Below are 57,671 nucleotides of genomic sequence, written 5' to 3' on the forward strand. Positions count from 1 at the left end.
GGTTTGACCGAGTTGAACCTATCTTGTCCAAACGTGATTGGTAAACCTCAAATGGCCTATGATTTCGAAGCAGCTGACGACTTACTACACGAAGTATTTAGTTTCTACAAGAAACCACTGGGCATTAAGTTGCCACCTTACTTCGATTTAGTGCACTTCGACATGATTGCCGAAGTATTGAACAAGTACCCACTAAGCCACGTGAACACTATTAACTCCGTGGGAAATGGTTTATGGATTGATACCAATTCTGAAACGGTCGTATTAAAGCCAAAGGGCGGTTTTGGGGGCGTTGGTGGATCAATGGTCCTACCAACCGCACTAGCCAACGTGCGTGGATTACGCCAACGTCTAAACGATGACATTAAGATTATCGGAACCGGTGGAGTTACCAACGGACGGGACGCATTTGCCCACATTCTATGTGGAGCTGAGATGGTCTCAATCGGAACTCAACTTTACGAAGAAGGGCTAACTACCTTTGAACGTGTAACGAAAGAACTAACTGACATTATGGAAGCTAAGGGATACACATCGTTAGATGATTTCCGCGGTAAACTAAAACTGATTGAAGACTAAATAAAAAGGACTGGAAAATCCAGTCCTTTTTATTATTTAAGATTTGGTAATTGTTGGGCCTCAAATGTCTTTAGTGAGCGTTTTTATGGTAGGATAAGAATATAAACTAACGAGTGAGGAATCGTCATGAGAAAGAAATTATATACCGCTACTTGGATCCTATTGTTAGTAGTTGGAATTTTTCTAATTAGTCTACCATTTCTAGAAAATTCCGCCATTCAACATCTAATTAATAGTGAAATGAACGGTAAAATTGTTCAACAAGATAAAAACAAAAATGCTAATTTCGACTTTTCCAAGATTGACAGCGTCAGTGCGTCTTCAATTTCAAAGGCCATCTTTAGCCACAAACACACGATGATTGGAAAGATTTCCGTACCAAGTGTGTCAATTAACCTACCAGTCTACTACGGACTAGATAACGAAGAATTATTGTCTGGTGTAGGTACAATGAAACCCAACCAAGAACTGGGTAAGGGAAACTATGCGATTGCCGGACACCACATGAACAACGAAAAGATTTTGTTCGGGCCATTACACAAGGTCGTTGAAGGGGATGCCATCTACATCACCAACGGTAAGAAGGTATACAAGTACGAAGTCAGTTCAATTACAGTGATTGATCAATACGATACCCAGTACATTACCAAGAAGTACAAGCGACCAACATTGACGTTGATTACCTGTGCTAGTGGGACACCGAACGAACCGAACCGTACAATGGTAAGAGCTAAGCTAAGTTCAATTACAACATTGAATGACAAGACAGCTAAATACTTTAAGTAAAAAAAGACCAACTCGATGGGAGTTGGTCTTTTTACATATAAATCCTATGATTCATCAATGCTGTCTAGTAGAACGTAGTTAACTTTACGTAGTGACATTAAGTCTTTTCCACCAGCGTATGAGATTGATGATTGTAGATCTTCTTTCATTTCTAGAAGGGTGTCTTCAATGTTTCCCTTGAATGGGATTAACAATTGACGACCTTCAACGTTGTGGTGTTCACCTTTTTGTTTAGCAGAAGCTGAACCCCAGTATTGTTTGAATTTCTTACCATTCTTTTCGACGATTTCACCAGGTGATTCAACGTGGCCAGCGAAGACTGAGCCAATCATCATCATGGTAGCACCGAAACGAATTGACTTAGCAAGATCACCATTAGTACGGATACCACCGTCGGCAATCATTGGCTTAGTAGCAGCCTTTGAGCACCACTTAAGTGCTGAAAGTTGCCAACCACCAGTACCGAAACCAGTCTTGTACTTAGTGATACATGCTTTACCAGGTCCAATCCCAATCTTAGTAGCATCGGCACCGGCGTTTTCGATTTCACGAACGGCGTCAGGGGTACCTAGATTACCTACGATTAGGAAAGTTTCTGGAATTTCTTTTTTGATGTATTTAATCATCTTGATAACGAAGTCTGAGTGACCATGAGCCACATCAATAGTAGTGTATTCAGGAACGGCATCAGCGGCTTTTAATTCATCGATAAAGTCGTATTCAGCATCCTTGATACCAACACTAATTGAAGCAAATAAACCTTTTTTGTGCATGCTTTGAACGAATTCTAAACGTTGTTCCGGTTGGAATCTGTGCATTACGTAGAAGTAGTCATGTTCAGCCATCCAAGTAGCTAGATTTTCATCCATAACTGTTTCCATGTTTGCGGGAACAACGGGTAGTTGGAATTTACGTGGGCCGAATTGAACGGAAGTATCAGCTTCACTACGGCTCTTAATGATACATTTTTCAGGTAATAATTGGACATTGTGGTAATCAAAAGTTCTCATTATAATGACCTCACTTTATTTATGATCTTCCCATACGTTTTTCAAAATGTTAGTAGCTTCACGGTCTGGACCAACGGCGAAAGTACATAGTTCAACGCCAGTTAGTTCAGAAACACGTTTTAGATAATTTTGTGCGTTAGCAGGTAGTTCTTCGACAGTCTTGCACTTAGTAATGTCTTCTTCCCATCCTGGTAGGTCTTCAAAGACAGGTTCGCACTTGTCTAGGAAGTCTAGGTTAGCAGGGTAGTACTTGATTAATTCGCCATTGTATTTGTAGCCAGTACAGATACGAACGGTGTCAAAACCAGATAGTACGTCTAGACAGTTAAGTGATAGATGAGTGATACCAGAAGTACGAACGGCATGTTGTAGGACAACGGCATCTAGCCAACCAATACGACGTGGACGTTTAGTAACAACACCGTATTCATGAGCAACCTCACGAATGCGATCGGCACGTTCGTCGAATAATTCGGTTGGGAAAGGTCCATCACCAACACGTGAAGTGTATGCCTTACATACACCAACCACTGAGTTGATTCTGTTAGGACCGATACCTGTACCTATGGCTGCGTTTCCAGCAGTAGGATTAGATGAAGTAACGAATGGATAAGTTCCATGGTCAATATCTAACATTGCACCTTGAGCACCTTCAAATAGTACTTTCTTGTCGTTATCTAAAGCTTCATTAATTAGTAGAGAAGTGTCAGTAACGAAAGGCGCAATCTTCTTAGCGTAGGCATTGTACTTGTTAAAGATTTCATCAAAGTCAAAACCAGGTTGGTTGTATAGCTTTTCTAAGATGTTGTTTTTAATGTTTAATGCTTGGTGTAACTTGTCAGCAAAGGTATGTTCGTCAATCAAGTCGGCGATACGAATACCGATACGTTCTAGTTTATCCATATAAGCAGGCCCGATTCCCTTGTGGGTGGTACCTAATTTATGTTCTTTTTGTTCTTCTTGTAATTTATCAAACAAGATGTGGTATGGCATGATTACTTGGGCTCTATTTGAGATACGTAGTCCAGAATAATCAAAACCATTTTCTTCTAAGTAGTCCATTTCAGAAATTAAAGTTTCTGGATTAACTACAACTCCGTTTCCGATGATACTTAGCTTATCGGAATAGAAGATTCCGGATGGAATTAAACGGCAGTGAAATTCCTTGTTGTCAATAACGATGGTATGGCCGGCGTTGTCTCCGCCAGAATATCTTACGATCATATCAGCATCTTGACTTAGAAAGTCGGTAATTTTACCCTTTCCTTCGTCGCCCCATTGGCTACCTATAATAACGATTGATGACATCAAGTTCACCTCATATATTTCATTAAGTATTGAGGAGTGTATTTCAACACTCCACGAAAGATTTTACCATGCTGTCAAAATTAATCAAGAACTATTTGTATAAATGAGAAAATAATGTTCGGAAAATAAATAAAAAACGAACGATACAGATAATTATTTTTAATATTATAGTGAAAAAGCGAATTTTGTATGTTAATATTAAATCAAGATATTCGAAAGGATGGATTGTGATGATTGATCGTTATACAAGATCAGAAATGGGAAATGTATGGTCTAAATATAATCAATACGCCTCATGGCTAGCTGTGGAGGTTGCTGTAGACGAAGCTTGGGCTAAGTTAGGAGAAATCCCTGCTGAAGATTTAGCCAAGATTCAAAAGAACGCTACCTTTGATGAAAAAGAAATTGAAGAAATTGAAAAGACTACCCATCATGATGTCGTAGCATTTACTCGTGATGTTTCAAGATACTTGGGTGATGAAAGTAAATGGATTCACTTCGGAATGACCAGTACAGATATTGTGGATACTGCACAAGGTTACCGCTTAAAACAAGCTAATAACATTATTCGTAAGGATATTGAAGAAATTATCGAAACTATCGGTAACAAGGCTCTTAAATACAAGGACACTGTTATCATGGGACGTACTCATGGGGTACAAGCTGAACCAACTACTTTTGGTTTGAAACTACTTCGTTGGTATGAAGAAATGAAACGTAACTTGGAACGTTTTAATATCGCATCAAAGGATGTTGAAGCAGGTAAGATTTCTGGTGCCGTTGGTACATTCGCTAACGTTGATCCATACGTTGAACAATACGTATGTGAAAAGTTAGGTATCCGCGCCCAATCAGTTGCCAGCCAAGTACTACCTCGTGATTTACACGCTAACTACATTGCTTGTCTAGGTGTGATTGCTACTAGTCTAGAAGAATTTGCTACCGAAGTTCGTGGACTACAACGTTCAGAAATTCATGAAGTCGAAGAACACTTTGCTAAGGGTCAAAAGGGTTCATCAGCAATGCCACACAAGAGAAACCCAATTGGTTCAGAAAACATCTGTGGATTAGCTCGTGTAATGAGGGGACATGTTGTTACTGCAATGGAAAATGTTGCATTATGGCATGAACGAGACATTTCCCACTCATCTGCAGAACGTGTTATCTTGCCAGATTCTACTATCTTAATCGACTACATGTTGCACCGTTTCAACAATATTGTTCGCGATCTAGATGTATTCGAAGAAAGAATGCTAAGTAACCTAAACATTACTAATGGTCTAATCTACTCACAACGTGTAATGTTGAAGTTAGTTGAAGCAGGGATGACTAGAGAAGCTGCTTACGACACAGTTCAACCACTTACTGCAATTGCTTGGGATGAAAACAAACAATTCAAGCCATTGGTTGAAGCCAGTGAAACAATTAACGAAAAACTTTCAAAAGAAGACATTGATGATGCCTTTGATTATCACTATCACATCCGCCACGTCGATGAAATTTTCAAACGCTGTGGTTTAATGTAAAACAAAAAGAGTTGGCAATCCGCCAGCTCTTTTTTTGTGTAATTTTTTAAAATCAGTTAGAATGAAACATAGGTGATATATAATGAATAAAAAATTTGAAATGACAAAAGAAGGTTGGACTTTCTCAGTTCTATTCTTCTTATTCGCTGTTTACTACAGTTTCAGTAAGGCGCACTTTGCTCACTGGGGCAATGTTAAAGTGATATTCTTCTTAGTACACTGGTCAACGCTATTAAGCTCATTGATTTACGCAGTGATCTTGGTATTGTTCTACCTAGTATGTACTTTGCTACCATCACGTCGTATTGTGGCCTTACCAACAATTATTACATTATTACTAGCTGGACAAGAATTAGCACTTGCTTACTACACACTTCCAGTTGGTGATATTTTAGGTGGATTGGTACTATTGATTGGTACTTTGACCATCCTATACATGGCATACATCAACGCTAAAATTAGTTTTAACATCATTGATTCAATCATTGATGCGGATGAAGGAAATTACTTGAAGCGTTGGTTTAACCGAGTGAAAGTCAGTCTAGCATATGATTGGAAACCACTAGTGATTTCAATTGTTATCTACATGATTATTAACGCGTCAATGCTAATGACATTAACATTTAAGTAAGAGTCAGCCAGGTTGGCTGGCTTTTTTATATAATCGATTTGGAATAAATAAGCTCAAGATGATTCGAATAATTAACAAAAAAAGCTCAGCGAAATGCTGAGTTTTTTGTTTAGTCAAAGTATGTGTGCAAGAAGTCTTTGACGCGCTTCTTGTATGCGACTGGGTTGACCCAGAAGCTTTCTTCATGACCTGCACCTGGCACAATCCATAGTTGCTTTGGACCGTTTGATGCGGCGTAGTTTTCATAAGACATGTAAGTTGGTACGTAGATGTCGCTATCCCCGTGAATGAATAGGGTAGGTAAGCTGTTTTTCTTCAATGCTTCGGTACATGAGGCGTTGTGCAAACGATATCCAACTTTGTACCAGTTAATCGCGCTAACCAATGGTTCGATTGGGTAAGGAGGCAAGTGGAACATGTCTTTTAGTAAGTAGTTGAATTCGTCACCAACATTGGTGTATCCACAATCAGCGATGATTGCTTTTACTTGTTTTGGTAAGTCTTCACCACTTAGCATTGTGACAATTCCGGCTCCCATACTGATACCAAACATTAGGATTTCGGCATCGTCACCGACTTTTTCAAGGACTAGTTTAATCCAACGAAGGTAGTCGATACGATCCTTCCAGCCGTAGCTGACGTACTTACCATCACTATCACCGTGAGCACGATCATCTGGAGCCAAAATGTTAAAACCTAGTTCGTGGTACATCTTAATGAAGTTAGCCATTGTTTCACGATTACATCCAACCCCGTGGGCCATAATGATTGTTTTCTTTGTTTCTTCCTTGGCAGGAACATATGAAGCAATCATTTTTTCGCCGGTATCAACTTCGTTTAACACCCATTCTTCCTTTGGGATGGCGTGAAACCAATCAACATAACGGTAGTATGCGTATGCGAAACGCAATTGGCTAGTTTGTGGGACAGGTTCGTCGTCCTTTCTGTTCATACCTAACTTAAATAGGTAGTTGCTGAACATAAAAGCTCCTGCCCCAACTGCAGTAGACATTACACCTAAAGCAGCAGCAGCTTTTTTAAATCCCATAAAAATCACTCCAATGTTATTTAGTCTGTAAGATAAATATCCTTTAATTTAGCAATATCTGCGTCGGATAAACCAATAAATTCGTGTAAGAAGTTATTGATGTTGCCATATTTTTCTTTAATGGTTGCCATCGCAGCATCGAAGTATGATTCGTCGACAGTGTATAAATCGTTTAGGTTTTGACGAAGTTCATCGGTCATACCATATTTACTGTATTGGTCGATTTTGACTTGAATAAATGGTTTCATTGCTTCTTTGGATAATAAGTAATCTTTTTTAATTGTGTCTTCATCAACGCCTAGGGCGAATAAGAAGAACGCAGCAGATAGACCGGTACGGTCCTTTCCTTGCGCGCAATGGAATAGTACGGCACCGTCATCGGTATTGGCTAATAATGTCTTGAAAAGATTCTTAAAAGCATTTTGTGCGGATGGACTAGTGACCATTGATTGGTATGAATTAATCATATTTTGTTTACCGCGCGTAGCGTCATCCATGTATTGTTCAGCGTATTGACGTTCAGTCTTATCGTGACCGCTGTTGAAGACAGGGTTAGAAATGAACTTAGTCTTGCTAGGTAATCTATCTGACGCTTTTTGTCTTTCGGTGTCAGATCTTAAATCAACATCGAAATTAATGCCGTATTCTTCTAAAAATGCTAAGTCAGAATCGGATAAATCAGAAAGTTCACCTGAACGCAGGACTTTGTTCCATTTTACAAAACGGCCATCTTCTGTTTGGTAACCACCAAGTTCACGGAAGTTATAGCCGTTTTTAATGTCTAATAATCGTTGTTGTGACAAAATTCATACCTCCCATATAAACGCAAATATTATTTATTATATTGTAAAAGAAAATCTTTTATAATGAAAGCTTCAAGATGGAAAGTTTGTAGCTTTTTTAAAATAATAAGAAAAATTTGAAGAGGAACTTTTTCTTATTGGATATGACGAAAATACTAATTAATATACATGTTGTATTGCTTTCTTAAGATTTATTAAAACTTTATACAAAACATTTTAAAATGAGTTAAGAAGATGATAATATAATAATTATATAAAATGACCTTAAGTACGCTCTTTTTAATAAAACCCGAGCGTTAAACATAGTTTTTTAATAATGTCGTAATCAAATTTTTTTAAACCAAGATTGAATTTGAAAGGAACGTTAATATGCAATATAACAAGAAAAAATTCAATAAAATAAAAGATAAGAAGGTCATGAAGAAAGTCAAAAAGCAATGGGTCGTAATGTCATTGTCGACTTTTGCTACAGTGGGTGGCCTTGCCTACACAATGACATTCAGTCATGTGGCACACGCTGATACTGCATCTAATCCGGCATCTACCAATCCTACTCAAGGCGGCACAGTTTCTGTTTCTGGTGCTGCTGCAAGCTCTGCCTCAAGTACATCAACAACTCCAGCTAATAGTGTTAATGCATCTTATGCAAATCAATCTGCTGGGAGTGTTGCGGTTACAAGTGCTACTTCTGGAAATCAATCACTATCATCACAGGCTCAGTCTGCATTCAATACAGGATTAGTGGATCTATCACAAACTAAATACAGTTCTTCAGGAGCATCATCAGCTGCTAATCCGGCGTCAGCCTTAGTGTCATCATCACAAGCCTCAGATGTTGCAAGTGCCGCAAACGATGCTGTTAACTACAATAGTGCTATGAATCAAGCTGCATCAGATGCTTTTGCTGGAAATGGCAATAATGTAGCTACTGTCGCATCAAATGCACAAAACTATTACAACGCTGCATATTATGGTGCAAGCAACGCTAAGTCATTATATGATGCTGATTTAAATGGGTATGGTACTGGGAAACAGGATTATACCGCCTTTTCTCAAAACACTAATACACCTACCTCTTCAGCTTCTAATGGAACGTCCTCAGCTCAAGCTGCTACATCTGCACATTCTGCTGCATTAAGTTATGAAAGCAGCTTGAACTCGAAATTCAACGGAAAATCAAATGTATCAGTACATTTAGGTGCTACTGAAAATGGTCAAATTAGTATTCCAACACCATCAGACTCTCAATTAGTTAACCAAAATCCTTACGTTCAAGGATCTGAATTATACAGTGCTTATGAATTTGGTGTTAACTATGCTCTGTCTCATCAAGGGACCGAAGATGCTAAGAATGGTAAATGGACTGGGATTAGTAAAGCACAAGGATTAGTGTATGATCCTACCCGTCAGTTGAGTTTCCCAGGTGACAATTATCATCCTTTAGCTAATTCAAAAAATCCTTACGATCAAGCTTATATCGGTGCACAACAAGCGATGAATGATCAGTGGAGTACCAACGATACAATCCAATCATACGGATATGTATTACAAAACGAAGCTGCAAACCCTAACTACATCAACGGTAGTGCATATTATCAAATGGCATACGATAACGTTGCACGCGAAATGAACGATAATAACACCGCCTTTGTGCATAATGCTTGGCAGTTCCAACGTGCATTGGCAGGTAACTACCATTCTGATTGGAGCTATTCTTCATTCGTAAATGGAACTAATTCTGGTTATTCTGCATATAACGATGCGATGGGATTAAACATTAATGACGGTGGAAAAGGATACAGTACCGTTCGTTTAGTTAATGATATTGATTTCCAAGGAGACCCATATGTTGAACATTGGCCAACTATCCAAAAGCTAAAGAAATTAACTGTTGATGGTCAAAATCACCAAGTTGATTTCCACGGGGTGTTGGATCAATTTGTTAATACTGATACTTCTGTTAACCCCACTTTAATCATTAAGAATTTCCAAATGGCTTATTCATATAACTACTATGGATTCTTGAAGATTAATCAACCTGGTACCGTTATTTACGATAACGTTAACTACATGGGGGCACAAATGCTTTCTGATTGGCCTGCCGGGGGTAACGATATTCGTTTTAAGGGAAATATTAATGAAATTAATGTTTCGACTTATCAAACATCATTAAACAACGGGATTCACCCAACTGAAGGTAATGGGAACCAAGAAAATATGGAAGTTCAAAACCTTCTACTATACCCAGGAGCAAAGTACTTTGGTTCAGTAGCTAGAGACTATGGTAATAACGTTATTAAGCTTTCTGGTAGTTTAACCATGAATGAAGGTTCTCAAATGACATTAGTACCACGTGGTAATGGTGGATACTATGCCCGTTTGGGATCTAACTACGGAATTGTGGTTACCAATGGTGCTAACCTAAACATTAATAAAGGGGCTTCATTACAAATAATTCCTGATTCTTGGAATGGTAGCAATACTTATGCTAATGGTATCTACACATACGGGAATATTAATGTTAATGGTGGAACCTTAGATATTGAAACAGCAGCACCTAGTTACAACAGCAATTCAACGATGTTTGTTGATTCTACTGGACAGGTAAATATATCTAACGGTGGTCTTGTAATGGTTAAATCACAAGGATTGGGTTCATCAAGTACTGGATCCTATGGTTTGCTATATAACAACAACGGACGAGTTAATGTTAACAACTTGGGTAACTTGTATATTAGTGGTGATGGAACCGGTGCTACTAACCTATTAGCAGGACCATTAAACATTACTAATCCTGGTCAAAACAACATTACCCTTGATTTGACACAAAATACAAATACTGGTAGTCGGATTTCTAACGGTAAAATTGATGCATATACATCACTTGTTACTTATGGTGTTGGTGTCCAAGGGTCTAATGGATTACAAGCAGGTCAAACAAACACTGGATCATCAAAGATTCTATATAGTTTCCACTTATTTAATCAAAATGGAAACTATACAAATAGCTATGTAGATGCTTCAGGTAATAAGAGTTCATTTAGTCAACAAGGAAATCCTAACTTCGTACAAATCGCAACAGTTCCTGCGGTTTATTTCGTTGGGCCTATGACACCAGTATTAAACTCTGACGGAACTTACACTTTGACAGGTTATGCTCAAGTAAGTGATCGTAAGTCAACTGATACAGATCCAATCTATGCCCAAGTTGGATACGGAACTCAAAATAGTTATCCAACGTTAACCACAATTGGTAATGGTATTAGAAACACTGTTACAATTGATCAAAACAACTATACACAAGCAATTCAAGTTCCAAGTAACTACAACTATGAATTGATTAAATACAGTATTAACATGCCTAAAGACTACAATCCAAATAAGAATCCTTATGTCGGACTGCTTCTTCGTTATGGAGTTGACGGTGTTGATACTGTTGCCCAGGTACAAACTAAGCAATTTACTTCATCACAACACAGTTATGATCTTTCTTCAGATGGAAAATCATTGGTAGATCAAAGTCAACAAGTAATCGATACTGGTAGTTATGCCGGAATCAGTGATGGTAGAGACGACGCATTGTACTACTTATCTAATGGTACACAAGCTAGTCAACAACGTTACACCGATCGATACAAGATTGATGATGATTATACTAACGGATACAACAGTGTCATGGCTGGGTACAACGCCTTCGCTAATGGAGCAGCTGATCCAAATAACAACCCAGGTGCAATTAAAGTGGGTAGTGTTGCTGAAAATATTGCCAATGATGACAACACAATCACTGATCCTCAAGGATATATTGATGGTTATAATCGTGCTAAAGCCGATGCAAAAGGGACTTTAGTAGGTCTTAATGATTTCATTAATGGTAAACAACAATCCGCAACCAACTCATATAATGGATCAAATAATAATGGAACAAATACGCCAACTGCTCAATATACTGATAACTACAACAATGCGTACTACAACGCTGTCCAAGGTTACCAAGACAGTAAAGTAACCACTGTTGAAGCAAATCCAAATAGTGTTGCCTATGATCAAGGATTCCATGCTGCACAAAACTTTAACCAAGGAATCAGTGATGCCTCTAAAGGCGCAGTATCTCAAGATTCTTTGAGCAATAACCCTGCTTATGCTGTCGGTGTTAACGCATTTAATGCAGCCAAAAAAGACGTTATGAGTGGCACTACAACTAATACTAATGGACAAGTTATTTTTACAGATGCATATAATTCTGCATATCAACAAATTAAGTCTCAATACGATAATGGTGCCCAATCATTTTTAAATTTTGACTCCAATAACACATCTTCATTGCCATCAGCATATCAAGAGGTATCTAAGCAAGGTTATCAAGATGCAATTGATGGATACAATGGTACTCCTGATGGACATGAAGGATTATCGGGATATAAATTAGGTCAATCCATTAAGTCTGGTGAACAAGATTTAGTGAATGGTAGACAAAAGGACGCTACTAAGAGTTCTGATGATGGATATAACAAAGGTTATCAAGATGCACTAGATGGTTTTAAAGATGCGATTAATTACAACATCGCAAATGGTTCTAATATGGCATCTGATAATTTAAGTGGTAAAACACAAGCCTACAAGGATGCTGTAACAGCTGCTCAAACAGCTACTCAAGCAATCCAAGATGCTAAAAATGATATCGATGCTAATAGGGAACCTGCTAACTTAAGCTCTCAAACAAAGGCATACCAAGACGCTTATAATGCGTACAAGGCTGCTTATTTGAATGTGGATAAAAACACTCAACCAACTAATTTGAATTCACAAAGTGATATTTATCAAGCTGTTTACAATGCAGAGCACGCTGATATTCAAAGCAAGTATCAACAAGGGATTAATGATTATATTCAAAAGAAATCTTCCCAAAGTAATAACGACGTCTATGGTAAAGCGTACAACGATGCTCAAGCTGCATTCGACGATTTCAGTAAAAAATATGATGGCAAATCAGATCCATCATCTATAACACCAAGTGACCAAACAAGTCGCTCACAAGCTTATATAACCGCATTTACTTACGCAAAAAATGCTGCGGTTGGAGCATATGAAGCTACCCAACAATACGGTAACTTTAATCGCCCAACGCAAAACGATAATCCAGCATATATGGATGGTTTTAACGCTGTTAGAGATGCATATTCTGATGCATCATTGACAAAATCTAACCGTGATACAAGTCAAAATAGTACTGCATATAAAAATGTATATAACGATTCATTGAAAAAAGCGCAAAATGATTATCAAGCTGCTGTGCAGGACTTTTTAAAGGGACAAAAGTCCGCTTCAAATGATGTATTAGGTCAACAGGCTCAACAAGATGCTGCCTTAGGATACCAAGCAGCTTTATCAGGTAAGACTGAAGATCAATTGAACGATACCCAAAAGAATAACGCTGGATTTATGCAAGCATACCAAGCTGCTCAAGATGCTAAAGCAGGTTATCAAGCCGCTATTGATAAAAAAGATGAAAACGGTAAAAATCAAGATTTTGAAGATAACTTACCAAAAACAGAAGACGGGAAAATTGAGGATACGTCTTCATATGAAGCATACCTTGGTGCTAAGGATGAATTGAGTGGTCATTCAATTTCAGATACTGTCCTAGCTCATAAATCTATTGCATACCAACAAGCATATCGTCAGGCATTTGCAGTCAGTCAAGAAGATGCGGAACAAGGTGTTAAGGATTATCTACAAGGTAAGCAAAACAAAGACTCATATAGTTCAAATAGTAATTATAAAAATGGATACGATAAGGCAAAGCTTGGATTTAGTCGTAGTTCTGATAGTTTAGATAGATTAGAAGAGTTGGGTTATCAAGGTAAACTTGGTGCGCAATCATACCTAAACGGGAACCCATTAAGAAGTTCTGCATTGTCTGATGGAAGTACTCAAATTGATGCTGCCTCAATTGGATATTTAGAAGCTCAAAATGGTTCTACTGTTGCGATTAATAATTTGAGTAATTTGACATCTGATTCAAAAGCGCCAACTGATAAAAGTGCAGCTTATCAATTAGGTTATCAAAATGTTATTGACCAAGTCGTTCAAGGATATAACAAAGCCGTAGCTAATCAAAATAGTCATGACTTTGATAACATCAAAGCCACTGACGTGAACTATGCTGAATATCAAGCATACACTGCTGCAGTAGCAGGTATTAATGCTGCCAAATTAGGTAATGAAGATCCAAACATTATGAATGTAACTGATTCTTCTCAAATTACACCTTACATTGCTGTGTACCAAAAAGCAGCGAAAGCATATGATAATCAGGCCAAAAAGGGTAAGGATGATTTTGTAAAAAAGGTTCAACCTTCTTCAGATTATGCAAATGGAACAACTACTGATGCAATGAAGACTGCCTATACAAATGCTTATAATGCTGCAATGGCTGGATTCAAAGATCACATTAGTGATGACCAAGCAGGTAGTACAACTAACAAGACTAATAAGCCATCAGACTCAACAATTGATGCTTACAATGCAGGTTATGATGCTTACAACATCGCTAAACAAGGGGTAAATGATGCTCGACAAGCCTCATCATTGCAACCAATTAGCGTAGATGACGCTCAACTTTATGTAGATGGTTATAATGCTGAGGTTCAAGCAATTAGTGATGCTCAAAACGGTAAAAATAATTGGTTAGACCCCGCATATAACGGTACTCTTAGTGCTAATTACAAGAATAAAGATCAAGCATTCCAAGGCTTATATCCATCATTGCTTGCTGATGCCAATAAAGCATATCAACAAGGAATGAGTGATTTCTTAAACACTAATGGTCATGATGCAACATATACTTCATCAAATTCTGATAAGGTATATCAATTAGGTTTCCAAGACGCCCAAAATGGAGTTAATAATGTATCAGATAATAAGAGTGTTGGATATAAAAGCGGAAATAGCTATTTAGGAAAAATAAATAAAGGTATATCAATAGCTCAATCAAGTACAAGTTCAAGTAATTCGGATTTACCAACTAATGATGCAATTCGTGGTGCCGCTGCTGGATATATTGATAGTCAAAACGGCGGAACTGCAAAGATTAATCCTAATGAATCATTAGCTTATAACATTGCATACGAAAAATCTTTTGAAGATGGAAAAAATCAGTTTGTTAGTGGTGCCCAATCCTACTTGAATGGAACTGCTCAACAATCTCTACTACAAAGTGGGGGATATCAAAACCAAGATCGACGTAATGGATACGCTAATGCTAGATCAGGATATTTCGCTGCTTCAGAAAATCAAGCACCAACTGATGCCCAAAGAAAGATTCCAACGTTTATGATGGGATATAATGCTGCAGTCGTTGCAATGGCAGCAAATCAAGGACTAAGTTCAGAACAAGCGCTACAAAAAGTAGTCCCAATTTCTAATGATTCAACTGATTACAGCATTATTTACCAAAATGCCTACCAAAATGCACAAAGTGGATATCAATATGGCCAGTTAAATAGTACTGTGAACCCAAATCAAGCTCCGGGGTACTTAACCGGATATTACGCTGCACGTGGTGCTCAGGACTTTACCAAGGGTAATCCTCAACAAACACAAAATGGAATAACTAACCTTGATGATGCTGCAGCAGCTCAAAATGCATATAACTATGGTTATACTCAAGCAAATAATGGTTTCAATGATGCAACTAATAATAAGGCAAATAGTAGTAGTCAAATTGCTGCATACAACGATGGTGTAACAGCTTATAATAATGCAAAGAGTGCACAAAATGCTGATATTTCAGCTGCAATTACCTTGGCACAAAAGAACTTCCAAAGTAACCCTTATAAGAATGTCGATGCCAATACACAAACAACGTTTAGAAATAATTTGAAAAACAATGTCACAAATTACAACAATAATGAACAAGTCTTTTCAACCATTGCACAAATTGCATATTTGAATGCATTCATTCAAGCAAGTAATGATTATTCAAAAGGAATCAACGAGTTCTTAAGTGGTAGTGATAATAATGCAAACGTTCCTAAAACTGCAGATGTCTTTGAACAACAAGGTTTTAATGATGCTAAAAATGCATATAATTTGGCCCTAAGTCAAAATAACGTAAAGAACATGACTGGTATTTTGGGTATTAATTCAACTCCAACAATATCCAGTCCAGCTACTGCTGGTAATAATGATGGAACTAACACCGCAACTCAAATTGCTAATGCGTTCAAAGATTTAATTAAAAACGGGACCGTTATCCCTCAAAGTAGTTCAGACTCTAATTATCAAACAGCTGCAACTGCTATGCTTCAAGCACAAAACGATTTGATTTCGGGAGTTCCTGAACAAGATAATTCAAGTAAAAATAATTTAGTTTATGATAATGCGTATAAGCTTGTTTATGAATATTCTAAAAATGAATATCAAAACGGTGTGGATTCGGTTATTAAAAATACGCAATTAGATAACGATACTTTCGCTATTCAAGGTGCAAGTAATGCAAGAAGTGGTTTTAATGATGCTTTATCTGGTTCAAATCAAATTAGTAAAAATCCTCAATACAATGCCGGTTACAACGCAGCAAAGGCAATCCAAAAAGCATATGAAGACACCATGAACCAACCAACTAATTCAACTGATTATGGCAGTGGAAATCAAAATGATACAAGGGATGCTGTTAAACAAGCTCTAAGTGATTTCCAAAGTAACCCTAATATCGCCATCAGTAATGGTAACAGTAGTAATGGTGCTACTGGATCATCTGCGGGTGATGCCATGAAGATTAATGGAACAGGAATTAGTAATATTGTTTACAATACTGCTTGGAATGCGATTCAAGGTGCTGCCATGAATGGTATGAATAATTACTTATTTAACCAACATATGTTAAATAATTTAACTGATGACCAAGCAAGCATTATTGGAAAACAAGGCGACGGAACTTCTGGTAAATTCACAGAAGCTGAAAGTCAAGGATTCGTCAAGGGTTATCAAGATGCGCAAAATGGTTTTAAAGATGCGTTAGCTGGAAAAACTGTATTACCAATCGATGCCCAAGAATTAGCGAAGTTATCTAACTTCTATGTAAATGGTTTCACTGAAGGTAGTCAAATTAGCAAGGCAGTTGCCAGCGCTACAGTCGATGGACCTCAAGGAATCAATAATCCACAAGTGATTGAACAAGCTTATCAAGAAGCTTACCAAGCAACATTAGATGCGCAAAATAATCTAAAAAATGGTAAAAACAGTCCAATCGATGACACAGCAACACATGATATGGTATACAAGACTGCGTACAACACGGCCTTATCTCAAAATACTGCTTCGTATAAGAATGGTGCATATTACTTTGCACAAAATACTTCATTGAGTTCATTGGTTGGTCAAAATGGTGTTCGTTCAGATCAACTAGATATTACTTCCAACGGTTACAATAAAGCGCTTGAAGGATTTAATTTCTTCAAGAATGGTAACACCGAAAGCAATGAATCTGAGGGACAAAAAAATAACGTTGCTTTCCAAATTGGTGTTCAAGCGTGGAAGAGTTTGCAAAATGGTTATCAAGCTGCATTAAACAATGCTAATGATAGTAGTGAACAAGCTAAAATCAACGATAACAATACTAATAACATGGATAGTCATGTTAAAAACATTGTGGAAGGTCAAGCATATCAAGGTGCGGTTGATGGATTAAATAATTACTTGCAAAATGGTACTACTAAAACAACTAATACCAATCCTTTTTATGTAGAATCTTACAACCAAGCTGTGACAGAAGCGGTTGCGAAGGTTAGCCAAGGTTCACAAAACTTCTTGAATGGCAATGATCAAAATGACCCAAATGCTGCTCCAAATGGTAGTGACACTCGAGGCCTTGATGCGAAAGCTTTGTCAAAAGGATTTAGTGATACTAAATCAGGATTTGACGATGCAGCAACTAAGCAATTGAGTGATACAGAATTAAGTCAATATTCTGCTGCATATCAAGCGGGATACAAAGCTAAGAAGGCAGCTTTAGATGCATACAATAACGTTACTCCAGCACCTACTGATAGTAATCAATTGAGTGTATACAAGGAAGCTCAAAATGCGGCAGCAAAAGCACGTCAAGATATCGCTAATAATACGATTTCTTCAGATTCCGATCGCTCAAGCAAAGATCGTGTATACAACTTTATCTATGATCAAATTACTAATGACTACAAGAATGGTATGAAGCAATTTAGAGATGGACAGGTTTCTGCAACTGGCAATAGCTATGTTCAATCTGGTTTTAGTGATGAACAACGTGGTTATAATGAAGGCCAACAAGCTGGTTTAAGCAACAACGTATCTCCAAGTCAAAGTAACGCAGGTTACATCGATGGTTACAACCTTGGTAAAGCCTCCGCAATTGCTTACAATGCATCTCAAAATACATCCACTGACGCTAACTCAAACAACAAATACACAGCAGATACTAATGGTGTATCCGCGTTTGACGGTGCACAAGACGGTTACAAGGATGCAATTAGTGATAAACCACGTAACAGAACATCAAGAGCTGCTAATGAAGCTAGTCAAAAGGCATATAACGATGCCTATGACAAGGCTTACCAAACAGCTAGAAATGAGATGCAATCAGGAATTGATGCATTTACTAACTATGATGGTAGTGATGATTTAGACGGCAATGGTGATGCTAATAACACCAACAAACCAACATCATCAGTTCTTCTAGAACAAGCAGCTATTGATAAGGGTTACTTGGATGCTAAAGCAGGTTACAAAGATGCTTTGAAGTATGTAAAGGATCATCCAAATGATTCATCTAACGATAACGCTGGTAAGATTAGTCAACCTAGTCAAGCTTATGATAATGGTTATCAATTAGGATTGGATGTAGCTCGTTCACTTGAATACACTAGAAGTCATGCGACTGCAACAACAGACAATAATGCAACCACTGATCAAGCTAAGTCAGCATTCGACGGTGCTGTTAGAGGATTTGCTGATGGGCAAGATACTGCAACACAACATGTTCTTGATGCAAACAAGTCTGGTGCATACAAAAAGGCATACACAATTGCCAATGTTGAATCTGGTCAACAATATGAACAAGGTAAACAACTATTCTTAACTGGTGTCTTGAATAATCATTCTAACGATACTAATAATGCTGATGATGTTGCCTTTAACCGTGGATACAAAGAAACTTCTGATGGTTACACAGATGGAATGAAGATTCCACACATTCAAAACGGTAACTCAACTGGTTACTTAGCTGGTTACAATAAGGGAACTGCAATCTCTGATAGTTTCCAAAGTGCTCAAGATGGTAACCAAGAATACACTGGTAACGATCAAAGCGAAGGTGCATTTAGTCCAAGGGAAACATTTGATGCCGCTAAAGCTGGTTTTGATGATGCCAAGGCATTGAACAATCCAAAATCAAATGCTGACAAGACTATTTCATACCAAAACGCATACAACCTTGCATATAAAGAATACAAGGATGCAATCGCTAAGGGTTCACAACAATATTTCGATGGAAATGGTAAGGGAACCACTGATTCTAATAACCTCGTAGATCAAGCAACTGCGCGCGGTTTTGCAATTACTAACGATGGATTCAATAATGGCTACACCAGCGCATCAAGTAATTCACCACATACACCTAGTGATTACACAGCTGATATTTACACTCGTGGATACAATGCCGGAACAGGTGCAAGTGCGTTTGTATATGCAAAGTCATACGATAGTAGTAATGCAGATCAAACTACTGGTTATCAAGAAGCTAAAGACGGATTTAATTTCGCCGCTGCTGGTAATGATGCTAGTCAAATTCCTGCCGCTAAAGCTGGACAAGCTGCATTTATGAAGGGATTCAATGTCTACACCCAATACAAGAACGGGATTGAAGATGGTTCCATCAAGGATGGAGAAAAGCAATCAACCGATGCTGATTATGGGAATGCTTACCAAGCAACCCAAGCTGCTCGTCAACAATTCATGCATTATTCAAATGTTGATAACACTGCACATACACCAATTTATCAATCAATCTTCGATGTTAAAGGTAAGGAATTCTTCGATCAATACGAATCTGGTAAGAATGCTTACCTATCAGGAAGCAATAATTCCGGAACAGATTTCCATGCCCAAGGATATCAAGACGCAATTGATGGTTTCCAAGCTGGATTTAGTAGTAACGGTCAATCGCAAACTCAAGAAACTAACAATGTCGGCTACACCGAATCATATAAAGCTGGTCAATCAGCATACAAGGGATACCTTGCTGCTTTAGCTGACAAGACCAACAACACCAGCGGTGATTCATCATCTTATGCAACCGATGGATTTAATGGTGCTGTTCAAGCATTAACCGATGGATTTAACATCAATAATCCAGGACTTCAAAAAGGTATGTCTGTCTCAATGCAAAATGGTTACAATGCAATGATTCAACAAGCTCAACAAGCGGTTGAAGATGGATTGAACTCATTTGCCCAATCACTTCCAAATGCTCATTCAATAAATACTGGTAGTGGTAATAGTCTAGATAAATTACAAAAGGCTGCTTATGACACTACTAAGGATGGCTATGAAGCAGGATTGGCTGGTAACTTTGATCAAACAATGAGCAATAATAAAGCTTATGTACAAGGTTACAACTTAGGTAAGGGTGCTAACGAGTTCTTGAATGGCAAACCTAAGGATGATAGTTCACTAGATGATAGTGTTGAAAGCCAAGGATATAAAGACGCAGAATCTGGATATGCTGCTGCAGTCGATAGTAATGGAAATATCGTTCCACAATCATCATTAACTGCTCAACAAAAAGCAGATACTGTCTTTATGGCTGGATATACTGCACACGTTAATGCCCTTAATGCTGCCAATGGCACATACACTAAGCGATCTAATATCGATAGTGACCAATACTCACAATACGGTGTTAATGCTGTCAATGACGCGTTAACTGATGCTAGAAATGGCGTGAAGAGTGATGTATCAGGTAGACCAAAGGCATACCAAGATGTATACAACACCTACTTTGCTAAGATGTATGGTAACTTTGACGATATTAAGGACAGCGTTAATAATGCTAACTCTGGAAACAGTAATGTCGACATTAGTCATGAAAACAACGTTTCAGGTGACTACTTCAAAGCGATTAAGCAATATCTAAACAAGAATACCTCATCATTGCCAAATAACATTGCGACTGATCAAGGAATTGCTGACGCAACCAAAGGTTTCATGAATGGTATTTCTAACTCACCTGAAAAGCTTCCATATGCTGGATATACTCCCGCATACAACGTTGGTTTGAAGTTGAGTGCTGGATTCAAGGCTGCTAAAGCAGATGTTACAAAGAACACAGCCGATACTACTAATGACGATGAAAACACCAAGAATGATATTAATGAATCATACAATGGTGCCGTTGCTGGATATCAATCTGCCTTGTCAGGTGGTAGTCCTCAAGACACTGACTCAAGTCACTCATTGCCATATAGTGCTTCATATAATGTTGCATATGGTATCGCTAATCAAAACCTATTGAATGGTCAAAACGACTTCTTGACCTCAGCTGGTACTAATCAACCAAGTGATTCAAATGAAATGGAAAAATCAAGTTACAACTTTGGTTATAACCAAACTCGTGATGGTTACAAGGATGCAATCGATGGTAAGGCGCAAGTTTCACATCCATCAGCATCCTACTCAGCAGGATATAGTGCTGCAACCAATGCTAAGAGCGGCCGTGATGATGCTAATTCTGGTAAAGCACCACAAGATACTAGCAACGCACAATACATGGCTGGTTACAACGCTACTGTTAAAGCTAGACATGATGCGGTTATGACTAATAATCAACCAAGTGATGTGTCAAATGAACCATTGGTATATCAAGATGTTTATAATGATGAATATGCTAAGGATAATAAGGATTACATCACTGGTTATAGCAACTATGTTGCAAATGGTAACAAGGTATCAGATGATAGTTTCCAAAAATTAGGTTATGAAGATACCCAAAATGGTTATTCCGATGGTTTGAAGGGTAATACCGAAGCTAGTTCTAACTATGGATACATTCAAGGATACGAAATGGGTCAAGCATTTAAGGATGCATACAAGACGGCCTACAACGATCCAACACAAAGCCATACTGACCAATACACTGGTTCTGATGATGCAGTTAATACCTACGATGCTGCTGTCCAAGCATTCAAACAGGTCAGCTCTGAAAAGACACCTGCAGATGTTAGTCAACAATCTGCAGCTTACCAACGCGCATACAAGACTGCATATGATCAATCAATTGCAGAAATGAATGACGGAAGTCAACGCTTCATTAACGGATTGTCAAATGAACATTCAAATGGTGCTGATGCTGATGACCGTGCATATAACCAAGGTTACGTAAATACTCAATCTGGTTATCAAGATGGATTTGCTGCTAAGTCAGTTGCCGATCTAAGCGATGATAATAAAGCTAGCGCTACTTACATGACAGGATACAATATCGGTAAGGGTGCCCAAGACTTTGTTAATGGACTTGCTGAAGGCTCAGCAACAATCACTAGTACAAATATTCAAATCAATAATCAAGAAAATTACGATTCTGGTTATGCACAAGCACAAACTGGTTACGAACAACGCAAGAAAGGTGTTACTCGTGACCAATTGACCCAAGCACAATTGAACAACCCTGCATTTATGAGTGGTTTCGATATGGCTGATGAAATCCAACAAGGGATTCAAGATGCAATCAATAAGCCAACTGATAACTATAATTCAAATAGTCCACATGACCGTGCATACAAAGCGGTATTAGATGCATTGAATGACTTCAAGCAAGGAAGAAGAAGTGATGTATCACAACAACCAGCCGCTTATGCTGATGCATACAATGATATTTATGCACAAATCATTGCTAAGGCTAACAATGGTAGTCAACAATACCTAAATGGTAGTCAAAATGATAAGGCGCAAAGTCAAAATATCTTGGATCAAGCTTACACATTTGGATATAACAATTCTAAGGATGGATCCGATGCAGTATACGATGCTGCTAAATCTGGTAAACTACCAAGTTCAACCGATTTAACTGAAGCACAAAAGAGTAATACTTCATTCATGGCTGGTTACAACAACGCCAATGGTGCTGTTGCATTTGATACCAACAGTTATCCAAAGGATAGCAATGTTGATTATCAAGCTGGTTATGCTGATGCTTCTAATGGTTATGATGCTGGTATGTCAGGTGTTACTGTTGATCAACTAACACCTCAACAACAAAATGACAAGTCATTTATGCTTGGTTTTAATAAGTCAGGCGAAGCATTGAAGGGTTACCAATTAGCACAACAAGCTTTCGGTAATGATGACAATACTCACATGACTAATTCTGATGAAGATACTTCATTTAGAGGTGCGCAAGCTGGATTCATTGATGCCCAATTAGGACGTCCAATGAGTATAGATAATGTATCCGTTGTTTACGACAAGGCATATCAACGTGCATACGCTGAATGGCAAAGCCATGTTCAAATTGGTGCACTTGATGGTGTTAACAACAAGGCAAAACAAGATGCTACTTTGAACCCTGTTGATAAATCCGCCTACGATATGGGATACAACAGTGCTGCTACAGCATTAAGTGATGCCAAGATTAACTCCGTTAATAAGGGTACTGTTCAAGGATCTGATAAGCTAGATAAGAATGTTTACAACGATGTGTACAATGCTTATAACAGTGGTTACCTTCGTGGGTACAACAAGCTAGCCAAAGATATTAATTCTGCTGATGCTATTTACTCATCTGCATATGATCAAGGATATGCTTTAGGAGTGAAAAATGCCCCTGTGATTGTCGTTCCTGATAATGGAAAAGATAAACCATCAGGTAATAATAGCTCCAACGGTAATACTGGTAACACTTCCAACGGTAGTACTGCACACACTGGTACTTCTAATAGTAATACTTCAAACGGAAGTACTTCGACTGGCAGCACTTCAAATAGTGGAACATCGAATGATAATCATTCTGGCAAACCTAATAAATCAGAAAACAATAACACCTCTGCTCAAACTGGTTCAAATTCAGAAGCTAAGCCAACAATAATTAACACTAATACTGTGGCTAAATCTGATAAGGTAGTTGAATCATTTACTAATGGTGTAAAGGAAACTCCTGCTGCCAAGCCAGAAAAAGTTAAGTACGACGATAACTATAAAGACATTATCGTTGGATTTAAGGCTGGTATTGATAATGAAAAGGTTAGCCAAAAGGATAAAAAGAAGTTCTACTTTAACCAAGGAATTGAATTAGCGAAGATTGTTAAGATTGCAATCAATGATGCTAAGAGGGTTAAGAAGCTAACCAATGCTCAAAGAAGACAACAACCTGCTGCTTACGTTAAAGCATTCGACGCTTATAAAGCAGGGGTGTTGGCAGAAAAGAACAATGTTAAGAACAGAAAAGCTAAACGTATCAACTATGCGAAGATGGGGACAATTGCAGAATATGCTTTCAAACAAGGATTCCAAGTTGAAAGAAAGCAACAAATGTCTGATGGGACTCGAGCTGGTAGGAAACGTGGTAGCAAGCACTACCATATTCCTAAGTTGAAAAACCAAAACGTTGATTTCGTCAAGTCTTATGAAAAGGCTTATAAGAAGGAAATTAAACGTCGTTTACCTAAGTATGTTTACAATATTAAGTCTGTTTACACTCATAGATCAGTAAGATTTACCAAGGGTAATAGAGTTATCTTCTATGCTAAGAGACCGAGATATGCAGCACATGTATTCAAGGTTAAAGGAATTGCATTCTACAAGAATGGTATTCCTCGTTACAGAGTATCTGGTGGCCGTATCTTAACAGCTACTCCTTCTTCAATGAGAAGTGCTTACTACTCAAGAAAGAACAATGCTCGTCATTACAGGGTAATTCGCCCTACTGGAGTATGGTTACACAACAGTAAGAAGTTCAGTGTTGGTAATAGAATTAAGCACTTTAGACGTAATAGTGTCATTAAGATCCGTAAGGTACTTAAATACCATGGAATCACTCGTCTATACATTAATTCACACCAATACATCACAAGTAATAAAACTTTTGTTAAAGAAACTAAATAAGTCGATTTGACTAAATATAAGAAAAAAGACACCAATCAAATGATTGGTGTCTTTTTTGTAAAAGATAATAAACACACTAATATAATTTTTAAATAAAATCAATATTCTTAATCAAAGGTTAAAAAGTTTTAAAAAAACGTTAAGAGTGGTATCATGATTAGAACGATAGGTCCAATATTTTTCATATAGATTGCATTTTAGGGGATGATATATTGCAATACAATAAGAATAAATTTAATAAAGTAAATGACAAAAAAGTCATGAAAAAAGTTAAGAAACAATGGGTCGTTGTATCCGTTGCTACCTTAGCTCTATTTGGTGCATCCGCCTATGGCATGACATCTACTTCATCAGTAGTTGCCCACGCTGACGGAACAACCACAGGTTCAAGTGAAACAACCACACAACAAGGTAGTTCACAAAACTCTGGTGCATCTGATGATACAGCAGCACTAAAGTCTGCAGCTGCATCTCAAGGTAGCTCAGATGGAACTGCCGGAGCAACTAAATCAGCATTATCATCCTACCAAGATGATTATAATGCTACATACAGTGCTGCTTCCACTGCAGCAAGTACTGCAGCTTCAAGTGCAGGTTCAAGCGATTTTGCTGCTAATAAATCAAAAGCCACATATGCAAACCACCAAGATGCATATAATACTGGTTATGATGCAGCATCATCAACTGCTCAATCACAACAAGCAGCTGCTATTCAACGTGGACACGATGATTTCGCAGCTGGTAATTCACAAGCAACATTATCATCAAACAATGATCTATATTCATCTGCTTACACAGCTGCTTCAAGTGCATCGGCCAAAGGTCACAATGACTTTTCAGCAGGTAGCTCACATGCAACTAGTCTAGGTTCAGACCAAGATGTCTATGATACAGCTTTTAATGCTGCATCAAACGCTGCATTCCAAGGTCTTAATGACTTTGTTACTGGCAGCTCACAAGCATCAAACTATGGAACTGACCAAGACGTTTATGATACAGCTTTTGAAACAGCTTCAAGTGCTGCTAGTCAAGGTGCTCATGATTTTAATACAACAGGCTCCCAAGCATCCAATGTTGCAGATCAAAGCCTTTACAATTCAGCATTTAGTTCGGCTAGACAAACATCTATCAACAATAGTGTTGCTGCATCTGCAAACGCTACAAGTGCAGGTATTGATGATTATGTTGAAGGTCACACAGTAAACTCAAGCGTAGGCTCTGTTAACCAATCTACATATAACACTGCTTATAGTATGGCAAGTAGTGGGTTTAATGACACCTTAAACGGTAGTAGTGCAGCTGGTTCAAATGCGAACGATTCAAATTACCAAAAGGGTGTAAGCTATGCTAGCGGTAGTTATGCTGCTGCCATGTCTGCAGCCATTAGCGATGCTGTATACGGTACTAACACTCAACAATCATATGCGACTGATGCTGTACAATCTGCATTCTATAGTGCAGCTTATGCAGGTGCCGAATCTGCTTTAGCTCAATATAACAATAAGGTAGGTACCCAAGGTACAGGATCACAAGCTTATGTTTACTACAAGAACACTGCTAATAGTGTTTATTCAACTAGCTATGCACCTGGTTCAGCCAGTGGAGCTAACGTAACTTCTGGATATGTAAATGCTTCAAATGTTTCATACAATGCATCTTATGCTGCAACATATACTGGTCAATACAGTGATGCTCCACAAGGTACAGTTGGTGGAGCTGATGATCCTAAGACTGCCCATGATACAGCTATTAGTTATGAAAATGATATTAGTAACCTATATGACAATACAACCAATACAGGTCTAAACGGTTCTACATCAGGTGTAACTGTTGCTTCCCAAAAGGATATTAAAGACAATAGTTCATTATTAGGTGCTCTATCTGTTGTTTATCGTTATGGAATTAACAATGCCTTGATTCAACAAGGTATTAAGGATGCCGAAACTGGTAAGTGGCAAGGTATTACGGGTGCTAACGGACAAACTGGAAGCATCTATACTCCAAGCTCAAATTCAGATAACCTTTATGATCAAGCTTACTTAGGTGCCCAAGCAGCTATTAATACTCAATTCAAAGGTGATAGCTACGTTGGAGTTACCCAACTATCCACAAGCAACAAGAATAGCAAAGCATACAATGTTGGATACAATGATGTATACAGCAAGGACCAACAAGGTGTTTACTATGTAAACACTGGTACTCAATTGAACACACTGTTAACCGGTGGCTCAACTAGTTCAGGAGGAACAGTAAACTCTAGAATTGATATGAATCATAAAAATATCATTAATATTATTAATGATATTAGTTTAGTAAGTAACAGCTCCAGTAATGGTGGGAACAACACTGAATATAATAATTTTGAAAACCTAACAATTGATGGAAATAACCATATTGCCGATTGGAGTAATCAAAATTATAACTTCAATACTGGCGATGGAAATCAATCAGTTCATTTACAAAACTTCAAGACAATTTACGGAGCTAACTACTTCGGTCCAGTTGGGTTTACTAGTAACGGTAATGTTTACTTCAAAAACTTTAATTATATCGGGGCCCAATTACTTAGTGCCATTAATAACCAAGTATTTATGGACGGAAATGTTAACGTTTCTCAACGTGATGATTTCTATACCTCACCATGGAAAACAAATACCATTGAAGCTGGTCCAGGTAACCAACTAAATCTATATATTAAGAACTTGGTACTTAATAAAGGTGCCCACTACTTTGGTACTTCAGGAGCACATTCTGGAACAACTGTTGTATACGTTTCAGGTGGTAACGTTACTCTTTCAGAAAACTCTGGTATGACGGTTATTAATAGAGGTACTGGTGGAGATTCAGGTAATGGTTACGGTGTTGAAATTAATGGTGGTTCTTTAAATGTTAATAAAAATGCCAATCTAAACATTATGCAAGATAACACAACTGCAGGAGCTTCTGATGGTGGTATTTATGTTTATGGTAATAGTTCTAATTCTAATGCCGTTACAATAGATGGCGGTCGAATCAACGTTGAAACAGCCAATTACTCAAATACCGGATATAACCAATTAGTTTACGTATACCAAGGTAAAGTTTTAGTTACTAACGGTGGTGTATTACAAGCTAAAGCCACAAACATTGGTAACAATGTTCCAGGAAACGGTTTAATTTACATTGGATCGGCTGGTCAAATTAACGTTGCTAATAGAGGTAACCTTATTGTATCTACTCCCGATGGTAGTGGAAATAGCGCATTCCCATTAATTTATGGTAATTTGACAGTTAATGATTCTGGTGATAGTCACGTTATCTTAGACAAAGGATCAACATCTTCAAAAGCTGTATTTGTTAACTCATCTGGTAGTATCAATTCTTACACTGGTAAGGTTAATGGAACAATTTATTACAACTACTCAATGACTTCAAGTGGATATTCTGGAAGTGAAACTGTCAATGCTTTGAATAAAGACATGCAAAGTATCAGTAATAAGAACTATTCAGCACTAACTTCAACTCCACAAGTTTTGGAAATCCAAAGTATTCCATCTGTATACTTCTCAAGTCCTTTAACAACAACTATTAATAGTGATAGTACTGTAACTGTTACCGGATACGCAAAGGTTTCAGGATATCAAAGTGCAATTAATAGTGGTGGAACTGATGCAGCTTACGCTAAAAATAAAGTATATATCCAATATGCAACTGGAAATACAACTGGAACTATATACGATTCCCTTGGTAATGCTTCAACTGGTCCAGATGATTACCATAATCTAACACCTATTAGTACTAGCGTGTCATCAGCTAACAAGAATGATTCAAGTATTCCAACCACAGGAACTATTTCAAATCTTGATAAAGCTGATACTAATGCTTATAACGATGACGCAGATCCTTCATCTTCAATTATTCCAATCAAGTTCACAGTGCCACTAAGTAACGTTAAAACTGTTGGTGTATACCTTAGATATGGTGTAAATGGTGTCTACATGACTGCTTTACCAAGCAATAATCCGTCAGGTGGAAGTACCTATGCATCTAACATTGAAGGATATCAATTGAACAATGGTAAGTTAGTAACTGCTCCTGGTGCAAATGTTTCTATTGCGTCAGGTAATGGACAAGATGCTGAAAATGGTTATCAAAAAGCTCTAACTGACTTTAGAAACGGTCAAAATAATCCTGATCCTACACAATACGGTAGAAATACTGATTATACTAACGCATATGATAGTGTAATGGCAGGTGCTGGTGCATTGACTCCAGATTTCTTGAGACAATTAGGAGTAACTGATCCAACAGCTGCACCAAGTTTTGATTCTATTAAGAATAACCCTGAATTACTAAGCAAGATTCAAGCATTACCATCTTATCAAAGTGCTAAAAATCCAACAGCATATCTACAAGCAATGGGACAAGCTTATCAGGATTACCTTGCTAATCAAGATGCAGTAAATGCTATTAATAAAGCTGATGGGGATACCCCATCAAGTGTAAATAGCGGAAAAAATGATGCGTTATACAAGAGCAACTTTAGTAATGCTTACCAAAATTCACAAAATGCCATTAATGATGCTGTTGCAGGTAACAGAAGTAATAGACCAAAGGACACTGATCCAACAGGACAAGCTGTGTATGATAAAGTTCAACAACAATATCAAGTTGGTAAAGCCGAAATGGATGCTGTTGCTAAGGGAGTTCCTAGTGCCCCAGATAACACTGATCCAACTGCTTTCAGTGCAGCACAAACAGCATATGGACAAATTGTGAAAGATATTAGAAGTGGTAAGACTACTCCGGCAACAGATTTCTCACAAGCTCCATACAATAGTATGACACCATTACAACAAGCGCTATACAAGCAAGGATTCGCCAATGCATATGCTAAATATCAAACTGGTCAACAAGCTGCGTTGAATGGAAAGGGAATTCTATCAGATCCTCAACAACTTGCTGGATACAATGATACAAAAGATGGTTTTAATGGAAAACCATCTTCATCTGATCCAACAACAGAACAAAATTCACCAGCATACCAAGCTGGTAAAGCTGCCAAGACTGATGAAACAATTGGTGCTAATTCAGCCAAAACAGGTCAAAGCCTACCAGCTTCTCCATCACAAGCTGAAATTGATGGTTACAACGGGACAAAAGACGCTTATGCAGTTGCTACTGGAAAGAAGCAATTAAGTACAGATCAACTAAAACAACAATCATTGGCATATCAAGCAGCTTACAATGATGCTATCGGAAATGCTAACCAAGTTGTAAGCAATGCGCTATCTGATTACAAGAATGGCAATAAAAATGCTCCTCAAGGTACTGGAGTAGATAATCAAGCATATACTCAAGTTCAAAATGCTGCTGCTGCCGGTGCTTCTGATGCTAACCAACCAAATAGCCCAGCAGCACCTGATTCAAGTCAATCAGATGCATATAAGGAAGGTTACAACATTGCTAAGGGTTCTGCTGATGCCCTAAATGGTGCTCAAAAGAGTTCTAATAACAATGATCCTGAATATAGGGATGCATTCGACAATGCAACTGATGGTTTTAAAGGATCAAACAACACTTCTCCTGAAAGCCAAACAGCTGCATACAAAGCTGGTCAGAAAGCTAAGGATGACTCAAAAATCGGTGCTGATTTAGCAACCAGTGGTCAAAGACTACCAGCTTCTCCATCACAAGCTGAAAAAGAGGGTTATCAAGCCGCTAAGGATGCTTATGATGTTGCAACTGGTAAGAAGGCTGCTCCTGACCTAACTAATAAGTCATTAGCTTACCAAGATGCATACAATAAGACTCTTGCAGCTGCTACTCCAGTAGTAAGTAAAGCACTTGGGTATTACACAGATGGTGTAAAAACTAATCCATATGATGCAAATAGTGCTGAAGGAAAGCTTTACCAAGCTGTCAAAGACGATGCTGCTGCTGGTGAACAAGATGCTAACAATCCAAATAGTCCAGCAGCACCTGACGCAACCCAATCAACAGCATACAAGGCTGGTTACGACATTGCTAAGGGTTCAGCGGATGCTTTAAATGGTGCTCAAAAGAGTTCTAATAACAATGATCCTGAATATAGGGATGCATTCGACAATGCAACTGATGGATTTAACGGTGACAACAACACTTCTCCTGAAAACCAAACAGCTGCATACAAAGCTGGTCAACAAGCTAAGTCTGATGAAACAACTGGTGCTAATCTAGCAACCACTGGTCAAAGCCTACCAAATAACCCAGCTCCGTCACAAGCTAAAACTGAGGGTTTCAATGCAACCAAAGATGCTTTAGATGCAGCAACTGGTAAGCAAACAAAATTAACAGAAGATCAACTAAAACAAAAATCATTAGCTTATCAAGACGCATACAATAAGGCACTTGCACTTGCAGGTCTAGCCGCAACTAATGCGCTTGCTGATTACAAGTCTGGTTCACAAGCAAATCGACCACAAGGTAACGGTTTAGATAGACAAGCTTATGATAATGTGCAAAGCGATGCTGCTGCTGGGGCTAGTGATGCTAATAACGCAAACAGCGCAGACACACCAGCTTCTGACAAGACACCTGCTTACAAGACTGGTTACGACATTGCCAAGGGTGTAAATGACGCTGAAAATGGTAAATCAAAAGATAATTCGGCTAACAAGGATCAAGAATACACTGATGCTTACAAGAACTTTAACGAGGGAAAAGCTCAAGGTGAAAGTGCTAAGTTAACTGATCCTGATCCTGCTAACGCTGATCCAGCAACCAAAGCTGGTTTTGAATACGGTCAAGGAATCGCCGCTCTTAAGAATGCCCAGAATCCAGCAACTGCAAACGCTCCTCAAGGTTTAACTGCCAAACAACAAGAGGGTTATGATCAAGCTAAATCTGGTTACGAGTTAGCATTGAGTGGCCAACAAGCTCCAATTTCTCCAGCCGCTGCTGTTGAAGGATACAACTATGCAAAAGCATTAACTGATGGTGCTAGTGCATCTACCAGACCAACACAAGCTACTGGTAAAGATGATTTAGCCACAGAACAAAACGCATATGATGACGTTCAAGCTGCTGTTGCTCAAGCTAAGACTGATGCACGTACTTCTAATCCAACTCCTAATGACGGTAACGCCCATAACAAGGATGTATACGACAAGGCATACAATGCTGCTCTTAAGGCATACCAAAATAGTGATCCAAGAGCTACAGCTTCCTCTAAAGGTATCAATAATGATGTTATCGGTGCTGCCGCATTCAACGCTGCCAAAGCAGATGGATTAAAACTTCAAGGTGCTAATTTATTTACAAATGGTAGTGCAAATAATCAAAGTGATCCAACAATTACTGATGGTTACAACGAGGCTAAACAAGGTTATGCAAATGCATTACATGGTAAGGATTCTCAACCAAACGCTTCAGATGCATATGCCTTAGGTTATAACGCCGCAAGTAATGATAAATCTGGTTTCCAAAGTGCTGAAAACGGTACCCCTGACAACTCAGAAGCTGCCAAGGGTGCTGCTGCAGCGATTGATGCTGTTAAGGCTGCTAAGGATAATGTTGATTCATTATCTGAAATTAACGATTCAAGCAAGCCTGCTGCATACAACAACGCATACAACGCTGCGTTAGAAGATGCTAAGCAAGCTGCTAGACAAGGTATTGCTTCACAATTAGATCCTAACAGCTCTGATGGTCAAGCTGCAGCTCCAACATCCGCAGCTTTAGCCGAAGTTTACAATGATGCTGCAAGTGATGCTCAAAAGGGCTACGCTGAAGGATTAACTGGTAAATCAGTATCAAATGGTAATAACACTAGCGAAAGTAATGGTTTCCAAAAGGGATCTGGAGATGCTGCTGCATACGAAGCTGCTGTTCAAGATTATGCAAATGCTAATGGTGATGTGAATGCTGCGAAGTCTGCTCATCCTGAAAAGGCAAATGATTCAGTATATCAAGAAACATTGAAGGCTTTGGATGAAGGAGCTAAAGGTAATACTGATTCTAATGATAAATCACCTGTATACGCAGTTGCTAACTCACAAGCACTAGCTAAGAAAGCTGCAATGGACGCAATCAAGGCTGCAAATACTTCTGCTAATGGTACTGTACCTTCAAGAATTAATAGCATTAATGACGTTCCTGCTGGTGTATCAGACAAGCAATCATACATGAATGCTTACAATGATGCTATCAAGGGTTATAACGCTGGTAAGTATGATAATCCTAGTGTTACAGCAGATAACTCAGATCCAGCTGACCAACAAGCATTTAAAGATGCTAAGGCTGCCGGTGAAGCTGCACGTGGTGCTGATGCCCTATTAGATGGTTCTACAACCGCTAAAGATGTGGATGGAACAAATGCTAATCCATCATACATCGCTGGTGTGGATGAAGCTTCATCCGGTTACGCAGATGGATTAAATGGAACCAAAACTGCTCCTGAAGATGTTCAAGCAACTCCAGCTTATCAAAAGGCATACGCTCAAGGACAAGCTGACCAAGCTGGTGTTAGTGCAGCTAAGGAAACTCAAAATCCAGATGCTAACACTGCACCCGATACTTTACCTAGCAACGCTGCTAAGGATGCTTACTTGGGTTATGCTAACGCTATTGCCGCAGTTAAGAACGCCCATGGTAATCCAAGTGCCATTCAAACTCCAGCAAATTACAGTCAACAATCTTCAGATTACAAGGCTGCTTACCAAAAGGCTCTACAAGATGCTGTAGATGCTAACAAGGCTGGTCAAGATTCAGTTGCTAACCCAAGTTCAGCTGCTGCTCGTCCAAGTGACACAGCTCAAGCTGCCGTATACGATGCTGCTAGAGCCGATGCAAGCAAGGGTTATGCAGAAGGATTAACTGGCAAATCAGTTTCAGATCCTAATAACGGTAACGAAAAAGCTGGTCAACAAGCTGGTGCTAACGACAAGGCTAAGTACGAAGCCGCTGTTAATGATTATGCAAATGCTAATGGTAATGTAGATGCTGCGAAGGCTGCTGATTCTGCAAACGCAAGTGACCCAGTATATCAAGAAACATTGAAGGCTTTGGATGAAGGAGCTAAAGGTAATACTGATTCTACTGATAAATCACCTGTATACGCAGTTGCTAACTCACAAGCATTAGCTAAGAAGGCTGCAATGGATGCTATCAATGATGCCAACAAGGCTGCCAACAAGGCTGCTAATGGCAATGACCCACAACCAATTACTAGTGACAATGATTCAAGACTTGCAGATACTCCTGCATCTGATAAGGAATCATACAAGAATGCATTTAACGATGCTATCAAGGGTTACAACGCTGGTAAGGCTGACGATTCAAGTGTTACACCAACTAACTCAGACCCAGCCGACCAACAAGCATTTAACGATGCTAAGGCTGCCGGTGAAGCTGCTCGTGGTGCAAACGATGCATTGAATGGTAAAAAGGCAAACGATGATGTTGCTGCTGATCTAAACAGCCCTGACGCAGCTAAGAAGGCCTACGCTCAAGGTGTTACTCAAGCTAACAACGGTTACGCACAAGGTCTAAATGACGCAACTCCAATGAGTAGTGACGATTTAGCTAAGCAAACTCCTGCTTACCAAAAGGCATACGCTCAAGGACAAGCTGACAAAGCCGGTGTTGATGCTGCTAAGTCACAATCAACTCCAGATGTTAACAACGTGCCAGATAACATCAAGAACAACCAACCAGCTACTGAAGCTTACAAGGGTTACGCTGATGCAATTGCTGCAGTTAAAGCTAAGAGCGGAAATGCTGCTCAAACTGACCGTCCAACTGACTTTAACTCACAATCTCCAGATTACAAGGCTGCCTACCAAAAGGCATTAGAAGATGCGATTGCTGCTAACAAGGCTGGTCAAAATGCTGTTGCAACTCCAGGTAAAAACGATACAAAACCAACTGATCCTGCTTTAGCTGCTGTATACAATGCTGCTAAGCATGACACTAACAAGGGTATGGCTGAAGTATTAAGTGGTAAGCAAGGTAGTTCTAACCCTAATAACGCAAACGAACAAGCTGGTATTCAAGCTGGTACTCCACTACAAGCTGCATACCAAGCGGCTGCTAGGGACTTCGCTGCTGGAAATACTGACCCAACCCATATCGACCAAATAGCTCAAACATTTGGTGATACTGCACAAGCTTACAAGGATGCATTAGCTGGTATGATGGATGGTTCACAAACACCTGCTTCAGACCAAAATGATCCTAAGAGTTCTTCACCAATTTATGCACTCGCTAAGCAACAAGCACAAAACGTTCAAAACGCTGTTGCTGCTGTTAAAGGTAGTCAAAATGTTGCTTCCGGTCAATCTGACAAGGATGCTGACCTAGCAAGCGCAAATGGATACAACAACCCTGACAACAAGTCAGATATGGACGACGCATACATTGCTGCAGCTAACGCTTACAGCGATGCAATCAACCATACTAATGGTGACGAACCAACTGATCAAAGCGGATTCAGTCCTGCTGATCAAGTGGCTTATGCTCAAGCTTACAAGGCTGCTAAGGATGACGCTGCTAAGGGACTAACTGACTTTGGTAATGGTACCAAGGCTCAGCAACCAGCTAACCCAGCTGATAAGGCTGCATACGACAAGGCTCAAAGCGATGCTCTTGCTGGTTTGAATGCCGGACTAGCAAACCAAGTTGATGCTACTAAGCAAGCTAACAACCCTGCATACAAGCAAGGTATTGACGATGCTGCCGCAATCCAAAAGGCTGCTCAAGATGCTGTAAATGGTACTCCAGATGCTGGTAAGGAAAGCTTAACTTCAGATGCTCAAAAGACTGCTTACGACGCCATCAAGCCTGCTGCTGAAGCTGGTCAAGCTGAATACTCAGCTAACCCAGATAAGTACGCTGGTAAGACTGGTGACGACTTGAAGAACGCCGCTAACCAAGCTGCTCAAGCTAAGTATCCAAACGATTCATTGAAGCAAGCTGCATTTGCTCAAGCAATTGAAGCTGCTGGTGATGCTTTCGGTAAGGGTGCTGGTGCATTTGGTAACAACGAACAACAACCAGCTGGTATTGCTGCTGCTGGTTACCAAGCTGCTCAACAAGCTTATGACAAAGCAACTAACGGTGAACCTAAGCCTGACAAGGTCAACGGTCATTACCCAACTCCAGAAGGTGTTACTCCTTCTGATCAATACGATAATACATTTGATGCTGCTTACAACAAGTACAAGACTGCTGCTGATAAGGCTGCTCAAGATACTGCCGCAAACGGTGGTACTGCTGCAACTGCTGCAAACTCAAATGATTACAATGCTGCAACACCTAAGGAAAAGGCTGCATACGACGATGCTGCTACTAAGGCTGCTCAAGGTATTGCAGATGCTAAGTTAAATGACCCAACCAAGGATGCCCAATACGGTACTACCAAGGATGGCAAGTTTGTTCCTAAAGATGACACTGCGGCTCAAGCATACGCCGGTGCTAAGGCTGGTTACGCTGACGGTAAGACTGGATCAACTAATGAACCAACAAATGTAAGTCCAGCATTTAAGGCTGCTTACGACAAGGCTAATGCAGATGCTAAGGCCGCTGCACAAGCTGGTGTTGAAGACTTTGCTAAGGGATTATCAGCTAGTCAACCAACAGAAGATGCTCAAGCTGCTATTGATGCACACGACAATGGTTATAGTAAAGCTGCTTCTGGTTACGACGATGCGATGAGTAATCCATCAGGTGACTTCTCAAGTGATTCTGATGCAAGTTACCAAAAGGGTGTTGAAATGGCTAAGGTGGCTGTGGCTGCTCGTGACAACATCTTAAACAACGGTAACGATGCTCAACCTACTCCAGGTGAAAGCTCAACTGACGCTGATGTATCCGGTGCTGCTCAAGCTGCTGCCGCTGCCGCTAAGGCTGCATTAGCTGACGGTAAGAATGGTTTAGACAAGGTTACAAATGCAGGTCAAGTACCTGATGCATTTAAGCCATACGCTCAAATCTATGCTGATGCATATGCAACTGTTGAAAACGCCGCTGCCAAGGCAGCTCAAGATGGTGCCAAGGCATTCGTTTCCGACGGTAAAGAAGGTAACCACGTTACTGACCCTAACAACAAATCAGTAGATGCCGTTGCTAACCAAGAAGGATACATTGATGCGCGTTTAGGTTACCAAGATGCTCAAGAAAACCCAGATGCAGTAGGTCAAAATCCAAATACAGGTTCTGTAAATGGTGATGAAGCTGCTAAAGGTGCTGCTGCAGCATTTAACGATGTTGCTGGTAAGGACAATGCTAAGCCAGGAGATCATGCAACTTCTGACAACAACCCAGTATACGAAGCTGCTTACCAAAAGGCATTAGCTCAAGGTAAGAACAACGCTTCTGATGGTGCTGAAGCATTGTTTGGTGACGATAACCCAACAAACTCAACTGCTAGCGCATCAACATTGGCTAAGCCAAACGCAACTACTGCTTCAGACAAGGCATTCAACAAGGGTCTAGAAAATGCTAAGGACGCTCTATCAGACGCCCAAGCAGATAATCCTTCTAAGGATGCACAATACAGTGGCGACAATGCCGACACAGATGCTGGTAACGTATACCACGCAACTCAAGATGCATACAATGCTGTATTGAATGGTCAACAACCATTGACTGCTAGTGAACTAGCTGCTAAGAATCCTGTATACGCCGCAGCATACAAGAACGCATTATCACGTGCTCAAACTGCATCAACTAATGGTGCTACTGACACTAACGATAACGGTTCATCATATGCTCCAAATAGTCTTGCTCAAGCTGTTTACGAAAAGGCAAGAAATGGCGCAAACAACGCTTACAAAGATGCTCTTCAAAACAAAGATCCAGAACTAAAGGATCACAATGGTATTGATAAGAGTTCAGTTGCTTACCAAGCAACTCAAAACGCTATCAATGACTACTTGAAGAACAATGGTAATGCTAAGGAAGACCCAACCGCTGCAGGTATGGATCCAGCTAATGCTCAAGCTTACAAGGCATACTATGAAAAGGCCAAAGCTGCTGTTAGTCAAGCCGCAATTGATGGTGTTAATGCTTACCTAGGTGGTAAGGCAGTCAACGACGTTCCATCTGTTGAAGGTGACAACGCAGGACTAGGTGAAGTTGCTAAGGAAGCTGCACAACGTGCTGAAAAGGGTCACGAAGACGCAGTTAACAACGGTGGCCGTGTCAGCGATGATAACCAATCAATCGCTAAGGATCCATCTTACCTAACTGGTTTGAAGGGTGCTCAAGATGCTGCTAAGGGTGTTGAAGAAGCTAAGGCTGACGCAACTAACCAACCTTCTGCCGCTGCTCCTCAAGCTGAAAAGGATGGATTCAACGGTACTGTTGATGGATACAACAAGGCTGCTACTGATGGAAGCATCAAGCCTGAAGATATCGATGCATACATCGCTAATAACCTAGGCAATAAGTCAATCGCTTACCGTGACGCCTTCAAGAAAGCTTACCTAGATGGTCTAAAGGTTGCTAAGACTGGTGCAGATGCTGCAAACGCAAACGAACCAGACGCAACTAAGGGCCAAAACGGTGCTGCTCAAAAGGCGCAATCACAAGCTTACAACGATGCAACTAATGCATTCCTAGACAAGCTACATGGTGTAGACGACAAGGACGCAACTTCAAACACTCCAGCTGCTGTTGCTGGACGTCAAAGAGCTAGCCAATACGTACTAGCACTACAAGATATTGCTGATGGTCATCCAAACACTGGTAGCACAGATCCTGATTACCAAAAGGGACTAGCTACTGCTGAAGCTGCTGTTTCTCAAGCTGTTGCTGATGCAAAGGCTAACAAGCAATTACCAGCTGACCTAAGTCAAATCCCAGTTCCAAACGGTGTAGACCCAATTGCTTACCGTGATGCTTATGCTGGAATCCTAAGTGGTTTCTACAATGGTTACAACAGTAAGTCAACTCAAGCTGGTACAAATGATGCTTACTACAACATTGCATTTGGTATCGGATTTGCTAAGGGTAAGGCAAGTATCCCAACAGATACTTCTGCTCCGCTAGACTTCTGGAAGAACGATAAGGCACCTAAGTTTACCGATCCTGCAGTTGCTAAGGCATACAAAGAACAATATGCTCAAGCTAAGGCCGGTTTCTACGATGCTCTTAAGAAGAGAGGCTCTAAGTCAAACAACGAATACTACAAGGAAAGTTACAAGACAGCTATGGATGGATTAGCTGGAATGAGACTTGCCGCTAAGGGTGATACTAAGGCCAACCGCGACATTCTTAAGACTAAGGATGCTGCATTCATAAGTGGTTACAATGGTTACCTAAAGGGTATCGAAGCTGCTAAGAGAACTCTTAAGAAGAACAAGAAGCTTTCTGCTAAGGATCTTCTAAACAAGGACAAGCTATACAGCTATACCTTCAAGGAAGGTTTGAAGCACGAAATCAAGATTCAAAGATCACACGGTAAGAAGGCCGGAATTAACAAGGCGCTAGAACGTCATGCAATTCCTAAGGACATTTACACTCATCATTCTGCAACTTATGCTCGTACTTTCGTTGCGACATACAAGAAGGAAATGAAGAGACATATGCCAAGATACATCTACAATGTAGGGACTATCTTCACTCATAACCGTGTTAAATTCACTAACCACACTCGAATCAGAGAATATGCTTACTCAGCAAGATACAATTCAACTGTATTTAGAGTTGTTGGTGTGAAGTACTACAAGAACCGTATCCCAAGATATCGTTTGAGTAACGGTGATGTGGTAACCGCAAGTCAACAAGTACAAAGCGCTTACTACAAGAAACAATACAAGGAGTACCGTGTAATCAAGCCTACTGGAACATTGATCCATACAGGCAAGACATTCAGTGAACGTAATTCAGTAAGAAGATTGTACCGTGGAGAAGTATTCCACGTACGTAAAGTGGTTAAATTCCATGGAATTACTCGTCTATACGTTGGCAAGAATGAATACATTACTTCTAACAAGACTTATGTCAAAGCAGTTATTAAATAATTGCTAACAAAAAAGAAGCCACTGGTTAATTCCAGTGGCTCTTTTTTTGTATACATATATAAACTTGATTAAAATAATTAAGAAATATTTAAGAATATGATTATTAGGCCTTTTTTATGAACATAAGAGTAGAATAGTGTTAAATTAAGATTAGGATAATTGTACACCTTGTATAGGTACATAAAATCGTGACAAGAGGGGCGATATGTATGCAATATAATAAAAATCAATTCATAAAATCTAATGATAAAAAGATCATGAAAAAGGTAAAGAAACAATGGGTAGTAGTATCCATTGCGACTTTGTCTGTTTTGGGTGCATCCGCTTATGGCATGAATAGTGTTTCTGCTAAAGCTGATGACAACACACAACAAGTGGTCCAATCAAATAATAATAATCAAAATAATTCTAATTCTGGCAATAGTTCTGATAGCAATAATTCTAATAATTCAGGGGATCAGTCTGCCCAAAATCAATCAGACTCTAATAATAGTCAACAAGGCGATGGCGATTATCAATTAACTAACCGTGATGGAGATAGCTCATCAAACACCACTGACAATACTAATAACTCAGCGCAATTCAGTCAACAAATCAGCCAAGGTGCTTCTGATGCTTATAACAACAAGGGAAATAACGCAGTGAACTATAGTGGCCAAGCCCAAGACTACTACCAAGCTGGTTATGCTGGTGCTCTTAGTGCAATGAACGCATACAGCACTGACACTAAAGGCCAAGGTACAGGTACTCAAGATACAACATACTACGGTAACACCCCTAATAGGCCACAAGGTTACACTGGTAATACTTCAGACGGTGCCAAAGGTGACACTGGTGGTGTTAACAACACTACCAACCAAGATACTGGATCTGGTAATAACACTTCATACACCTCAGCTCCTACAGATGGTACTCCACTAAGTTACAACACCCCAAGTAACCCTAACCAGGGTGGTGCTGATGATACTCAAGCTGGATATGCTTCTGCTCAAAATTACCAAGACACACTTTTAAGAAAATTAAATCAAACCACAAACCGTAGTGTGCAATTCACTAATGGTTTTACAATTAATGTTCCCACTGCAAATGACGTTTTAATCACAAATGATAGGAACAAGTACGCCCAAAAAGCGGGTCTAGCTACAGCATTCGATCAAGGGGTGACCTACGCCTTGACTCAACAAGGATATGCTGATGCCGAAGCAGGTAAGTGGACAGGTGTTAAGGGGGATGGAACTTCTACATCATATGACTTCTATGACAACGGCAATACGGATTTACATAACTCACAAAATCCATACGACTTGGCATACATTGGTGCTAAGGATGCCATTAAGGCACAATATGATAGTAAGAACAACTATCTAAACAATAACTTGCCAAAGGCAATCACATCATCTCAATATGGTTCAGCTTATGTTACTGGTTTTAACGATGTTGTAAAAAACATCAACCAAGGAGTAGCTTATGTTACCAACTCTAACCAATTTGATGCTGTAATGACTAACGGTCAAGCTAACTATACAACTGGTGGGGGGACTCCAGGTAACGTTAAAACTGTAAAACTAGCAGCTGATGTGGACTTTACCGGCGCACCATTTAGCATTGAAAATAACAACACTTACAACGGTAATCCTGGTCCATTCACCGTTGATGGTCAATTCCACATGTTGGATATGCACGGTGTATCATATAGAGTTAATACTGCTTCTCAAATCAATATTCAAAATATTCAAGCACTTTATGGATACAACTACTACGGTCCATTTGCGCCTGCTGACAGTAGTCAAACCCTACACTACAAGAACATCAACTACATTGGTTCACAATTATTGAGTGCCACTAGCAACGATACCTATTTTGCTGGTAACGTTAACGTGTTGGTACCTCAAGATACTTCCAATCCAACATATTACTCTCCATTTGTTGGAAGCAATGGAGTCGTTGTTGAAGGTGGGGGGAATCAAGAAAACTTGGAAATTAAAAACTTCATTCTTGAACCAAATGCTAACTACTTCGGTACAGTTGCTAAATCCATTGGTGCAACCATAATCAACGCCACCGGGAATGTTACTCTAGGACAAGGTTCTAAGATGACATTGATTCCACGTGGTCAGAGTAATGGTCAAAGTACATTTGATGGTGGTGACTGGGGAATCTACTTCTATAGTGGTGGCCAACTAAACGTTAACAAAGATGCTACACTAAACATTATTCCAAGTTACTCACAAAATGGTGGTAGTAACTACGCTGGTGGTGGTATTGCTACTAATGGTTCAACTACAATCAACGTTAATGGTGGTGCCATTAACTACATCGTAGATTCTATGCAACCGGATGTTTATAACCAAGTATTCGACTTTAAGGCTTACACAAACGTGAACGTCTTAAATGGTGGTTTAATTCAAATTAAATTAACTAACAACCCTGGACAAGCCGCTGCATTTAATGGAATTATAAACTTTGCTGCCGGTGGATCAATGAACGTTGGTAACCGTGGGAATCTAGTTGTTACTACAGATAGTACCGGTCAAAGAATGATTCCATTCTATGGTAATTTGAATGTAAATAACGTCGGTGCTAGTCACGTTATTTTAGCCAAAAACCCAAGTACAGGTTCATTTAGTAATAATGCAATTAGTGCATACACCGTATCAGTTGATAATAAGCTATTCTACTACTTCAATTTACCTTCTGGTTCAACTAACTACACTGGTATCGACAGCTCCGGAAATAGTGTTTCTGGTAAGATTACCGATCCTAATCGACTAGAAATTGGTGATGTTCCATCAGTCTCATTCGTTGGTCCAGTTACTAAGACATTAAACGCAGACGGAACAGCTGTGGTGACTGCATACGCTAAAGTTGCCAAGTATGACCCATCCAACGGTCCAATCTATGTCGGTGTATACACTGGTGGAGATTCAACAATCGTAAGAACGCCAAGTAAATTAATTAACAATCCAAGTACCAACTCAACAATCACAAATGCCAATGCTCCAGCTGATCCAAATCAATACTCAGCTACTCAAGCATTGTCATCAAATTATCAAGATGGTCAAGTCGTACCAATAACATTTACCATCCCTAAGACTTTGGTAAACAATTCATTCGTTGGGATGAGACTTACCTATGGAATCAGTTCGGTTGTTCAAACTACTGATGGTACAACATATACGAATACCACTGAAGGATACAACAAGGGAAGTAACGGAAAGGTTAAGTACGACAGCAATGGGGCTATGCAAACTAGTCAAGGTAATGTTGCCCAAACTAATCAAGGAACTACTGATGGTATCAATGACTCCATCAACGGTAACGGTAACGCAAAGGCTGGTCGAACATTTAATGTCCAAACCAGTGCTGATTACTTGAGTGGATACGATGGTGCAGTGGCTGGTTACAAAGCATTTGATGCAAGTAACCCTGACGCAGACTACACACAACTAGCTAGTTACAATAACTCTGCCAACCCAGCAGCATTTATTCAAGGATACCAAGAAGCTTCATACTTGGCTGGTGTTACTTATGCTAGAAATTCTGATTTAAAAAATTTAAAGAACTTTAATAATCCAGCTTTCACTCAGGGGATGAATGATTATAAAACCACAGTTAAGGGTTCATCTATACCTTCCTATGATTCAACAAAAAATATCAATATAGCAGGCTTCCCACAAGTTGGTATTCAACAAGCAATTAATGATAAATACGCTATTTATTATTTCACCGCAGATGAAAATGTTGGATCTTCAACAAAAATTGGTAGTTTTAACGGTCAACAGTATAAATATATCCAATCTGCAAATCTTACTGATATTATGTCTTCATACTTATCAGTAGCAATTGGATTCAATAATGCTTTATCACTTTCTAATCCATCTGATCCTAATCCGGATGCTAATGCAAATTATGCAGAAATCTACGGATTTAACCTGGGTAAATCATTAGTAAATGGTGCTAGATCAAGTGTAAAACCTTCACAAAGTCCTTCTGTAAATAAGGATGATATCCCATTTTTAGGTGCTGGAGATGTTGGTTTTGCCTCAGCACAAAGTGGGTTTGCTGCCGTTCAACAAGCTGTTAACTCTCTTAATGGTAAGGATATAAGAACGCTTAAAGAAGCCCAAGCAACTAGTCCAGATCAATTGAGCTCAGACAATTATCAAGGTGACGTTACTGTTTATAAGCAAGCAAAATTTGGTGCTTACCAAGCACTTCTAGGTAAGTCAGATGCTGGTCTAAACCAACTTCAACTAGCTGGATACATTAAGACCATTGGTCCAATTGCTAGTGCAAATGCAATTAGAGACTTCCAAAATGGTTTGCCTCAACCTTATGCTCAAAATGATACGACTGTTCTTGCAACAACTTATCGAAAAGCATATGTACAAGCTCAATCTGCTTTTGCTCAAGGTCAGAAAGACGGTCTTTCCGCAGTTTTAGCTAACGCAAATGCAAGTCACACTGCAAGTGATAGTGCTGCTAACCAAAGCAGTGAACCAAGCTCATATAAGCTAGGTTACCAAGCTTCCGTTGATGGTTACAAGGATGGTTCCGCTGGAACTAACCCAACATTAACTAACAAGGACACAACTCAACCAGCTATTTACAACTCTGGTTACCAATTTGGTATGAATGAAGGTCGTCGTACTGCTGGTGCTAACGATTATGTAAATAACGCTATTAGTACCGCCGTTAAAACTACTGATGCCAAGTACGCAGACGGTATTTCAGCTGCTACTCAAGGTTTTAACGATGCTTACAGTCAAGCTCAAGTTACTCAAAACCCAACTACTACAAGTACTGATCACTCTTACGTAATTGGTTTTAATGCTGGTCTTCAAAAGTACGCAGCATACGTTCAAGCTCAAAAGGACGCTCAAGGTTACATTGATGGTGCCAACGCTTTTGCTAACAACCAAAAGCTAACCACTCCATCTGGGCAAACTGCTGCTTATCAAAGTAACTACGCTGCCGGTTTCAATGCCGCCAGTGCAGGTTTGAACACTGCATTAACTAACTTAAACAAGACAAACAAAGATTTAGGAATCGAAGATGCTGGAACCTACACAGCCGACACTGCCGGTGCCACTGCAATTGGTTACTATGCATTTAACGCGCAAAACGTAGGTGCAAAGCAAGCATTCCTAGTACTTGATGCTCAAGGAAAGAACATCACATCACAAAACAATCCAACAGTTGCATATGGAACAGCCGTAGACGCATACTACGGTTCTTTGGCAAACCTTCAAGGAACTAACTACAATGCAACTAACGATACAACTGCACCACTATACCAAGCACTACGTCAATTCATAGATGCTCGTGGTAACAAGCGTTACGCTGATGGTTACAACGCATACCTAGCAGGTAATGCAACTCCAACTAACGGTTTCGGTATCGCTGGATACAACGACGCCAGTGATGGTTTCAACCAAAAGGCAGCCCAAAACGGTGCCAACGTTAACTCAGCTGGATACCAAGCGGGTCTAGCTCAATACCAAAACTTCCAAGCTGGAGTTAATGCTGCAAACGCTGATGCAAGTTCAGAACCAGCTAACATTTCTGGTAACACTGATGCTAACGATGCATACAACGCAACTGTTCAAGGATACAGTGATGGTGCATACAATCCAAACTCACAACAAACAACAACTACTCTTACAAACAAGAGCAAGATCTACAAGTTGGCCTACAACCAAGCATTGACTACTGGTCAACAAATTGGTACTCAAGCATACAATGACTTGGTATATGGTCGAGTAACTGGTGCTACTACACCACAAGACAAGGGTGGTAAGACATTAGCTTACTACGCTGTTATTAATGCAATTCTTGCTGGTTTCCAAGACGGACTATCAGGTTCAAGTAGCAGTAACTCACCACAATACCAAAATGGTTACCAACTAGGTCAAGCTACTTACCAAGCAGCTATTAACACTGCTGCCAACATTTCAACAGCAATGCACGTCAAGAACGACACAAGCTTGCCAACTAGCACATACGCTAACAATGATGCAAGTAATGCCGTAATCGACGCATACAACGATATGTTGAGAGGTACTGGTCAAAACCAAAGTGACTTGAACAAGGATAGTATTGTCTACAATGCTTTCTACAACATCCTATTCAACTCACTACAAACTGAATACAACAACGGCCAAAGTGCATTTGATAACCAAACTCCATACACTGGTGCATTCAAATACGATAACACACCAGCATACAGTGAAGGTTACTTGAACAAGGCACTTGGATTCCAAGCTGGAATCACTGGATCAACTTCTGATGATGATATGACCAACTACAAGAACCAAGGTTTCATCACCACTGGTCCCGCATTCCAAGCCGGTCTAGCAGAAGGTAAAGCTCAAGCACAAGCACAAGCCTTCCAAAACGCTAACAACCAATCAACTCCAGCAACCACAGCAAGTGACGATGTTACCCAAGCTGTCTTCGACGCATTTAACGATGTTAAAAACAGTGGGGTAACCAAGACTGCTTTAGATGGTAAATCAAGTCTATACAAGAAGGTTTACTACATTGCCGCCCAAGATGCCGTTACTGCTTACACTAACGGTGCAATTGGTTTTGTTAACGGAACAACTAGAACCGATCCTAACAATCCAAACAACCTTGATGGTTTTGCTTACCAAAACGGTTGGGACAAGGCTAAGTCCGGTCTATTGACCGCATTCAAGGCTAACAATGCTAAGCCGAGTGAAAACGCCCAAAGTACAGGTTATGTATATGGTAAGAACATCTACGCTGGTGCCATGGCTTCAAGTCAACCGGCCGATACAACTACCACTGCCTACAAGGGTTACGTAGCCGCACAAGCTGCTTTGAAACAAGCTAAGGATGACTCAGATAACGACGTTAAGGTTGATATTAACAACCTAACTATTCCGACTGGATACGATAACGGTCAAACAGAGGCGTACAAAGCAATCTATACAGGTGCATACTACCAATATCTACAACAACCAATCCCAACTGATCAAGATAACGACCTGAGCGAAAATGCTTACAAGTTATCCAGAGAAACTAACCAAACGCAAATTGGTGCTAGCGACTTTGTAAACGGTAAGCCTCAACAAGAAACTAATAATGAATACATTGATGGTTACAACATTGCCAAATCTGGTTACCAAGATGGTTTGATCAATGGAACAGACCAACAAACCCAAATGGAAGCCGGTAAGACCAAGGCATACATTTCTGGATACAACGCTGGTGCAAACAAGCATGATAGTTACGTTAAAGCTGTCAATGACCAAGCTTCAGATGGCAGTCAAACCTACGCCGGTGCAAAACAGGCATTGGATGACTACAATAACGCAACTACTGATGAAGCCAAGAACGGTATTTCTGAAAAACAAATTAGCGACAGCGTTAATGCTGAATACGCTAATGCTTACAACACTGCATTGAGTCAAGCCAGAGCAAGTGCTACTCAAGGTGCTAACGACTTTATCGGTGGTCAAGGTCACGCAAGTCTTCCATACAGCGAACCTCAAAAGATTTACGATCAAGCATACAAAGACGCTCAAATTGGTTTCCAAGACGGATTAACTAATCCAAACGCAACCGGAGCCAATGCTAGCCAAACTGCCGGAATCCAAGCTGCGCAAACTTACTCAGCTGGATACCAAAAAGCATTATTAGATGCTCAATCTGGTAACCTAAATCCTAATGCGCACCCAGAATTAGTTGGTTACAAGGATGCTATCCAAGCAATCATCGATGCTAATAACAACCAAGTTAACAAGCAAAGCACTTCAGCTGTATACTCAATTGCTGCTTCTCAACAATTAGGTATCAACGATGCAATGACTAAGTTGGCTCAATCAGCATCAACTGCTCAAAATCTTGGACCAAATGATGCGGTTAATAATAACCAAGTCTCAAGTGATAGCTCATACAAGACTGGATACAACGCCGTCTTGGATGGTTACCACGACGGTAATGCAAGCACCCAAGGATCAACTGCTAATAAAGATGCTTCTCCTGACAAGAACAACCCAGCTTACCAAGAAGGCTATGCCCAAGGTAATGCCGTCGGTAGAAAAGAAATCGGTGCAACCGACTTCTTGAAGGGTAGCGCAATGGGCGCAGAAGATAATAACTACGAAACTGGTTATACTGATGCCCAAGCAGGTTACTCCGATGGAATTAGTGGTGCTAACAACGCCAACGTTTCTAAGGAATACAACCGTGGATATGCAGTAGGTAAACAAGCCAAGGCTGACTACCAAGCAGCTGAAGGCAAGGCCTCACCAAGTGCAAGCGACTCTACCTCAGACACTTACAAGGGTGTTGCTGACGTAATCGCTTCAGTAAAACAAACGGGTGGATTCTCTCCAATTGCCGTTGATTCAAGGCATACTGCGGTATACGTAATGGCTTACAACAAGGCCGGAAATGACGCTATTACCGCTAGTGAAGAAGGTCTATCAGACTTTAAGTCTGGTCTAGTTGCAAATCCAAGTAGTCAATCAACAGTTGCTAACCAAGCTGTGTACCTACAAGCTTATAACGATGCCACTGCTGGATTTAAGGAAGGATTAAGCACAACTCCTACAAGCGAACCAGCTAATCCAAATGCCAAGGCCGGATACGACATGGCTAAGTCCGTTCAAAAGGGTTACCAAGACGCTATGAACGACTTCTTAGCAGGTAAGAGAGATATCAATGCTAACGCCGAACCAGGCTACAAGGACACTATGGGTGCCTTAGTCGATGCTCAAAACAACACAAGAAACACAACTAACACATCACCACTATACGCAGTGACATACTCACAAGAAGTCGGTGCTAACGATGGTATTAACGCTGTGAAGAACGATCCAAACACTTCAAGCGATACTTCAGTTCCAGCTTCTCGTCAAAACAGTGTTAACGCTAGTGCTTACCAATCAGGTTACAAGGGTGCCGTTGATGGTTACAAAGACGGTGCTGCAAGCACTAAGGGTGATTCAACAAACAAGAACGCTAACCAAACAACTGAAGGCGACAACGCAATTTATCAAAACGCCTACAACCAAGGTAATGCTTCTGGTCGTCAACAAGCCGGTGCTAATGACTACACCAAGGGAACTGTTGATCAACAAGTTAAGCAATCAGACAGCAACTATGCAACCGGTGTAAACACCGCTGCTAGTGGTTTCGAAGATGGTAAACAAGCGGGTCAAACTTCAGGCTCAGTTCAACCAACTAATACTGACAGACCTTACGTAACTGGTTTCAACCAAGGGGTCGCTACTGCTAGTGGTTCAAATGCTGCGGTTGCTTCTGGTAACCAAGATGACTCAGGATTAACTGGGGATGCCAAGAACGCTTACTACGGTACTAAGGATGGTTACCTACAAGGTGCCAACGCCGGAAATACTCTTTCAACTAAGCCTTCTGACAACAAGGGTGCAGATACTCAATCCAACTCATACACTGCAGCTCAACAAGATGCATACAACGATGCGGTCGCTAAGGCTAACTTAGGTGCACAAAACGCGTTTAGTGGCACTAAGCCAGTTGCTTACTCAAGTTGGAACCCTGAACAACAAATGGCATACGATACTGGTGTGCAAAATGCTCAAGATGGATACAACGAAGCACAAGCTAACATCCACGCAACAAAACCAAGCAACAACGGTACTAACATGGTTAATACCTTCAATGGTGCCAAGGCTGGTTTCGCAGATGGAACAGTCGGTGCAACCCGTGACATTTCAAGTCAACCAGCTGAATACCAAGCTGCTTACAACAAAGCTAGAGCAGCCGCAATGGCCGTTGCCAAGCAAGGGGTCGCAGACTTTGCTGCAAATGGTAATGATACTAAGTATGGCGCAACCGATGCTTTAGGTAACGCTGAAAGTAAGGGCTATCAAGCTGCATCACAAGGTTACAGTGATCAAGACTTTAGTGGTGCAAGTCGTTCGAATACTGATCCTTCATACCAAGCTGGTGCCCAAATGGATAAGGATAAATACAGTGGTATTGATGATGCCAACTTTGATCCAACTCAAGGTAACTCATACAAGGGAAGTGCCGCTCAAAAGGCAGCATACCTTGGTTTCATCGCTGGATACAAAGATGGTGCAAATGGAACAAGTGACAACATTCAACCATCTGATCCTACACAAGCTTACGTATACAATGACGCATATAAGCAAGCCAAGAAGCAAGGTTCTCAAGATGCTAGAAATGGTGCTAATGCATATGTAAATAACACAAGCATTCCTCAAGGCAACAGTTTATCTGCTCAAGCTAAACAAATTGGTTATGCTAAAGCACGAACTGGTTTTGCTGATGGACTAAACAACCAAAATAACAGTAACAACGCATCATACAAGACTGGTTACCAAGCTGTTAACGCTGCTAAGATTGGTTTGGCAGAAGCAGAAGCGGGCAACAAGAATTCACAAAGTACTATTAGTGATTTGAATTCATACAATGATGCTCAAACTGCTTACAATGACGCAAGCACAGCTCTTGCAAGTAACCCAGATGACACATCTGTTACACAAACTAATAAGTCTGCGGCTTACCAATATGCTTATAATCAAGCAAAACAAGATCTAAACGCTCAATACAACGCTGGTAAGCAACAATTCTTGAACAAGTACGCATTAGGTACATCTAAGGCTGATACAAGTTCTGCTAAGTCAAACCAAGGCATTAATGCAATTAATCAAGGTTTCAATGAAGCTGTTAAAGGTTTCAAAGATGGTATGAATGGGGCAAATACTCCGACATTATCAACAAGTGCTGCCACTGCAGGATTTGCTGAAGGACAACAAGCTCTAAATGCTGTTAATGAAGTAACTGGTGGCCAAACTACTCCAGATTCTGGTAATAATGATTCATCATATCAAAAAGCGTTTGCTGCAGCTGTTGCTGCAAAGACTGCATTTGATATGAACCCAGACATCCTAAATATGGTTCCATCAACTGATGCTAACGCAAACAACCCAGTATATTTACAAGCATACAGTGCAACTGTTTACACACTTTCAACAGCTTACTCAAATGGGGTACAACAACTTCTAAGTGGTCAACCACTTCCAGATAACTCCTCAACTGAATACACTGCAGGTTTCAACGATGCCAACAATGGTTTCGATAACGCATTAAATGGTCCTAACTATCCGGATACTAATGCATATGGATACGTTACTTCCGGTGCTCAACAAGGTCTAGCCGTAGGTCAAAGAGCATTGTCTGGTTACAACGCCGCAATGCAAAACAACACCACACCAACAGCCGATTCAGTTCAAAATGACGCTAACAGTGGTGCTACTGCCGGATATAAGGATGCAATTTCAGGTTCTAAGCAAACTGATGCACAATTAGCACAAACTAGTTTGGCATACAGAAAGTCATACGCTAAGGCTTACGATGACGTTAAGAATGCTGTTCTAACAGGTTCAACTAACTTCGTAAGAGGACAAACTCCTGATAAGTCAAACAGTCAATACTCCAAGATCATGGAAGGATACAACTATGCTTCCCAAGGTTTTGAATACGCTAAGAGTCATCAAAGCAAGGACACAACCGGTTTAACAGATGATCAAAAGAACAACTCTTCATACATGAGAGGGTTCTATGCTTATGTTGACGCTGTAATTGGTTACAACGATGCACAAAATGCAACATCAGATACTGCTCCATATAACGCTGCCTACAAGGAACAACAACGTGGTTACGAAGGGGCAATTGATGGATACAGAGATGGTAAGAACGGAACTACTCAATATAATAACAATGAAGTCTTCCCATCCTCACGTGTTGCATACGACCTTGCATACCAAGATGCCAAAGCTAAGGCCACTCAAGGTGCAATTGATGCAATGTCAACCAATCCAACAACTGATACTTCTCAATTCAAAGCAAAACAATTAGATGCATATCAAACAGGTAAGAACAATGCGGTTACTGGCTATAACCAAGCTAAGTCAGACCTATCCGTTTCAAATACAAACCCATACAGTGCTGGAACTGACTCATACAACACCTTCAATGGTGCTCATGATGGTTTTGTAGCTGGAATTAGCGGTAATGGTGTAATTCCATCTGGTAGTACTTCCGTATATGTTGCTGCATATAAAAAGGCACAATCAGAAGCTAGTGCGAATGTAATGAACGGGGTTGCTGACTTTGCTAAGAATGCTGATGATACAAGTAAACAAAATCAAACCGATGCCACTAATCAAGCTTTATATAATGGTTATAACAATGCTAGTGAAGGATATGAATCCCAACTAGGTGGTAATGCAGATAATACCAATACTAACGTTGCTTACAATGCTGGAGTTCATATGGCAATTGATAGAGCAAATGGTATTAGTGCTGCTATAGCTAACCCTAGTGCGACGGCTTCAGGTTCTCCAGCACAAGTGGCTGCTTTTAATGCAACTATTGCCGGATACAGGGATGTAATCAATGGAACTAATAGTGGTCAAACTCCTAGCTCAAGTGATGCACCTCAAAGCAAGGTATATGGTGATTCATACGCTCAAGCAATTTCAACTGCCACTGCTAGTGCTAATAATGGAGCACAAGCATTCGTTCAAAATACGGGTCAACCAACAAGTGGTAATGATTACAATTCAATCGCTACACTAGCCGGTTACACCCAAGCTAAGAGTGGTCATGATGACTTTGCTACAGGTAAGACCCCACAATCAACTACTGCTGCATACATGGCTGGCTTTAATGCTGCCAAATCAGCAGCCAGTGGACTATCTGATGCTGAAAATGCAACTAATAGTGGTCAAGGAACAGCACAAGATGCTAACGCATATGGTGATGCTCAAATTGCATACAACGATGCATTTAACTATGTCACTGCTCATCCACAAGATACTTCGAGTCAATCATTTTCTAATAAATCAACTGCATACAACGATTCCTATAATGCTGCTAAGACATACCTACAAGGTCAATATGTTGCAGGACAAGACCAATTTGTAAATCAATACGCAAATGGTAATGGTTCTGCTAGTCTAAGCGGTGTGGCATCAACTCAAGCCCAAGCACTGGTTAACCAAGGATTTAATGACATGTTAAGTGGATACAACGAATCCATTAATGGCAATAATCTAAACGGTACTGCTAGTTCATCAGATAACCCAGTCCAAAAAGCTGGTTTTGATGAAGGTCAATTAGTATTGAAAGCGGCAAATCAAGTTGCTAACGGTAATACAACAGGTGATCAGAATAGCGATGCAATTTATCAAAAGGCTTTAGCTGCAGCAAATGCTGCCAAAATAGCTTTTGATGCTAATCCTGATGTATCAGATGTCGTTGTTGCTAGTGACAGTAACGCTTCTGTTGTTCCATATGTTAATGCTTACAAGTCGGCTGTGGATCAAATGAAGTCTAATTATCAATTAGGTGGTTCACAATATCTAAGTGGGCAAACAGCTTCATCTACTGCACCTAGTGAATTAATCCAAGGCTATAATGATGCTAAGTCAGGATATAGCTCTGCAATGAGTGGTTCTCTTATCGCTGCTAATTCCACAAGTGGAGTTCAAAACGGTTTCAATCAAGGACAACTTGTTCATGCGGGATATCAAAATGCGATGAATAGTCAAGGAAGTGCAGGAAGTCAAAATCAACATCAAATTGATGGATACGATGGGGCAAATGCTGGTGTTGAAGCTGTAATGACAGCCAGTGGAAGTGTTCAAAATGATGATCAATTAAGGGCTGCCGGTAAGTCGTTTGACTATATTAAAGCTTATGATAAAGCAGTGAATGAAGCTCAAAATTCCAGATCTATCGGTGCTAGTGAATATCTAGCTGGTCAAAGTAAGCCAACTGGAACCACACAAATTGAACAATCTAAAGCAAATGGTTTTACTGATGCAAACAAGGGTCATGATGCAGCTGCCAACGGAACTACAAATGATCAATTAACTCCAGCACAAAAGGCTAATAAAGAATTTATGCTTGGATTCAATTCCTACTCAGATAGTATGAGTGGATATAACACCTATGAACAAGGTGGTAATTTAGGTTCCAGTGCAACGCAAGGTCAAAAGGACTCCTTTGACGGTGCACAAGATGGATATTTGGCTGGCCCTAACGGTGGATCGATTCCTGACATGACAGGGAAATCACCAGCTTATATTGATGCTTATAAGAAGGCGTTTGAAAAAGCTAAAGAAATTGCTAACCAAGGTGCACAAGATGCAATGACTGGTCAAAATAACAGTCAAAGCAATTGGAGTGCCCCACAAAAGGCGGCATATGATGCTGGAAAGCAAAATGCTACAAATGCTTACAATGCAATTAAGGGTAATGTTAAGGCAGATAATAAATATGCTGCATCAACAGATGCCTCTGAAGCTTTTGAGGGTGCTAAAGCTGGATTCAGTGCAGGAACTATTGGTTCTAATGATGACAGTATCTTAAACGGAAAATCAGAAGTCTTTAAAGATGCATATAAAAAGGCTAAAGCTGAAGCTCTTAATGCTGTAAATCAAGGTCAAGCTGATTTCCAAGCTGGAAACATTAACAATGCACCATCTGGTAAGGATGCACTAAGTGTCGCTAGAGCTAATGCTTTCAATCAAATGCAAAAAGGTTTTAATGATGCTAATGCTAACCCTCAAACTATTGATGATAATAATCATGATGCCTCATACCTAGCTGGAAAGAACATGTCTGAACAAGTAAAACAAGGAATTGCCGATGCTAATACCAATGGTTCAATTACTGACTATGGTAAAGACGGTTCAAAAACACCAGCGCAAGTTGCTGCATACAATGCTGCTGTTAATGGATACTATGCATCAGTTAATGGATACAAAGATGGTGCTAATGGTGACAAAGAACACAGTAATCCAATTAATCCATCCCAAGCTGCTGCCTATAACTATGTATATCAATTAGCATGGAATAATGGTGGTCAACAAGCTATGACGGGTGCTAATAACTATGAGAATGGTATTGCACGATCAAGTGATGAAGGAATTCAATCACTTGCTCAAAACATTGGTTATGATGATGCCAAACGTGGTCATGATGACTTCTTAAATAACCGTCAACCAACTGGTAATGTTACTCAGGCTTATACTATGGGTCGTGACATGGCCAAGGCTGCTCAAGATGGATTAACAGATGCTATCAATGGTCAAAACAATTCTAGCCAACCAGGTGCATATAATGATGCACAGCAGGCTTATAAGGATGCTGCTAACGCCGTTTCATCCAACCCAGATAATCCAGCAGGACTACCAGCAGGCAAGCCTGTTTCATATCAAGACGTATACAACAAGGCTGTCTCAGCTCTACAAACTCAATACCAAAATGGTGCTAACCAATTTGGTTCTCAATACTCCAACGGTAAGAGTACAGCTGATGAAACTTCAGTCAATTCAGATCAAGCTAAAAAACTATTGCAACAAGGATTTGAAGAAGCTAATGCTGGTTATCAAGAAGCCATTAACGCGGCTACAAATTCAAATGGTACTTTGAACCTTAACGTTCAACCAAGTTCTACTGATAGTAGTGCAAAGAAGATTGGATTTAATCAAGCGATAACAGCGTTGACTGCGGCACAAAATGTGGCTAATGGTGAAATTCAACAATCACAAACTGGTCCAATGTATAATACAGCGTTTGAAGCAGCAATGGCTGCTAAGCAAGCATTGCATAATAATCCTGATGCAGCTAATACACTTTCACCATCAGATCCTAATAATAGTAATCAGGTTTACAAGGACGCTTATAGCGCGGCTATAACACTAATTAAACAACATTATGCCGAAGGATTTAGTGATTATATGACTGGTAAGACTGCACCTACTGGTGACACTCAAGCTGACATCGATGGTTACAACAATGCTAAGGCTGCTTATGCTCAAGCATCGAAAGATCAACCATTAAGTGGTTTGACTTACCAAGATGATAAGAGTCAACAAGCATATGCTGCTGGTCAAAAGGTTGTTAATGGATACAAAGATGCATTTAACAAGCAAAACGAAGATGACACTAAGGATTCAGGTGACGCTTACCAAGCAACTAAGGATGCTTACAATGATGCAAATGCCAACACTAAGCGTGATTTGAGCAAGTCATCATTAGACTACGTCACTGCATACAACTACGCTATGAAGATGGCAAACGATGCAAGAAATTATGGTGCGCAAAGCTATGTATTAAACAATGATTACAATCCAAGTGGATCTACTCTTGAAACTGACGCACAAAAAAATGGTGCCGATGCAGCTAAGAGTGGTATCGATGCAGCTCAAAATAACCAATCAACCAATGCTTCAACTGATACAGCTTACCTAATTGGTTTCAACTCACTTTCAGGTGCAACCAATGGTGCTGAAGACGCGAGAGCAAAGAAAACTGCTCAAACATCAGAACAATTGAAACAAGCAAATCGTGATCAAAACTTTATTGATGCATACAATGATGGTTACAACGGTACTGTTGCCGGATACGCTGATGGTCAAAATGACAGTCCAAAAGCTGACTTGAGTCAACAAAGACAAGCATACAAGGATGCATACAACAATGCATACAACGATGCGAAGTCAATTGCTAACCAAGGTGCATTGGATCAACTTGCTGGAAAGAACAACCCAAGTGGTTACAATGCTTTACAAAATGATGCATACAATGCCGGTCAAACCAATGCTGCCAATGCTTATGCATGGGCACATGACGACGTTAATAACAAGAACAACTTCATTAATAATTCAGATGCTTCAGACATCTTTAATGGTGCTCAAGCCGGATTCGCTGATGGAAAACTAGGAAATGTTGCTAACGTTACTGCACAAACTGCTGTATATCAAGCTGCATACAATAAAGCTAGAAGTCAAGCTGGAGCACAAACAGTTCAAGCAATTAGGGACTTCCAAGCTGTTAATGATACAACTTACAAGGCTGACCAAGGTAAGAACGATGCAGAATCAGTTGCTTACACTAATGCATATGACCAAATCAAGGCTGGTTTTAATGCTCAAATTGGTCAAACTGCAATGGTAGATTCTACTGGCAAGGATTCATCTTACAAGGCCGGTATCCGTATGGCTAAGGATGTCCAACTAGGTATCTCAGATGCTTCGAACAACCCAAGTCGTACAGATTACGTTGGTACTGATACTCAAAAGGCTGCCTACGCAGCAACCCGTGATGGATACCATGACGGTAGTTACAACAGCAATACCACAATGGACTCATCATTAGCTCCACAAAAGTACGCATACGATTATGCATACAAGTTGGCTAAGGCTAGTGGTTTGAATTCAGCAATTAACGGTGCCAATGTTTACATCCAAGCAGATGCTCAAGTTCCAGCTGTTAGCGCAGATGGCATAGCACAACAAAAAGGTTATAATGATGCGCAATCTGGATATCAGGCATACTTGGATAATCCAAGTGGTAGTCTTGATAATAGTCAAACACAAGCATATAAATTAGGTTATGCTGCCGCTAAAGAATCGAGACAAGGTATTACAACATTTAATGGTTTAACTAGTCCAAATTCGGCAACTACCGATCCAAATACTAGTGCAACGGCTAATGAACAAGATGGTTTCAACGGTACCCGTGATGGTTATTTTGCTGGAATCTCACGTTTGCCTAAGCAAGTATTTGATACTAGTTCTAGCCAGTCTCGTGCTTATCAAGATGCATATAATGCATCATATGATGCAGCAAGAAGTAAAGCTCAGTCTGGTGCCATTGATCAATTGAGCGGTGCAAATAATGTACAAACTAGTTGGGTTCAAGCTGATAAAAACGCATATGCTTATGGACAACAAATTGCATCTAAAGCGTACACTGATGCAAATAGCAATCCTAACAACACTAACTACACAACTGTCAATGA

At 39.9% G+C, this 57,671-nt stretch carries 11 protein-coding genes (2 of these 11 cut by a window edge); 7 read left to right on the forward strand and 4 right to left on the reverse strand.

Annotated elements, in window-relative coordinates; genetic code table 11:
- Together ACOMA7_RS02510 and ACOMA7_RS02515 are read left to right on the forward strand one after the other, a co-directional pair.
- Positions 1-579, forward strand: the 3' portion of a protein-coding gene (locus tag ACOMA7_RS02510; RefSeq protein ID WP_421391734.1) for a dihydroorotate oxidase. 366 nt of this gene lie to the left of the window's left edge; only the last 579 of its 945 coding nucleotides appear in the window; the start codon falls outside the window, past its left edge; it ends in the stop codon at positions 577-579.
- A gap of 126 nt (positions 580-705) precedes the next feature.
- Positions 706-1,365, forward strand: a complete 660-nt coding sequence (locus ACOMA7_RS02515; protein ID WP_203621361.1) for a class A sortase — start codon at positions 706-708, stop codon at positions 1,363-1,365.
- Between the two features lie 44 nt (positions 1,366-1,409).
- On the opposite strand, the gene ACOMA7_RS02520 is transcribed toward ACOMA7_RS02515, so the two are convergent.
- Positions 1,410-2,375: a GMP reductase gene (locus tag ACOMA7_RS02520; RefSeq protein ID WP_263503054.1), complete on the reverse strand. Its 966-nt coding sequence runs from the start codon at positions 2,373-2,375 to the stop codon at positions 1,410-1,412.
- A gap of 15 nt (positions 2,376-2,390) precedes the next feature.
- Entirely contained in the window at positions 2,391-3,683 is a 1,293-nt protein-coding gene (locus ACOMA7_RS02525) for an adenylosuccinate synthase (protein ID WP_421391739.1), read from the reverse strand.
- Positions 3,684-3,913: 230 nt separating this feature from the next.
- Between ACOMA7_RS02525 and purB the strand changes: the two genes are divergently transcribed.
- A complete protein-coding gene (gene purB / locus ACOMA7_RS02530; protein ID WP_421391741.1) occupies positions 3,914-5,209 on the forward strand; it encodes an adenylosuccinate lyase in 1,296 nt (431 codons plus the stop codon).
- 82 nt (positions 5,210-5,291) lie between these two features.
- Complete coding sequence (locus ACOMA7_RS02535) at positions 5,292-5,840, forward strand: hypothetical protein (RefSeq protein WP_421391743.1); 549 nt, start codon at positions 5,292-5,294, stop codon at positions 5,838-5,840.
- 109 nt (positions 5,841-5,949) lie between these two features.
- On the opposite strand, the gene ACOMA7_RS02540 is transcribed toward ACOMA7_RS02535, so the two are convergent.
- Together ACOMA7_RS02540 and ACOMA7_RS02545 are read right to left on the reverse strand one after the other, a co-directional pair.
- A complete protein-coding gene (locus ACOMA7_RS02540) occupies positions 5,950-6,888 on the reverse strand; it encodes an alpha/beta hydrolase (protein ID WP_421391746.1) in 939 nt (312 codons plus the stop codon).
- Between the two features lie 20 nt (positions 6,889-6,908).
- Positions 6,909-7,691: a tyrosine-protein phosphatase gene (locus ACOMA7_RS02545; RefSeq protein ID WP_421391749.1), complete on the reverse strand. Its 783-nt coding sequence runs from the start codon at positions 7,689-7,691 to the stop codon at positions 6,909-6,911.
- 369 nt (positions 7,692-8,060) lie between these two features.
- Here ACOMA7_RS02545 and ACOMA7_RS02550 point away from each other — a divergent pair, with 369 nt between their 5' ends.
- From ACOMA7_RS02550 to ACOMA7_RS02560, 3 genes are all read left to right on the forward strand, one after another.
- A complete protein-coding gene (locus ACOMA7_RS02550) occupies positions 8,061-24,827 on the forward strand; it encodes a DUF5776 domain-containing protein (protein ID WP_421391751.1) in 16,767 nt (5,588 codons plus the stop codon).
- A gap of 212 nt (positions 24,828-25,039) precedes the next feature.
- Positions 25,040-39,811 (forward strand): DUF5776 domain-containing protein, encoded by a 14,772-nt coding sequence (locus tag ACOMA7_RS02555; RefSeq protein WP_421391754.1) that lies wholly within the window; start codon positions 25,040-25,042, stop codon positions 39,809-39,811.
- Between the two features lie 209 nt (positions 39,812-40,020).
- Positions 40,021-57,671: the 5' portion of a DUF5776 domain-containing protein gene (locus ACOMA7_RS02560; RefSeq protein ID WP_421391756.1), read on the forward strand. Its footprint extends 7,417 nt past the window's final position; the window shows 17,651 of its 25,068 coding nt (coding positions 1-17,651); its start codon is at positions 40,021-40,023; its stop codon lies beyond the right edge, outside the window.

Source organism: Apilactobacillus intestinapis (genome assembly GCF_049166695.1).
GTDB lineage: Bacteria > Bacillota > Bacilli > Lactobacillales > Lactobacillaceae > Apilactobacillus > Apilactobacillus kunkeei_C.

Coding starts and splice junctions, on each gene's coding strand:
- ACOMA7_RS02515 (WP_203621361.1), top strand. CDS start 706: ATGAGAAAGAAATTATATACCGCTACTTGGATCCTATTGTTAGTAGTT.
- ACOMA7_RS02520 (WP_263503054.1), bottom strand. CDS start 2,375: ATGAGAACTTTTGATTACCACAATGTCCAATTATTACCTGAAAAATGT.
- ACOMA7_RS02525 (WP_421391739.1), bottom strand. CDS start 3,683: ATGTCATCAATCGTTATTATAGGTAGCCAATGGGGCGACGAAGGAAAG.
- purB (WP_421391741.1), top strand. CDS start 3,914: ATGATTGATCGTTATACAAGATCAGAAATGGGAAATGTATGGTCTAAA.
- ACOMA7_RS02535 (WP_421391743.1), top strand. CDS start 5,292: ATGAATAAAAAATTTGAAATGACAAAAGAAGGTTGGACTTTCTCAGTT.
- ACOMA7_RS02540 (WP_421391746.1), bottom strand. CDS start 6,888: ATGGGATTTAAAAAAGCTGCTGCTGCTTTAGGTGTAATGTCTACTGCA.
- ACOMA7_RS02550 (WP_421391751.1), top strand. CDS start 8,061: ATGCAATATAACAAGAAAAAATTCAATAAAATAAAAGATAAGAAGGTC.